At 61.3% G+C, this 55,373-nt stretch carries 56 protein-coding genes, 4 tRNA genes and 1 pseudogene (1 of these 61 running past the window's edge); 35 read left to right on the plus strand and 26 right to left on the minus strand.

Annotated features, from left to right (window positions below; all coding sequences use genetic code 11):
• Positions 1-9: 9 nt before the first annotated feature.
• The 11 genes and pseudogenes from EGJ86_RS10155 to EGJ86_RS10205 all read right to left on the minus strand — a co-directional run.
• A complete protein-coding gene (locus tag EGJ86_RS10155; RefSeq protein WP_256672405.1) occupies positions 10-723 on the minus strand; it encodes a hypothetical protein in 714 nt (237 codons plus the stop codon).
• A gap of 152 nt (positions 724-875) precedes the next feature.
• Positions 876-2,471, minus strand: a complete 1,596-nt coding sequence (locus EGJ86_RS10160; protein WP_125835016.1) for an isocitrate lyase — start codon at positions 2,469-2,471, stop codon at positions 876-878.
• Positions 2,472-3,031: 560 nt separating this feature from the next.
• Entirely contained in the window at positions 3,032-3,841 is an 810-nt protein-coding gene (locus EGJ86_RS10165) for a secretin N-terminal domain-containing protein (RefSeq protein WP_125835017.1), read from the minus strand.
• The gene (locus EGJ86_RS10170; RefSeq protein ID WP_125835018.1) at positions 3,838-4,479 is read right to left on the minus strand and encodes a histone acetyltransferase HPA2; all 642 of its coding nucleotides are present in this window, start codon (positions 4,477-4,479) and stop codon (positions 3,838-3,840) included. Before EGJ86_RS10170 ends, EGJ86_RS10165 begins: the two co-directional genes overlap by 4 nt.
• A gap of 8 nt (positions 4,480-4,487) precedes the next feature.
• Positions 4,488-4,913 (minus strand): GNAT family N-acetyltransferase, encoded by a 426-nt coding sequence (locus EGJ86_RS10175; protein ID WP_125835019.1) that lies wholly within the window; start codon positions 4,911-4,913, stop codon positions 4,488-4,490.
• Positions 4,906-6,072 (minus strand): cupin domain-containing protein, encoded by a 1,167-nt coding sequence (locus EGJ86_RS10180; protein ID WP_125835020.1) that lies wholly within the window; start codon positions 6,070-6,072, stop codon positions 4,906-4,908. Before EGJ86_RS10180 ends, EGJ86_RS10175 begins: the two co-directional genes overlap by 8 nt.
• 78 nt (positions 6,073-6,150) lie before the next feature.
• Positions 6,151-7,521 carry an adenylosuccinate lyase gene (gene purB / locus EGJ86_RS10185; RefSeq protein WP_125835021.1) on the minus strand — a complete coding sequence of 457 codons (1,371 nt, stop codon included), beginning with the start codon at positions 7,519-7,521 and terminating at the stop codon, positions 6,151-6,153.
• A 148-nt stretch (positions 7,522-7,669) separates the two neighbouring features.
• Positions 7,670-8,533: a DMT family transporter gene (locus EGJ86_RS10190; protein WP_125835022.1), complete on the minus strand. Its 864-nt coding sequence runs from the start codon at positions 8,531-8,533 to the stop codon at positions 7,670-7,672.
• Between the two features lie 2 nt (positions 8,534-8,535).
• Complete coding sequence (gene hflD, locus EGJ86_RS10195) at positions 8,536-9,156, minus strand: high frequency lysogenization protein HflD (protein WP_125835023.1); 621 nt, start codon at positions 9,154-9,156, stop codon at positions 8,536-8,538.
• Entirely contained in the window at positions 9,153-10,265 is a 1,113-nt protein-coding gene (mnmA, locus tag EGJ86_RS10200) for a tRNA 2-thiouridine(34) synthase MnmA (RefSeq protein ID WP_125835024.1), read from the minus strand. Before mnmA ends, hflD begins: the two co-directional genes overlap by 4 nt.
• A gap of 87 nt (positions 10,266-10,352) precedes the next feature.
• A pseudogene (locus tag EGJ86_RS10205) lies at positions 10,353-10,964 on the minus strand (aminotransferase class I/II-fold pyridoxal phosphate-dependent enzyme); the annotation flags it as partial.
• Between EGJ86_RS10205 and EGJ86_RS10210 the strand changes: the two are divergent.
• The gene (locus EGJ86_RS10210; protein ID WP_125835025.1) at positions 10,926-12,293 is read left to right on the plus strand and encodes a tripartite tricarboxylate transporter permease; all 1,368 of its coding nucleotides are present in this window, start codon (positions 10,926-10,928) and stop codon (positions 12,291-12,293) included. The pseudogene EGJ86_RS10205 and the gene EGJ86_RS10210 sit on opposite strands and share 39 nt — an antisense overlap.
• 33 nt (positions 12,294-12,326) lie before the next feature.
• On the opposite strand, the gene EGJ86_RS10215 is transcribed toward EGJ86_RS10210, so the two are convergent.
• Both EGJ86_RS10215 and EGJ86_RS10220 read right to left on the minus strand, forming a co-directional pair.
• Positions 12,327-12,764 carry an NUDIX hydrolase gene (locus tag EGJ86_RS10215; protein ID WP_125835026.1) on the minus strand — a complete coding sequence of 146 codons (438 nt, stop codon included), beginning with the start codon at positions 12,762-12,764 and terminating at the stop codon, positions 12,327-12,329.
• Positions 12,765-12,849: 85 nt separating this feature from the next.
• Positions 12,850-15,078, minus strand: a complete 2,229-nt coding sequence (locus tag EGJ86_RS10220) for an NADP-dependent isocitrate dehydrogenase (RefSeq protein ID WP_125835027.1) — start codon at positions 15,076-15,078, stop codon at positions 12,850-12,852.
• A 521-nt stretch (positions 15,079-15,599) separates the two neighbouring features.
• Here EGJ86_RS10220 and icd point away from each other — a divergent pair.
• Positions 15,600-16,856, plus strand: a complete 1,257-nt coding sequence (gene icd / locus EGJ86_RS10225) for an NADP-dependent isocitrate dehydrogenase (RefSeq protein WP_125835028.1) — start codon at positions 15,600-15,602, stop codon at positions 16,854-16,856.
• A gap of 100 nt (positions 16,857-16,956) precedes the next feature.
• Here the strand turns inward: icd and cspD are convergent, their stop codons facing one another.
• Positions 16,957-17,226 carry a cold shock domain-containing protein CspD gene (cspD, locus tag EGJ86_RS10230; protein WP_017360860.1) on the minus strand — a complete coding sequence of 90 codons (270 nt, stop codon included), beginning with the start codon at positions 17,224-17,226 and terminating at the stop codon, positions 16,957-16,959.
• 230 nt (positions 17,227-17,456) lie between these two features.
• Here cspD and clpS point away from each other — a divergent pair, with 230 nt between their 5' ends.
• The gene (clpS, locus tag EGJ86_RS10235) at positions 17,457-17,819 is read left to right on the plus strand and encodes an ATP-dependent Clp protease adapter ClpS (RefSeq protein ID WP_003460431.1); all 363 of its coding nucleotides are present in this window, start codon (positions 17,457-17,459) and stop codon (positions 17,817-17,819) included.
• A 29-nt stretch (positions 17,820-17,848) separates the two neighbouring features.
• Entirely contained in the window at positions 17,849-20,119 is a 2,271-nt protein-coding gene (gene clpA / locus EGJ86_RS10240; protein ID WP_099523948.1) for an ATP-dependent Clp protease ATP-binding subunit ClpA, read from the plus strand.
• Positions 20,120-20,214: 95 nt separating this feature from the next.
• On the opposite strand, the gene infA is transcribed toward clpA, so the two are convergent.
• From infA to trxB, 4 genes are all read right to left on the minus strand, one after another.
• Positions 20,215-20,433, minus strand: a complete 219-nt coding sequence (gene infA, locus EGJ86_RS10245) for a translation initiation factor IF-1 (protein ID WP_002553999.1) — start codon at positions 20,431-20,433, stop codon at positions 20,215-20,217.
• Between the two features lie 136 nt (positions 20,434-20,569).
• Positions 20,570-21,277, minus strand: coding sequence for an arginyltransferase (locus EGJ86_RS10250; protein ID WP_125835029.1), 708 nt, complete (start codon positions 21,275-21,277; stop codon positions 20,570-20,572).
• Positions 21,278-21,331: 54 nt separating this feature from the next.
• On the minus strand, positions 21,332-22,012 hold the full coding sequence (aat, locus tag EGJ86_RS10255; protein ID WP_125835030.1) for a leucyl/phenylalanyl-tRNA--protein transferase: 681 nt from the start codon (positions 22,010-22,012) through the stop codon (positions 21,332-21,334).
• A gap of 56 nt (positions 22,013-22,068) precedes the next feature.
• Positions 22,069-23,019, minus strand: coding sequence for a thioredoxin-disulfide reductase (gene trxB / locus EGJ86_RS10260; RefSeq protein ID WP_106732217.1), 951 nt, complete (start codon positions 23,017-23,019; stop codon positions 22,069-22,071).
• Positions 23,020-23,213: 194 nt separating this feature from the next.
• On the opposite strand from trxB, the gene EGJ86_RS10265 reads away from it, so the two are divergent.
• From EGJ86_RS10265 to cysG, 6 genes are all read left to right on the plus strand, one after another.
• Positions 23,214-25,622, plus strand: coding sequence for a DNA translocase FtsK (locus EGJ86_RS10265; RefSeq protein ID WP_372237965.1), 2,409 nt, complete (start codon positions 23,214-23,216; stop codon positions 25,620-25,622).
• A 125-nt stretch (positions 25,623-25,747) separates the two neighbouring features.
• Positions 25,748-26,374, plus strand: coding sequence for an outer membrane lipoprotein chaperone LolA (lolA, locus tag EGJ86_RS10270; protein WP_125835032.1), 627 nt, complete (start codon positions 25,748-25,750; stop codon positions 26,372-26,374).
• A gap of 3 nt (positions 26,375-26,377) precedes the next feature.
• Entirely contained in the window at positions 26,378-27,700 is a 1,323-nt protein-coding gene (locus tag EGJ86_RS10275) for a replication-associated recombination protein A (RefSeq protein WP_099523960.1), read from the plus strand.
• A complete protein-coding gene (gene crcB / locus EGJ86_RS10280) occupies positions 27,700-28,080 on the plus strand; it encodes a fluoride efflux transporter CrcB (protein WP_099523962.1) in 381 nt (126 codons plus the stop codon). Before EGJ86_RS10275 ends, crcB begins: the two co-directional genes overlap by 1 nt.
• 80 nt (positions 28,081-28,160) lie before the next feature.
• Positions 28,161-29,441: a serine--tRNA ligase gene (serS, locus tag EGJ86_RS10285; protein ID WP_125835033.1), complete on the plus strand. Its 1,281-nt coding sequence runs from the start codon at positions 28,161-28,163 to the stop codon at positions 29,439-29,441.
• Positions 29,442-29,585: 144 nt separating this feature from the next.
• A complete protein-coding gene (cysG, locus tag EGJ86_RS10290) occupies positions 29,586-30,974 on the plus strand; it encodes a siroheme synthase CysG (protein WP_125835034.1) in 1,389 nt (462 codons plus the stop codon).
• Between the two features lie 54 nt (positions 30,975-31,028).
• Here cysG and EGJ86_RS10295 read toward each other — a convergent pair whose 3' ends face one another.
• The 7 genes from EGJ86_RS10295 to EGJ86_RS10325 form a co-directional block, all read right to left on the minus strand.
• Positions 31,029-32,027 (minus strand): glutathione S-transferase family protein, encoded by a 999-nt coding sequence (locus EGJ86_RS10295; protein ID WP_125835035.1) that lies wholly within the window; start codon positions 32,025-32,027, stop codon positions 31,029-31,031.
• A 73-nt stretch (positions 32,028-32,100) separates the two neighbouring features.
• Positions 32,101-33,096: a glycosyl transferase family protein gene (locus tag EGJ86_RS10300; RefSeq protein WP_125835036.1), complete on the minus strand. Its 996-nt coding sequence runs from the start codon at positions 33,094-33,096 to the stop codon at positions 32,101-32,103.
• Complete coding sequence (locus tag EGJ86_RS10305) at positions 33,093-33,428, minus strand: TusE/DsrC/DsvC family sulfur relay protein (protein ID WP_125835037.1); 336 nt, start codon at positions 33,426-33,428, stop codon at positions 33,093-33,095. Before EGJ86_RS10305 ends, EGJ86_RS10300 begins: the two co-directional genes overlap by 4 nt.
• Positions 33,425-33,724: a sulfurtransferase complex subunit TusB gene (gene tusB, locus EGJ86_RS10310; protein WP_125835038.1), complete on the minus strand. Its 300-nt coding sequence runs from the start codon at positions 33,722-33,724 to the stop codon at positions 33,425-33,427. Before tusB ends, EGJ86_RS10305 begins: the two co-directional genes overlap by 4 nt.
• Positions 33,724-34,083, minus strand: a complete 360-nt coding sequence (gene tusC, locus EGJ86_RS10315) for a sulfurtransferase complex subunit TusC (protein WP_125835039.1) — start codon at positions 34,081-34,083, stop codon at positions 33,724-33,726. Before tusC ends, tusB begins: the two co-directional genes overlap by 1 nt.
• On the minus strand, positions 34,084-34,476 hold the full coding sequence (gene tusD, locus EGJ86_RS10320; protein WP_125835040.1) for a sulfurtransferase complex subunit TusD: 393 nt from the start codon (positions 34,474-34,476) through the stop codon (positions 34,084-34,086).
• 125 nt (positions 34,477-34,601) lie between these two features.
• A complete protein-coding gene (locus EGJ86_RS10325) occupies positions 34,602-35,270 on the minus strand; it encodes a Bax inhibitor-1/YccA family protein (RefSeq protein WP_099523982.1) in 669 nt (222 codons plus the stop codon).
• 164 nt (positions 35,271-35,434) lie between these two features.
• Here EGJ86_RS10325 and EGJ86_RS10330 point away from each other — a divergent pair.
• The 23 genes from EGJ86_RS10330 to EGJ86_RS10445 all read left to right on the plus strand — a co-directional run bounded on the left by EGJ86_RS10330 (position 35,435) and on the right by EGJ86_RS10445 (position 53,448).
• Positions 35,435-35,522, plus strand: a tRNA-Ser gene (locus EGJ86_RS10330).
• A 163-nt stretch (positions 35,523-35,685) separates the two neighbouring features.
• Positions 35,686-36,330, plus strand: a complete 645-nt coding sequence (uvrY, locus tag EGJ86_RS10335; RefSeq protein WP_099523985.1) for a UvrY/SirA/GacA family response regulator transcription factor — start codon at positions 35,686-35,688, stop codon at positions 36,328-36,330.
• Between the two features lie 2 nt (positions 36,331-36,332).
• Entirely contained in the window at positions 36,333-38,156 is a 1,824-nt protein-coding gene (uvrC, locus tag EGJ86_RS10340; protein WP_125835041.1) for an excinuclease ABC subunit UvrC, read from the plus strand.
• 33 nt (positions 38,157-38,189) lie between these two features.
• Positions 38,190-38,750 (plus strand): CDP-diacylglycerol--glycerol-3-phosphate 3-phosphatidyltransferase, encoded by a 561-nt coding sequence (pgsA, locus tag EGJ86_RS10345; protein ID WP_177429606.1) that lies wholly within the window; start codon positions 38,190-38,192, stop codon positions 38,748-38,750.
• Positions 38,751-38,817: 67 nt separating this feature from the next.
• A tRNA-Gly gene (locus EGJ86_RS10350) sits at positions 38,818-38,893 on the plus strand.
• A 38-nt stretch (positions 38,894-38,931) separates the two neighbouring features.
• A tRNA-Cys gene (locus EGJ86_RS10355) sits at positions 38,932-39,005 on the plus strand.
• A gap of 122 nt (positions 39,006-39,127) precedes the next feature.
• Positions 39,128-39,214: transfer RNA gene (locus EGJ86_RS10360), tRNA-Leu, on the plus strand.
• A 162-nt stretch (positions 39,215-39,376) separates the two neighbouring features.
• Entirely contained in the window at positions 39,377-40,699 is a 1,323-nt protein-coding gene (locus EGJ86_RS10365) for an integrase arm-type DNA-binding domain-containing protein (RefSeq protein ID WP_125835042.1), read from the plus strand.
• Positions 40,700-41,030: 331 nt separating this feature from the next.
• A complete protein-coding gene (locus EGJ86_RS10370; protein WP_125835043.1) occupies positions 41,031-41,735 on the plus strand; it encodes a hypothetical protein in 705 nt (234 codons plus the stop codon).
• 121 nt (positions 41,736-41,856) lie between these two features.
• Entirely contained in the window at positions 41,857-42,111 is a 255-nt protein-coding gene (locus EGJ86_RS10375; protein ID WP_125835044.1) for a helix-turn-helix domain-containing protein, read from the plus strand.
• Positions 42,112-42,120: 9 nt separating this feature from the next.
• Positions 42,121-42,375 (plus strand): AlpA family transcriptional regulator, encoded by a 255-nt coding sequence (locus EGJ86_RS10380; protein ID WP_256672409.1) that lies wholly within the window; start codon positions 42,121-42,123, stop codon positions 42,373-42,375.
• 111 nt (positions 42,376-42,486) lie between these two features.
• Positions 42,487-42,807 (plus strand): hypothetical protein, encoded by a 321-nt coding sequence (locus EGJ86_RS10385; RefSeq protein WP_125835045.1) that lies wholly within the window; start codon positions 42,487-42,489, stop codon positions 42,805-42,807.
• 108 nt (positions 42,808-42,915) lie between these two features.
• Positions 42,916-46,470: a tape measure protein gene (locus EGJ86_RS10390; RefSeq protein WP_158620899.1), complete on the plus strand. Its 3,555-nt coding sequence runs from the start codon at positions 42,916-42,918 to the stop codon at positions 46,468-46,470.
• Between the two features lie 197 nt (positions 46,471-46,667).
• On the plus strand, positions 46,668-47,051 hold the full coding sequence (locus EGJ86_RS10395; RefSeq protein WP_125835047.1) for a hypothetical protein: 384 nt from the start codon (positions 46,668-46,670) through the stop codon (positions 47,049-47,051).
• Entirely contained in the window at positions 47,048-47,731 is a 684-nt protein-coding gene (locus EGJ86_RS10400; protein ID WP_125835048.1) for a hypothetical protein, read from the plus strand. The genes EGJ86_RS10395 and EGJ86_RS10400 overlap by 4 nt, the downstream gene beginning before the upstream one ends.
• A gap of 143 nt (positions 47,732-47,874) precedes the next feature.
• Positions 47,875-48,057: a hypothetical protein gene (locus tag EGJ86_RS25325; RefSeq protein ID WP_256672410.1), complete on the plus strand. Its 183-nt coding sequence runs from the start codon at positions 47,875-47,877 to the stop codon at positions 48,055-48,057.
• A gap of 382 nt (positions 48,058-48,439) precedes the next feature.
• Positions 48,440-48,751: a hypothetical protein gene (locus tag EGJ86_RS10415; protein WP_125835050.1), complete on the plus strand. Its 312-nt coding sequence runs from the start codon at positions 48,440-48,442 to the stop codon at positions 48,749-48,751.
• Positions 48,744-49,061: a hypothetical protein gene (locus EGJ86_RS10420; RefSeq protein ID WP_125835051.1), complete on the plus strand. Its 318-nt coding sequence runs from the start codon at positions 48,744-48,746 to the stop codon at positions 49,059-49,061. The genes EGJ86_RS10415 and EGJ86_RS10420 overlap by 8 nt, the downstream gene beginning before the upstream one ends.
• Entirely contained in the window at positions 49,058-49,342 is a 285-nt protein-coding gene (locus EGJ86_RS10425; protein WP_125835052.1) for a hypothetical protein, read from the plus strand. The genes EGJ86_RS10420 and EGJ86_RS10425 overlap by 4 nt, the downstream gene beginning before the upstream one ends.
• Positions 49,339-49,575, plus strand: a complete 237-nt coding sequence (locus EGJ86_RS10430; RefSeq protein ID WP_125835053.1) for a hypothetical protein — start codon at positions 49,339-49,341, stop codon at positions 49,573-49,575. The genes EGJ86_RS10425 and EGJ86_RS10430 overlap by 4 nt, the downstream gene beginning before the upstream one ends.
• The gene (locus tag EGJ86_RS10435; protein ID WP_125835054.1) at positions 49,572-52,478 is read left to right on the plus strand and encodes a DUF927 domain-containing protein; all 2,907 of its coding nucleotides are present in this window, start codon (positions 49,572-49,574) and stop codon (positions 52,476-52,478) included. The genes EGJ86_RS10430 and EGJ86_RS10435 overlap by 4 nt, the downstream gene beginning before the upstream one ends.
• A gap of 48 nt (positions 52,479-52,526) precedes the next feature.
• On the plus strand, positions 52,527-52,745 hold the full coding sequence (locus tag EGJ86_RS10440; RefSeq protein ID WP_125835055.1) for a DUF4224 domain-containing protein: 219 nt from the start codon (positions 52,527-52,529) through the stop codon (positions 52,743-52,745).
• 145 nt (positions 52,746-52,890) lie between these two features.
• The gene (locus EGJ86_RS10445; protein WP_125835056.1) at positions 52,891-53,448 is read left to right on the plus strand and encodes a recombinase family protein; all 558 of its coding nucleotides are present in this window, start codon (positions 52,891-52,893) and stop codon (positions 53,446-53,448) included.
• A gap of 944 nt (positions 53,449-54,392) precedes the next feature.
• On the opposite strand, the gene EGJ86_RS25330 is transcribed toward EGJ86_RS10445, so the two are convergent.
• Entirely contained in the window at positions 54,393-54,521 is a 129-nt protein-coding gene (locus tag EGJ86_RS25330; RefSeq protein ID WP_256672411.1) for a hypothetical protein, read from the minus strand.
• 88 nt (positions 54,522-54,609) lie between these two features.
• Here EGJ86_RS25330 and EGJ86_RS10450 point away from each other — a divergent pair, with 88 nt between their 5' ends.
• Positions 54,610-54,816: a hypothetical protein gene (locus tag EGJ86_RS10450; protein ID WP_125835057.1), complete on the plus strand. Its 207-nt coding sequence runs from the start codon at positions 54,610-54,612 to the stop codon at positions 54,814-54,816.
• Between the two features lie 108 nt (positions 54,817-54,924).
• On the plus strand, positions 54,925-55,373 hold the 5' end (the start) of the coding sequence (gene earP / locus EGJ86_RS10455) for an elongation factor P maturation arginine rhamnosyltransferase EarP (protein WP_125835058.1). Its footprint extends 694 nt past the window's final position; the window shows 449 of its 1,143 coding nt (coding positions 1-449); the start codon lies at positions 54,925-54,927; its stop codon lies off the right edge, out of view.

Consider the following 55,373-nt stretch of genomic DNA (forward strand, 5'->3'; position numbering starts at 1 on the left):
GCTTTACGATCAGTTACGAAGACAGGCTGCCGCAGCAGTAACCCAAGCCCCGGTTACACAAAATTCTGCACACCCTCGTCGGTAATTGCGCTCGCGGGCCTCTTGCAGGCGTTGTCGTAGATATTGGTCGCGTGTGAGTCCATCGGGGATGTTCTGCAGTTCGAGCACCTCCTCGACGATGCGTTTTTCCTCGGCCTTGTAGCGCTCGAAGTTGGGGTCAGGCTGCTGCTCCAATCTGGCTTCGCGCTCTGCACTGATGACCTGATAGCGCTTGATCAGCGCTTCGGCGCGCCTTTTCTGCTCGGCCTCGTCCTCGCTGACGGCCTTGATCAGGGCAATCTGCAGCAACAGGGCCTCGCTCAATGCAAGCTCGCCTCGCTGCTCCATCGCATCGAGCCCTTTGCTCAGGTCCTCCGCCTGTGCTTCGCGCTTTTCGGCGTCGAGCTGTTTTGCGTGCTCGATGAAGTCTCTATAGCGCTGATGAAATCCCAGGCGTTGTTCCTGTTGCTGGATTTCCGGGCGGGCCAGTAGTTGCAGCTGCTCCGTGCTGAGGGGCGACGATGCAGGCGTCGGGCTGGCTTGCGCGGCTTGAGGTGTCGGCAGATGCTCGGGCTCGAGGCTGAGGCGTTCTTCAATCGCGGGGCGTTGCCAGTACCAGGTCAGGGTTGCGCTGCCGATCAGAAGGCAACTGCCCAATAGCAGGGCGTAACGAGGCGAGGGCATAGGCAGGTTCCAGGAGGCGTCATTTGAGCTTAGGAGCTGAAAGACCGGTTTGCCTGGACAATAAACGCAGACGAAAAAAAGCCCCGGCAAGCCGGGGCGGATTAGGCAAACAGGCTGCTGCGGATGCGTGGTCCGCAGCAGGTGAACCGTTCTTAGTGGAACTGGTTCATGGTGTTGTCTTTACCGCTCGCCTTCAGAGCGGCTTCGCCAGCGAAGTACTCCTTGTGGTTGTCGCCGATGTCGGAGCCAGCCATGTTCTGGTGCTTGACGCAGGCGATACCCTGACGCAGTTCCTGACGCTGCACGCCTTTCACGTAGGCCAGCATGCCCTGATCGGCGAAGTAGCCCTTGGCCAGGTTGTCGGTGGACAGTGCGGCAGTGTGGTAGGTCGGCAGGGTGATCAGGTGGTGGAAGATGCCGGCGTGGGCCGAACCATCGCGCTGGAAGGTGCGGATCTTCTCGTCGGCAACCTGGGCCAATTCGGTCTCGTCGTACTCGACGCTCATCAGCTTGGCGCGGTCGTAGGCGGAAACGTCCTTGCCTTCGGCAACCATGGCGTCGAACACCTGCTGACGGAAGTTCAGCGTCCAGTTGAAGGACGGGCTGTTGTTGTACACCAGCTTGGCATTCGGGATGACTTCACGGATGCGGTCAACCATGGCTTTGATCTGGCCAACGTGCGGCTTCTCGGTCTCGATCCACAGCAGGGCGGCGCCGTTCTGCAGGCTGGTGATGCAGTCCAGTACGCAGCGGGCTTCGCCGGTGCCAGCGCGGAACTGGAACAGGTTGGACGGCAGACGCTTCGGACGCAGCAGCTTGCCGCCGCGGTTGATCACGACGTCGCCGTTGCCCAGATCGGCAGCGGACACTTCTTCGCAATCGAGGAAGCTGTTGTACAGGTCGCCCAGGTCGCCCGGCTCGTTGGTTACGGCGATCTGCTTGGTCAGGCCGGCACCCAGGGAGTCGGTACGTGCAACGATCACGCCGTTGTCGATGCCCAGCTCGAGGAAGGCGTAGCGAACAGCAGCGATCTTGGCGAGGAAGTCAGCGTGAGGAACGGTCACTTTACCGTCCTGGTGGCCGCACTGCTTCTCGTCGGAAACCTGGTTCTCGATCTGGATGCAGCAAGCACCGGCTTCGATCATGCGCTTGGCCAGCAGGTAGGTAGCTTCCGGGTTACCGAAACCAGCGTCGATGTCGGCAATGATCGGCACGATGTGAGTTTCGTGGTTGTCGATCTGGTTCTGGATCTCGGCAGCCTTGGCCTGGTCGCCAGCTGCACGAGCAGCGTCCAGGGCGGTGAACAGCAGATCCAGTTCGCGGCTGTCGGCCTGACGCAGGAAGGTGTACAGCGCTTCGATCAGGTCGGAGACGGCAGTCTTCTCGTGCATCGACTGGTCCGGCAGCGGGCCGAAGTCCGAGCGCAGAGCAGCGACCATCCAGCCGGACAGGTAGAGGTAGCGCTTGTTGGTGGTCTTCAGGTGCTTCTTGATCGAGATCAGCTTCTGCTGACCGATGAAGCCGTGCCAGCAACCCAGCGACTGGGTGTAGACGGAGGAGTCGGCGTCGTACTCTTCCATGTCCTTGCGCATGATGTCAGCGGTGTACTGAGCGATTTCCAGACCGGTCTTGAAGCGGTTCTGAGCGCGCATACGGGCGACGGACTCGGGGTTGATAGCGCTCCAACTGCTGCCGAACTTCTCTTTCAGAGCGGCTACAGCCTTGATGTCGTTTTGATATGCGGACATGGTCAATCCTTCAAAAAATGTGTTGGTTGAGCACCGACTACCCACGCAATGCGTGCACGGATGCAGCGGCTGCGGGAGGCTTCCACTTTGACGGCGAGAATACGGCTGGGGCGAGGATTGACCGCGAGGAGGGGGGGATGTGGCGAACAGTTCGGGCGCTTGGCGTGGGCCGGTTGGCTCGTGGAAACCTTGGGCACCTGCTGGGCTTTCGATCTGTCTGACGCTAAACGCTTCCCCGTCCCTCAGGACAACTTCGTTCCAGTCGCAACCTCGTCGTACGGCCTTGTGGGCTGTTGGGACACGGACCGTTGCGAAGTACTTCGCGGGCGGTCTGGAGATCCTTTTCAGGACCCCTGGCTAGCGGGAGCGAGGCCATCATGCCTCTGGGAAAATGCTTCGTCAAACGTTTTGTAGTGGTTTTTTAAAACTACTACATATTCAGTAGACGACTGGCTGGTCACGCTCGGCAGCCCATGGGATGGGCGTTTCAGGCATTTCGCGGGCTGCCTGAGTTGTCCATCGTTCTTGCGAGGGAAAGGCATTCGACTTTGGTCGGGGTGTCAGTCGATCGCTTCGACCTTCAGGCGCAGCGACATGTCCTCGCGGCCCTGGGTAGTGTGTCGGCGCAACACGTCACGGCCGCTGGAGCTGGTTTCCTCGCTGACGCCACCCAGGGTAATCCACTCGCCGAGTCGGCCGCTGACGCGGGTATCGGTGCTTTGCACATCGATCACGCCGGGGTGGCTGTTGCTGACGCGATCGCGTTGGCTGCTGATGGCAACGTGGACCAGTTCGCCAGAGAGGCTGGCCGTTACGTAGAAGCCGCGGGTCACGTCGCGGTACTGGGTATCCTGGTAGACCTGGCCGTAAGGACCGGTACTGGTGGTGGTCAGCGGCACGCTCTGGCCCACCTGGATCAGCGCCGGGTAGCCCTCGGTAGTCTGTACCTGCTGGGTGCCGCCGCCACGGCTGTCGGTGCTGCGGCGGATGATGCGCACCTGGTCGCGACCGTTCACTTCGCCGCGGCCGACCTGTACTTCGGCATTGCCGGCACTGAGCGTGCCATCGACGCGATAGCCGCGGTCGTTCTGGTAATTGCTGTCGGCGCTCTCCACCGTGATCAGGAGGCGACGCGGGCGGGTGTCGAGTTGCTGCAACAACACGCGCACTTCACCGATCTTGGCCGGTGACGCATTGACGATCAGTTGGTTGCCATAGGCGCTGACCTTGCCCTCGTTGCCGAGCATCGACTGCACCACGCCGAGTACGTCATCGGCAGTGCGGTAATTAAGTGGGATTACCTCGGTGGCCGCTTGCAGCGGCAGGCACAGGCCGAGAAGCAGGGCGGCGAACAGCGTGCGCAGGGTCATAGCAGAAAGCTCCGCAGATCAGGGTCGGTGATGCTGGTATCCCAGGCCTGTTCGAACTGGGTTTGGCGTTGGCGCACGCGCGCCGGATCGTTGTACAGGGCGTAGCCGGATTGTTGATCGAGTTCAGGCCGCAGGAACAGGCCTCTGTCATCGGCAATCAGGTAGGCCAGCTCCTCGTTGGCGTAGTCCGGATGAAGCTTGCGGATATGCAGGTTGGACGACAGTCGGCGTGACAGAGCGAGCAGACGATGGCCTTCCTTCACGGCGCGAGTCGGGTCGCGCAGCAGGATACGCAGGCGCGCTCGTGGGCTGCTCAGCAGGAACCGGGTGCATGCCTGCTGCACACTGCTGTGGTGATAGAGCCAGGGCTCCAGGTCATCGCTGTACAGGCACAGGCTGCGCTGGGCCTGTTGGATCAACGCCAGGATGTGGGCGCGAGCCTGCTGTGGCTGGCTGAAGCGCTCCAGGCGCTCGTGCTGACCAAGTATGAACGGGGCCGGCTCCCACTGTGCCGCATCTGGCGTGATGGGGTCGGGGTTATGCACGGCAAAACGCCCCGGCGACTCGAATTCGATGGCCGCCAGTTCAATGGGATCTGGCTTATCGATCGGTTCGACCGGGGCGTCTTTGTCGTTCATCTTGCTCTCTACTGGCTGGTGCGCACCATATCCACGTGCGGTATGCCGGCGTCGAGGTACTCGTCGCTGACAATCCTGAAGCCTAGCCTTTCATAGAACGGCGTCGCGTGCACCTGAGCGGTGAGCATTTGCTGATGCAGGCCGCGTTTTTCCGCTTCGGCGATTACCGCCTGCATCAGTTTCTCGCCGACCTTGAGGCCGCGCCAGTCCTTGAGCACCGCCCCGCGACCGATATGGCCGTCGGGCAGCAGACGTGCGGTGCCAACCGGGTAATCGCCTTCCTCGGCAAGAAAATGCACGGCGTCGGTATCTTCGGCGTCCCACTCCAGTTCCGGCGGCACCGATTGCTCGGCGACGAAAACGCTGTCGCGGATACGACGAAGCTCGGCATTGTCCCTATGCCAGTCCGCGACACGGACAGTGATCTCACTCATCGGCAAATCCCAGGCTGCCTTGTTTGACCAGTTCCAACAGCAGAGTACGCCCCTCGTCGTCGGCCAGCCAGGCGCCGAGGTTTTCCACATGTAACGCATCGGCGCTGCAGATCAGCTTCAGCAGCTCACGCAGGCGGGCCGAAACCAGGCGACTCTGGCCGCTGGCGAACAGCACCAGGTCTTCACCGACTTCCGACCAGGCCATGCGCGCGCTGGGGTTGCGGATCAGGATCGCGCCATCTTCCAGGGCGCCGAGGAAGTCTTCCTCCTCGATCTCGATGCCGGCGACCAGCTCCGGGTACTTGGGCTCGGTCATGAACTGGCCGAACCAGGTCATCAGCAGACGTTCGTCACTCATGTGCTCGTTGAGCAGCGCCTTGAGGCGCTCCAGGGCGTCGCGCTGGATCTGGTTGGGATCCTCGCTCGGCTGGATGTCGGCATCGCTGTAACGCTCTTCGTCGGGCAGGAACTGGCCGAGGAAATCAGTGAAATGGGTCAGTACTTCGGCGGCGCTCGGCGCGCGGAAGCCCACGGAATAGGTCATGCAATCATCCTCAGCGGTGCCACAGTGGGCGAGGCAGGGCGGCAGGTAGAGCATGTCGCCGGGTGCCAGCACCCATTCATCGGTTGGTTCGAATTGAGCCAGGATCTTCAGATCGGCGTGGGGGAGCAGCGGGCTGTCGGCATCGCACATCTGGCCAATTTGCCAGCGGCGATGGCCATGCGCCTGCAGCAGGAATACGTCGTAGTTGTCGAAATGCGGGCCGACGCCGCCGCCGGGAGCAGCGAAGCTGATCATCAGATCGTCGATGCGCCACTTGGGCAGAAATTTGAAGTCTTCCAGCAGTTCGGCCACTTCCGGGACGAACTGGTCGACGGCTTGTACCAGCAGGGTCCAGTCGCGCTCGGGCAGGTCCTGGAAGGTGTCCTCGTTGAACGGGCCGCGCTGCAGCTCCCAGGGGCGCTCGCCGTGCTCGATCACCAGGCGCGATTCGACTTCCTCTTCCAGTGCCAGGCCGGCCAGTTCGTCCGGGCTGATCGGGCTTTCGAAGTCCGGGATCGCCTGGCGCACCAGCAGCGGCTTCTTCTGCCAGTAGTCGCGTAAGAATTCGCGGGCTGTGAGGCCACCCAGCAATTGCAGCGGAGTATCAGGATTCATCAGTAAGCCCTTGAAATAGATAAAAACCTTAAAACAAAAACGCCCGGCTCAGCCGGGCGTCCTCGAGGCTGATCGCGCTTAGATCCGCTTGGCCTGGGCCACGGCGTTACCGATGTAGCGCGCCGGGGTCAGTTGCTTGAGTTCTTCCTTGGCGGCGGCTGGCATGTCCAGGCCGTCGATGAAAGTTTGCAGGGCTTCGGCGCTGATGCCTTTGCCGCGGGTCAATTCCTTGAGCTTCTCGTACGGGTTCTCGATGGCGTAGCGGCGCATGACGGTCTGGATCGGCTCGGCGAGCACTTCCCAGCACGCGTCCAGATCTTCAGCAATTTTCTGAGCATTGAGCTCCAACTTGCTGATTCCCTTGAGGCTGGCTTCGTAAGCGATGACGCTGTGAGCGAAGCCGACACCCAGGTTACGCAGCACGGTGGAGTCGGTCAGGTCACGCTGCCAGCGGGAGATCGGCAGTTTGCTGGCCAGGTGCTGGAAGATTGCGTTGGCGATGCCCAAGTTGCCTTCGGAGTTTTCGAAGTCGATCGGGTTGACCTTGTGCGGCATGGTCGAGGAGCCGATCTCGCCAGCCACGGTCTTCTGCTTGAAGTAACCGAGGGAGATGTAGCCCCAGACGTCGCGGTCGAAGTCGATCAGGATGGTGTTGAAGCGAGCGATGGCGTCGAACAGCTCGGCGATGTAGTCGTGCGGCTCGATCTGGGTGGTGTAGGGGTTCCAGGTCAGGCCCAGGTCACCTTCGATGAACTGACGCGCGTTGGCTTCCCAGTCGATGCTCGGGTAGGCCGACAGGTGGGCGTTGTAGTTGCCCACGGCGCCATTGATCTTGCCCAGCAGCGGCACGGCCGCGACCTGAGCGATCTGACGCTCCAGACGGTGGACGACGTTGGCCAGTTCCTTGCCCAGGGTAGTCGGCGAAGCCGGCTGGCCGTGGGTGCGCGAGAGCATCGGCACGTCAGCGAACTTCACTGCCAGTTCACGAATGGCGCCTGCCAGTTGTTTCATCAGCGGCAGCAGCACGCTGTCACGGCCTTCACGTAGCATCAGGGCGTGGGACAGGTTGTTGATGTCCTCGCTGGTGCAGGCGAAGTGGATGAACTCGCTGACCTTGTCCAGCTCCGGAAGCTTGGCTGCCTGTTCCTTGAGCAGGTACTCCACGGCCTTGACGTCGTGGTTGGTGGTACGCTCGATTTCCTTGACGCGCTCGGCATGCTCGACGGCGAAGTTCTCGGCCAGCTCGTTGAGCAGGGCGTTGGCTTCGGCGGAGAAGGGCGCGACTTCCGGGATGCCCTCGTGAGCGGCCAGGCGCTGCAGCCAGCGCACTTCGACCAGTACGCGGCTACGGATCAGACCGTATTCGCTGAAGATAGGGCGCAGGGCGCTGGTTTTGCCGGCGTAGCGGCCGTCGACGGGGGAAACCGCGGTGAGCGAGGAAAGCTGCATGTAGGCGTTCTCGAGCTGTCGGGCTGAAAAGCCATCCGGGGTCGCTGCGCGTCGTGCCTGCTTCATTGAAGCGGGCGCTAGCTCAGGTGCCTGGACGACCTCTGGCGAAAAGGGCGCATATCATACATGAAAACCGGCACGTGACCGCCTATGTCCTGCGTCGTGCGACCGATAACAGACTGGCGGCAAAGATCAGCGCTGCGCCGAGCAGTGACAGGGTGTCTGGCGTCTCGCCCCAGAGCAGCCAGGCGATGATGCCGGCGAAGACGATGGCCAGGTAGGCGACCGGCCCAATCAGCCCGGGCGGCGCCAGGCCGTAGGCACGCGACATGATCACCTGGCTGGCGGTGGCCAGCAGGCCGATGCCCAGCAGCCAACTTAGTTGCGTGGTATCCAGTGGCTGCCAGCTCCAGGTCAGCGGGATGGCGGAGAACAGCGCGCTGAACAGCGAAAAATAGAAGACGATGCGCGTTGCTGGTTCGCTGTCGCTCATTTCACGGATGGAGACGAAGGCGAAGGCCGCCAGCAGGCTGGCGGCCAGGCCAAACAGGGCGGGCCCCTCGAACAGGGCGGTGCTGGGCTTGGCCACCAGCAGTACACCGCACAAGCCGATCAGGCTGCTGATCAGCATGCGTCGAGTCAGCGGCTCCTTCAGCCAGATGTGTGCGATCAGCGGGGTGAACACCGGCGCCGAGTAGGTGAACAGCATGGCATCGGCCAATGGCAGGTGGGCGATGGCGTAGAAGAAGCAGTACATCGCCGCCAGGCCGTAGGTGGTGCGCCATAGATGGGACTTCAGGCGTGTCGTGCGTAGTGGGCGAACGCCGCGCACCAGCAGCAGGGGCAGGAAGAACAACACGCCGACCAGGTTGCGAAAGAACACCACCGACTCGTTGTTGACGCTGCTGGATATCTCGCGGATGCCGACGCCGGTAAAAGCGAACAGCAGCGCCGAGAGCGCCAGCAGCAGGGCACCCTGTAGGGGTTTTACGCTGCGGCTGGCGGGTTCCATGGTCAGTTTCGCGTCAGTTCGTAGAGTTCTTTGAGCAGTTTGCTGCGGCTGAACACCAACTGCCAGCGGTGGCCGCCGAGCTGGCGCCACAGGCGCGCCGAGCGAATGCCAGCGAGCAGCAGGGCGCGGATCTTCGCGGCGTTGTTCGGTTGCTGCAGGAAGCGCATGTCGCCATGCACCTGGATACGCTGACGGAAGGTGCTGATGGTGTCCTGGTAAAGGCCGCCGCACGCAGCGATGACGTTGTCATGGACCAGGCCGAAATGCTCGACCTGTTGCTGGATCTGGTCGAGGCGACTGCCCATCACCTGCAGCATGTCGCTGCGCTTGTCCAGTTGGCGCTCCAGGCCGACCATCGCCAGTGCATAGCGCAGCGGTTCGCGCTGCAGGGCGGATGGATTGCGCTCCAGCGAGCTGATCAGTGCACGATAACCGTCGCGCAGGTTGAGATCGTCACCGCCGTAGACGTCCAGCGTGCTTTTCGGATCGCGTACCAGCAGGCTGCCGAGCATGCAGCCCATCGAGGCTTCGCTGACCTGGCCGGTACGGGCGATCTTGTCGGCCAGCACTGCTGCTTCGAATACGGCGCCGAGGGCGACCAGTTGCTCCTGCAGCGGACTCATTGGGCGTCCTCGTACCAGGCTTCTGCGGTTTCGATCACGCCACCACCCAGGCACACCTCGCCGTCATAGAACACCACGGACTGGCCCGGAGTGACGGCGCGCTGCGGCTCGTCGAACACGGCGCGATAGCCGGTCTCGGTCTTCTCCAGGGTGCAGTGCTGGTCACTCTGGCGATAGCGCACCTTGGCGGTCAGGCGGCGCGGGCTGCTCAGGTCCACTGGGTTGACCCAGTAAATGTCCGAAGCGAGCAGGGCGCGGGAGAACAACCAGGGATGTTCGTTGCCCTGGCCGACGACCAGTACGTTACGTGTCAGGTCCTTGCGCAACACGTACCAGGGATCATCGCTGGCGCCCTTGAGACCGCCGATGCCAAGGCCCTGGCGCTGGCCGATGGTGTGGTACATCAGGCCATGATGACGACCGATGATCTGGCCCTCGGTGGTCTCGATGTCGCCTGGCTGAGCCGGCAGGTATTGTTTGAGAAAGTCACTGAAGCGACGCTCACCGATGAAGCAGATGCCGGTGGAGTCCTTCTTCTTCGCCGTGGCCAGCTCGTATTTCTCGGCGATGGCGCGTACCTGCGGCTTTTCCAGCTCGCCAACCGGGAACAGGGTCTTGGCGATCTGCTCGCCGCCGACGGCGTGCAGGAAATAGCTCTGGTCCTTGTTCGGGTCCAGGCCCTTGAGCAGCTCCGTACGGCCATCGATGTCGCGGCGACGCACATAGTGACCGGTGGCAATCAGGTCGGCACCGAGCGACAGGGCATAGTCGAGGAAGGCTTTGAACTTGATTTCGCGGTTGCACAGGATGTCCGGGTTCGGCGTACGGCCGGCCTTGTATTCGGCGAGGAAGTGCTCGAACACATTGTCCCAGTACTCGGCGGCGAAGTTGGCAGTGTGCAGCTTGATGCCGATGCGGTCGCATACGGCCTGGGCGTCGGCCAGGTCGTCCATGGCGGTGCAGTATTCGGTGCCGTCGTCTTCGTCCCAGTTCTTCATGAACAGGCCTTCGACCTGGTAACCCTGTTCCATCAGCAGCAGGGCGGAAACGGACGAATCGACGCCGCCGGACATGCCGACGATCACGCGTTGGGTGCTAGGTGCTTGCATGGGAGTCTGCGAGTGAAGCCTGAAAAGCTGCCGAGTCTACCAGAAAGACCGCGCCCGTTCAGTGCGCAGGCGAGGAGGCGGGCGAGGTTATCGCGCCAGCCCCAGGTGTGTGAGGCTGCGGCGAAAGGCCGGGTCATCCAGGTAGGCGACATTGAGCCGCGTCCAGGCCACGGGCATCTGCCGGTCGACTGCGAAGATCGAGCCTGGAGCAAGCATCACGCCCTGACTCAGGCATTGGCGGGTGAGGGTGTTGGCATCATCGGCTCCGGGAAAACGAGCCCACAGATAGAGGCTCTGTTCGGGGCGACAGAACACCTCGGCACCCAGACCATCGAGTACTTCCAGGCCGCGTTGCGTGGCGGCGCGCAAGCGCTCCTGAAGGCGCGACAGATGACGCAGGAAGTGCCCGTCGGCGAGGATCACATCGATGGTGCGCTCACTGTACTCGGCGCCGCTGTTGTGCAGCAGCATCTTCAGGTCGGCCAGTTCCTCGATGCGTTTTTTGCTGCCGGCAATGAAGCCGACGCGCAAAGCGGCTGAAATCGATTTGGAAAAACTGCCCAGGTAGAGGGTGCGCTCGGACTGGTCCAGGGCCGTCAGCTTTATCGCCGAGCTGGGCTTGAAGTCAGCCATGGCGTCGTTTTCCACCAGCAACAGGTCATGCGCTTCCGCAAGCTGCAGCTGGCGTTGGCGCTTGGCTTGTTCGGTGCGGTGCTGTTCTCGGCCATTGGCTTGGTTTCAGGAACCGATGAAACCACGACCCTGGCACCCTTGACCATGTTGGTGGTGATGCTAGGTGCGCCGCCGGCCGGTATTCTCACCTTCTTTCTGGCAGGTGCGGTCGCCAAGCATATGACCCACGCCGTTCCCACCGCGTTGCTGGGGATTCCCGGTGACACCATGGCGACGGCGCTCATCGGCGACGCCAACTACTTGCGCCGACTCGGCGTGCCTCATGTGGCCTTGCGCAAGATGATCACCGGTGGCGCAATGGCCGCGCTGATCGCAGTGCCGTTATCGGTGCTGTTCGCGGTGTTGCTGGCGCCATTCGGCGATGTGATCAAGCAGTTCGCGCCCTGGGTTTTTCTCTGCGCTGCCTTTGCCATCGCTTACTTCTCGGCGGGTCGTTGGGCTTCGATACTGGCGCTGTTGCCGTTCGTGCTGGTCATCGTGGCCTTGCAGACGCTGACAGCTCAGTACGACGTCAAGCTCGCCGTCAGCTATTTCCTCGGCATTGCCGTCGCGCCGCTGATCGCCTCGCTGTTCTCGCTGCTGGCGCCGGTCGAGCGCGAGAAGATGCGTCGCGATGGCTTTCGCGTCTTTTCCCTGGCTCCGGACATGAAGGGCTGGAAGGGCTACTTTCCTAATCCGTTTCGGGTGATCAACAAGCGCCAGCGGCGGATGACCGCGATGGCTGCCAGTGTCACCTTCGTCTTCAGCCCCGTGGCCATGACGGTGATCATGGGTGAGGTGATCGGTGCCCGTATCAAGCAGGCATACGAGCGGCTGACCACGGTGATCACCGCGCGTAATGGCGTAACCGAGTCGACCTACATTGCAGAAGCGCTGATCCCCCTGATCGCCTTCGGCCTGCCGCTCAGCCCGGTCGCCGCCGGGCCGGCTGCGCCGCTGTTCAATGCGCCGCCGCGGTTTACCGTCGACAGCGCGACGGGCGAGGTCAATAACCTGCACAACCTGCTGAACTACTGGGAGTTCTTCGGTTACGGCATGTTGGCGGTGGTTGTCGCCATCCTGATCGCCTATCCCTTTTCCATGAGCTTCGCCCATCGGGCTGCGTCCTTCGTGTTTCGCAAGATCAGCCACGAAGCGGTCATTTCCACCTTCATCGGCCTGGCACTGGTCGTGGGGATCTGGGAGGGCGGCCTGCTCGGGGTGCTGGTGGTCGTCACCATCGGCTTGCTCGGTGGCTTCCTCGGGCGCTTCCTGGGGTTCAACATCGGCGTGCAGTTCATGGGGTACTACACGGCGGTGTTGAGCGTACCGGCCATGCTGGCGTTGTTGAGGTAGGGGGCAACCTCGGGTTCAGCGGTGCCTCTGGCGTTAGCGCAGCAACTCCAGCGGTCCGCTGATGCCAGCCAGGTAGTCATCCACGCATTGCAACACCAGCTCGCTGCGCCAGCGCTCGGGCTGGTCGGCCAACTCGTCACGCGTCAGCCAGGTGATGCCGCTGATGTCGGCGTCCAGCTCGCGCTCCGGGTCATGGCGCACGGGACGGGCAATGAAGCAGACGCGCTGATAGGTCACGCCATTGCTCGGCGCAGTATAGAGATAGATGCCGAGCAAGGCGGTGAGCTCCACCTCCCAGCCGGTTTCTTCGAGCGTCTCGCGCAGTGCGGCTTCGCATAGTGATTCGTCGGCCTCCAGGTGCCCGGCGGGTTGGTTGAGCACCATGCGGCCGGCCTTAAATTCTTCGACGAAGAGGAAGCGGCCATCATTTTCGATCACCGTTGCCACGGTGATATGGGGTTGCCAGTCCATTTTTGCTCTCTCAGGGGTTATTTACTGTATCCATAAATAAAGAACCCCGGCACCAGGCCGGGGTTCTTTTTACACTCAAACCTTATCAGGCATTCAGTGCAGCCAGAGCGGCGTTGAAGGTAGCGCTCGGGCGCATCACCTTGCTGGTCAGCTCGGGGTTGGAGCGGTAGTAACCACCGATTTCGGCCGGCTTGCCTTGTACGGCCGCCAGTTCGCCAACGATGGTCGCTTCCTGCTCGGTCAGTTGCTTGGCCAGCGGGGCGAAGCGGGCTTTCAGTTCTGCGTTGTCATTCTGCTCGGCCAGGGCTTGCGCCCAGTACAGCGCCAGGTAGAAGTGGCTGCCACGGTTGTCGATCTCGCCGACCTTGCGCGCCGGGGACTTGTTGTTATCCAGCAGCTTGCCGGTGGCCTGATCCAGGGTCTTGCCCAGTACCTTGGCCTTGGCGTTGTTGGTCTTGATGCCGGTTTCTTCCAGCGACACGGCCAGGGCCAGGAACTCGCCCAGGGAATCCCAGCGCAGGTAGTTCTCTTCGACCAGCTGTTGTACGTGTTTCGGAGCCGAGCCGCCGGCGCCGGTTTCGTACATGCCGCCACCGGCCATCAGCGGAACGATGGACAGCATCTTGGCCGAAGTGCCCAGTTCCATGATCGGGAACAGGTCGGTGAGGTAGTCACGCAGTACGTTGCCGGTTACCGAGATGGTGTCCTGGCCGCGGATCATGCGCTCCATGGACACGCGGATGGCTTCGTTGTAGCCCATCATGCGGATGTCCAGACCGGTCAGGTCGTGGTCCTTGAGGTACAGCTCGACCTTCTTCTGCAGTTCGCGGTCGTGGGCGCGCTCCGGGTCCAGCCAGAAGATGGCCGGGGTGTTGGACTGACGAGCGCGGGTAACGGCCAGCTTGACCCAGTCGCGGATCGGCGCGTCCTTGGTCTGGCAGGCACGCCAGATGTCGCCAGCTTCGACTTCGTGCTGCATCAGCACGGTGCCATCGGCAGCTACGACGCGCATGGTACCGTCGGCGGTCATTTCGAAGGTCTTGTCGTGGGAGCCGTATTCCTCGGCCTTCTGCGCCATCAGACCGACGTTCGGCACGCTGCCCATGGTGGTCGGGTCGAACGCGCCGTTGGTTTTGCAGAAGTTGATCATTTCCTGATAGATGCGAGCGTAGGTGCTCTCAGGCATGACGGCCTTGGTGTCTTTCTGCTTGCCATCCTTGCCCCACATCTGACCGGAGTTGCGGATCATGGCCGGCATCGAGGCGTCGACGATGACGTCGCTCGGGATGTGCAGGTTGGTAATGCCTTTGACCGAGTCGACCATGGCCATTTCCGGGCGATGGGCATAAACCTCGTGGATGTCATGCAGGATTTCTTCCTGCTGGGAGGCCGGCAGCGACTTGATCTTGTCGTAGACGCTGCTGATACCGTTGTTCGGGTTGACGCCCAGCTCCTTGAACAGGTCGCCGTACTTGTCGAACACGTCCTTGTAGTAAACGCTGACGGCGTGGCCGAAAACGATCGGGTGGGAGACCTTCATCATGGTCGCCTTGACGTGCAGGGACCACATCACACCGGTGTTCTTGCAGTCTTGCAGGGTCTTCTCGAAGAAATCACGCAGCTTGCGGCAGCTCATGAACATGCTGTCGAACACTTCGCCTTCTTGCAGGGCGAGTTGTTTCTTCACTTCGACCTTGCCGTCCTTGCCAACGAATTCGATGCGCACGTCACCGGCCTTGGCCATGGTGATCGACTGCTCGCTGGAGAAGAAGTCGCCGCCGCGCATGTAGTCGGCGTGGGACTGCGAAGCCATGCTCCACTTGCCCATGCTGTGCGGATGTTTGCGTGCGTAGGCTTTTACCGCAGCCGGAGCGCGACGGTCGGAGTTGCCTTCGCGCAGAACCGGGTTCACGGCGCTGCCCAGGATCTTGGCGTAGCGGGCGCGAACTTCCTTGTCTTCTTCGCTTTGCGGATCTTCCGGAAAATCGGGAATGCCGTAGCCCTGGGCCTGCAGCTCGGCGATGGCGGCCTTGAGCTGAGGCACGGAGGCGCTGATGTTCGGCAACTTGATGATGTTGGCATCGGCCTGCAGAGTCAGCTCGGCCAGTTTGGCCAGGTCGTCATCGATGCGCTTGTCGGCGTCCAGGCGGTCGGCAAAGCTTGCCAGGATCCGTCCAGCAAGAGAGATGTCGCGGGTTTCAACGGAGATGTCAGCCGATGCGGCAAAGGCTTCTACAATGGGCAGAAGCGAATAGGTAGCAAGGGCCGGAGCTTCGTCGGTGAAGGTGTAGATGATCTTCGAAGGGGTGGACATTTAGGGTTAACTCTCTTCTTTGCTGAGCGCGCATAGAAACTCGACCTGCGCCGGTAGGCGCTTGAGCCCCATGGTGGCGGGGCCGGGTCGAGGACTCGCCGCGGTGATGTTGGATGCACCCGTAGAGTGTCGAGCAGTTCGAGCCGGCAGACAGTGGTTGCCGTTTACCGGTTTCAAGAGGTTGCTGCCTGGTTCCAGACAGGTCACCCCTTATGACTCGTTAGTCACCTAAGCAGTATACCACTGCGGCACCTCGCCGCAGAATGCCCAGTTGAATAAGACCTTTGCACATATGTTTCACCGGACGCTTTGCGCTACTCTCGGGAATGCACACTGTCGGAGCCTTGCGGGCTTGGCCGTTCGTTGCTAGGGAAAGCCCGGGTTGAGGCAGTTTTTTCGAATTTTCGAGAAGAATAGCCAGCTATTTGACGAGAAAAAGCGGAGAAAATGACCAATCCGGCTTTTCCGCAGTAGAACAGTGTCAAGTTCGGCAGGCTCCTAACCACAAGATGGAGTCCAGCATGGGATACCAAAAGATCCAGGTGCCAGCCACCGGTGACAAAATCACCGTTAATGCCGATATGTCGCTGACTGTTCCGAACAACCCGATCATCCCTTTCATCGAGGGTGATGGTATCGGCGTCGATATTTCCCCGGTGATGATCAAGGTCGTCGACGCCGCCGTCGAAAAAGCCTACCGCGGCGCTCGCAAGATCTCCTGGATGGAAGTTTATGCCGGCGAAAAGGCCACTCAGGTGTACGATCAGGACACCTGGCTGCCGAAAGAAACCCTCGAAGCTGTGCGTGATTACGTGGTTTCGATCAAAGGCCCGCTGACCACGCCAGTTGGTGGCGGCATCCGCTCACTGAACGTGGCTTTGCGTCAGGAACTCGATCTTTATGTCTGTCTGCGCCCGGTGCGCTGGTTCGAAGGCGTGCCCAGCCCAGTGAAGAAGCCGGGCGACGTGGATATGGTGATCTTCCGCGAGAACTCTGAGGACATCTACGCCGGCGTCGAATGGAAAGCTGGCAGCCCCGAAGCCGAGAAGGTCATCAAGTTCCTCACCGAGGAAATGGGCGTCAAGAAGATCCGCTTCACCGACATGTGCGGCATCGGCATCAAGCCGGTTTCCGAAGCTGGCACCAAGCGCCTTGTGCGCAAGGCGCTGCAGTACGCCGTGGACAACGATCGCAGTTCGGTAACCCTGGTGCACAAAGGCAACATCATGAAATTCACCGAAGGTGCCTTCAAAGAGTGGGGTTACGAAATCGCACGTGACGAATTCGGTGCCGAGCTGCTCGATGGCGGCCCTTGGATGCAGTTCAAGAACCCGCGTACCGGCAAGAACATCGTGGTCAAGGACGTGATTGCCGACGCCATGCTGCAGCAGATCCTGCTGCGTCCGGCCGAATATGACGTGATCGCCACGCTCAACCTCAATGGCGACTATCTGTCCGACGCTCTGGCGGCCGAAGTCGGTGGCATCGGTATCGCGCCGGGTGCCAACCTGTCCGACTCCGTGGCGATGTTCGAGGCGACTCACGGCACGGCGCCGAAATACGCCGGCCAGGACAAGGTCAACCCTGGCTCGGTCATTCTCTCTGCAGAGATGATGTTGCGTCACATGGGTTGGGCCGAGGCGGCCGATCTGATCATCAAGGGCACCAACGGCGCCATCGCTGCGAAGACCGTGACCTATGACTTCGAACGTCTGATGGAGGGTGCGAAGCTGATGTCGTGCTCCGAGTTCGGCGATGCGATGATCAGCCATATGTAGGCTGATTAAGGTGTGAAAAAAAGGCCGGTCAAATGACCGGCCTTTTCGTGTTCAGCACATCCATGTGCTTCGTATTCGATGAAGCTGTGGGTCAGGATGCTCAGACTTCGGCAGTGCTCGCGATACTTTGCGTCTGGGTGGCTGCCACGGGGGCATCCTGAGTGGCGCTGGCTGCGCTGATATTGACCGCATGCAGTCCTTTGGGGCCTTGCACGATCTCGAAGCGGACCGGCTGACCGGCCTTGAGCGTTTTATAACCGTCCATCTGGATGGCCGAGTAGTGGGCGAACAGGTCCTCATCTCGGCCGTCGGCCAGGATGAATCCATAGCCTTTGGCGTTGTTGAACCACTTGACCTTACCGCTGAGCATGCTGATATCCCTCTGCAAAGGACTCCATCTCTGGAGTATCATCCACTTCATTCCGCGCTATAACCGACCAGGCTGGGCGAAGGCGTGGAATCCCTGATACCCACCAGTGGGTATTCATTTGTTGTAACACCCTTTTGCCGTTAGTCAAGGCTATACGGCGGATGGCTGAGAACTCAGTCAAACTCCCTCTAGCATCCCCGTTCGCCCAGCCCTGAACCTCTGATTTCAGCATGCATGCAAGTAGCCAGATTCGACTAACATTCAATCAGGATCACCCGGCAGAGCATGAGGATGACTCCTCTGGTATTGCTGTTCAGGAATCCAAGCCTGCATTGCAGGCACCACCGATGTACAAGGTGGTCTTATTCAATGACGACTACACCCCGATGGATTTTGTCGTCGAAGTGCTCGAAACGTTTTTCGGCATGAACCGGGAGCTGGCAACCAAGATCATGCTCGCCGTCCATACAGAAGGGCGTGCGGTATGTGGTGTGTACACCCGCGATATTGCGGAGACCAAAGCAATGCAGGTCAACCAGTACGCGCGAGAGAGCCAGCATCCGCTACTCTGTGAAATAGAGAAGGACGGTTAACGCCGGCCACTTGGGTATGAGGTGAAGCTATGTTGAATCGAGAGCTCGAAGTCACCCTCAATCTGGCTTTCAAGGAGGCCCGTGCCAAGCGTCATGAGTTCATGACGGTCGAGCATCTGCTGCTCGCCTTGCTGGACAACGAGGCAGCCGCCAGTGTGCTGCGGGCCTGTGGGGCCAACCTCGACAAGCTACGCCACGATTTGCAGGAGTTCATCGACTCCACCACGCCATTGATTCCTCAACACGATGAAGACCGCGAAACCCAGCCAACCCTGGGTTTTCAGCGTGTTCTGCAGCGCGCGGTCTTCCACGTGCAGAGTTCCGGCAAGCGTGAAGTGACCGGCGCCAACGTGCTGGTCGCGATCTTCAGCGAGCAGGAAAGCCAGGCCGTGTTCCTGCTCAAGCAGCAGAGTGTGGCCCGCATCGATGTGGTCAACTACATCGCCCATGGCATCTCCAAGGTGCCGGGGCACGGTGATCACCACGAGAACGATCAGGAGATGCAGGATGAGGAGGGCGGCGAGTCCTCTACCTCCAGCAATCCACTGGATGCCTACGCCAGCAATCTCAATGAGCTGGCCCGCCAGGGGCGTATCGACCCGTTGGTCGGGCGTGAGCATGAAGTCGAGCGCGTTGCGCAGATCCTTGCGCGTCGTCGCAAGAACAACCCACTTCTGGTGGGCGAGGCCGGTGTCGGCAAGACCGCCATCGCCGAAGGTCTGGCCAAGCGTATCGTCGACGAGCAGGTGCCAGATCTGCTGGCCGACAGCGTGGTGTATTCGCTGGATCTCGGTGCGCTGCTGGCCGGAACCAAGTATCGCGGCGACTTCGAGAAGCGCTTCAAGGCGCTGCTCAATGAGCTGCGCAAGCGTCCACATGCCATCCTTTTCATCGACGAGATCCACACCATCATTGGTGCGGGCGCGGCGTCGGGCGGGGTCATGGATGCGTCCAACCTGCTCAAGCCAGTGCTGTCGTCGGGTGAGATTCGCTGCATCGGTTCCACCACCTTCCAGGAGTTCCGCGGCATCTTCGAGAAGGATCGTGCGCTGGCGCGACGCTTCCAGAAGGTCGACGTGGTCGAGCCTTCGGTAGAGGACACCGTCGGTATTCTCAAGGGCCTCAAGGCGCGCTTCGAGCAGCATCACCACATCGAGTACAGCGACGAGGCCCTGCGTGCAGCGGCAGAGCTGGCCGCGCGCTACATCAATGACCGGCACATGCCGGACAAGGCCATCGACGTGATCGACGAGGCGGGTGCCTACCAGCGTCTGCAGCCGGAAGACAAGCGGGTTTCGCGTATCGAGGTCGCCCAGGTCGAAGACATCGTCGCCAAGATCGCGCGAATTCCGCCAAAACACGTATCGAGCTCCGACAAGGAGCTGCTGCGTAATCTGGAGCGTGACCTGAAGCTCACCGTTTTCGGTCAGGATGCCGCCATCGATTCGCTCTCGACCGCCATCAAGCTGTCGCGGGCCGGCCTCAAGGCACCGGACAAGCCGGTTGGCTCCTTCCTGTTCGCCGGCCCCACGGGCGTGGGCAAGACCGAAGCAGCACGGCAACTGGCCAAGGCCATGGGCATCGAGCTGGTGCGTTTCGACATGTCCGAGTATATGGAGCGCCATACCGTGTCGCGTTTGATCGGTGCGCCGCCCGGTTATGTCGGTTTCGACCAGGGTGGTCTGCTGACCGAGGCGATCACCAAGCAGCCGCACTGCGTGCTGTTGCTCGATGAGATCGAGAAGGCGCATCCGGAAGTCTTCAACCTGCTGCTGCAGGTGATGGACCACGGCACGCTGACCGACAACAACGGGCGCAAGGCGGATTTCCGCAACGTGATCCTGATCATGACCACCAACGCCGGTGCGGAAACCGCCTCGCGTGCCTCGATCGGTTTCACCCAGCAGGATCACTCCACCGATGCCATGGAAGTCATCAAGAAGAGCTTCACGCCGGAGTTCCGCAACCGCCTGGATACCATCATCCAGTTCGGTCGCCTGAGCCACGAGACCATCAAGAGCATCGTCGACAAGTTCCTCACCGAACTGCAGGCGCAGCTGGAAGACAAGCGTGTCACGCTGGAAGTCAGCGATGCGGCGCGCAGCTGGCTGGCCGAGCGCGGCTACGATGTGATGATGGGTGCGCGACCGATGGCGCGTTTGATCCAGGACAAGATCAAGCGTCCGCTGGCAGAGGAAATCCTCTTCGGCGAGCTGGCCGAGCATGGCGGCGTGGTACACGTCGACATCAAGGATGGCGAGCCCAGCTTCGAGTTCGAGACGGCGGCAGAGGTCGCCTGATCGAATGGTCTCACGCTCAGCGAAAGCCCTGGCGGCTTTCGCTGAGCCAACGAAAACGCCCGGCATAAGCCGGGCGTTTTCGTTTGGTGCTTGGCTTAACGGGCGCGGTAGGTAATGCGGCCTTTGCTCAAGTCATAAGGTGTCAGCTCAACACGCACCTTGTCACCAGTGAGAATGCGGATGTAGTTCTTGCGCATCTTGCCGGAGATGTGCGCGGTAACGACGTGCCCGTTTTCCAACTCCACGCGGAACATGGTGTTGGGCAGGGTGTCGACGACAGTGCCTTCCATTTCGAAGCTGTCTTCTTTCGACATGCAGTAAAGCCCTCGGTATCCAGGAAATGGCCCGGTGCAACTGGCGCCAGGCAAAAGCGGCGTGCATTGTGCCCGAAAACAGGGGGCTGCGCCAAGTGGCTTGGATCGTCGAGCGTCTGGGGGGCTGGCAGAGCGGCTAGGTAAGCAGCGTCCAGCGCTGATTGACGAAAAGTTCGATGGGGCGGTACTGGGTCTTGTAGTTCATCTTGCGGCAGTTCTTGATCCAGTAGCCGAGATAGACAGCCTCCAGCCCCAGGCGCGAGGTTTCGCCGATTTGCCAGAGGATGGCGAATCGGCCAAGGCTGCGGCGCTCTTCAGCCGGATCGTAGAAGGTGTAGACGGCCGACAGGCCATTCGGCAGAACGTCGGTGACAGCGATGGCGATCAGCTTGTCTTGCAGGCGAAACTCATAGAAGCGTGAAAATGGCAGATCGCGAATCAGAAAGGTCGAGAATTGCTCTCGGCTCGGGGGATACATATCACCGTCGGCGTGGCGCTGCTCGATGTAGCGTACATAGAGCGCGTAATACTCTTCGGTGAATACCGGGCGCACGCAGCGAACGGCGATGTCTTGATTACGCTTGATGATGCGCCGCTGCTGGCGATTTGCCGTAAAGCGCGCGGCCGGGATGCGTGCCGGGATGCAGGCTGTGCACTGCTGGCAGTGGGGCCGATAGAGGTGGTCACCGCTGCGACGAAAACCCAGTTCCGACAGCTCGGCATAGACCTGCACGTCCATGGGCTGGCTGGGGTCGAGAAACAGGGTGGTGGCCTGTTCTTCCGGCAGATAGCTGCATGGATGAGGTTGAGTGGCATAGAACTTCAGGCGGGCCAGCTCGGTCATGGCGTCGTCTCGCAAAAGCCTGATTAAGAGTGTATGCCAGGCTTGGCCGCTCGACTAGGCGAGCCAGTCCGCTGCAGTTGGCAGATCGAGGTGGCGCTGCAAGTACTCGGCGAATGTCGCGCGCGGTATGGCTCTTGCGCCGAAGCTGTGCAGGTGCTGCGTGGGCATCTGGCAGTCGATGAGTACGAAGCCCCATGCGCGCAGCTTGCCGACGAGGGTGGCGAAACCGATCTTGGAGGCGTTGTCGGCGCGGCTGAACATGGATTCGCCGAAGAATAGCTGGCCCATGGCCAGGCCATAGAGTCCGCCAACCAGCTCGCCTTTATTCCAGACTTCCACGGAGTGGGCTATGCCGCGCTGATGCAGTTGCAGGTAAGCGTCCTGCATGCCGCGAGTGATCCAGGTGCCATCGGCGTAGGCGCGTGGCTCGGCGCAAGCTTTTATCACGGCCGCAAAATCCTGGTCGAAGGTGACGCTGTAGCGATTTTGTCTCAGCAGCTTGGCCAGGCTGCGAGAAACGTGCAGATCTTCGGGGAACAGCACCGTGCGCGGATCAGGTGACCACCAGAGGATCGGCTGGCCATCGTCGAACCAGGGGAAGCAGCCGTGGCGGTAGGCGCTGATCAGTCGGTCGGCACTCAGGTCGCCGCCAGCGGCGAGTAGGCCATTGGGTTCGCGCATGGCTTTTGCCAGTGGCGGGAACTGCAGTGAGTCACGTTGCAGCCAGGTCAGCATGTGCGCTTGTCCAGCGGAGGAGGGGAGGGCGAGCGATGGTGCTCGCCCTTGTGCCATCAGTTGCCGTCGAGGAATTTCTCGACATCCAGCGCTGCCATGCAGCCTGCGCCGGCCGAGGTGATGGCCTGGCGGTAGACGTGATCGGCCACGTCGCCAGCGGCGAATACACCCTCGATGCTGGTGGCGGTGGCATTGCCTTCGCTGCCGCCTTTGATCTTCAGGTAGCCGTCATGCATGTCCAGCTGGCCGACAAACAGCTCGGTATTGGGCTTGTGGCCGATGGCGATGAAAACGCCGGCCAGTGCCAGCTCTTTGCTGCTGCCATCGGCGGTGCTTTTCAGGCGTACGCCGGTCACGCCGGTCTGGTCGCCCAGTACTTCGTCCAGGGTGTGGTTCCAGTGCAGGCGCATATTGCCGTTCTCGACCTTGTCGAACAGCTTGTCCTGCAGGATCTTCTCCGAGCGCAGCTTGTCGCGGCGGTGCACCAGGTGCACTTCCTTGGCGATGTTGGACAGGTACAGCGCTTCTTCCACGGCGGTGTTGCCGCCGCCGATCACAGCGACCACCTGGTTGCGGTAGAAGAAACCGTCGCAGGTCGCGCAGGCGGAAACGCCCTTGCCGGCGAATGCTTCTTCCGACGGCAGGCCCAGGTACTGGGCGCTGGCGCCAGTGGCGATGATCAGTGCATCACAACTGTAGGTGCCGCTGTCGCCCTTGAGCACGAAGGGGCGGCTCTGCAACTCGGCGGTGTGGATGTGGTCGTAAACGATCTCGGTGTCGAAACGCTCGGCGTGCTTTTGCATGCGCTCCATCAGCGCCGGGCCGGTGAGGCCTTCGACGTCACCCGGCCAGTTGTCCACTTCGGTGGTGGTGGTGAGCTGACCGCCAGGCTGGATGCCGGTGATGACCACGGGCTTGAGGTTGGCGCGCGCGGCATAAACGGCGGCGCTGTAACCGGCAGGGCCGGAACCCAGGATGATCAGGCGGGAATGCTTGACTTCGCTCATAAAAAACCCCCATAAGCCTTTGTCACAAAAGAGAATGCGTGCTCCAATTGAGCCGCATGGAAGCTGCTGGCGGCTATGCTACACCGAAGCGGGGTGGGTGCGGGAGCTTGGCAATTGGCCTCGGCGTCAGGCTGGCCCTACAATAGGCCGCTTCTGCGGTTAACCATCAGATGGACGCGCCAAGGGCGCAGGAAATGGCTGTTTTGAAGAATTCCACCACCCAGATTATCGACTGGCGTCAGAAACTTCAGTATCGACTGAAGGAAGGCGCATTGATCGCCCTGGGCGCGATGTGCCTGTACCTGCTGATGGCACTGTTGACCTATAACGCCGCCGATCCGGCGTGGGACAATAGTGTGCAGGTCGAGCGCGTCATCAACGCCGGCGGCAGCATTGGCGCCTGGCTCTCCAGTGCACTGTTCGGCGCACTGGGCTACTTCGCCTATATCTTCCCACTCCTGCTGGCAGCCAAGACCTGGCAGGTGTTCCGCACGCGCAATCAACCCTGGCACTGGAACGGCTGGCTGTTTTCCTGGCACAGCATCGGCCTGGTATTCCTGATTCTTTCCGGCGCTGCGCTAGGCGACATTCATTTCGCAGCGGCCGCTGGCATGCAGGGCTCTGGTGGCGGCATGCTCGGTGCCAGCCTGGGTGATCTGGCCGTGCATGCGCTGAACGTGCAGGGCAGTACGCTGGTATTTCTGGCGTTGTTCCTGTTTGGTCTGACCGTGTTCACCGATCTGTCCTGGTTCCGCGTGATGGACCTGACCGGCAAGATCACTCTCGACCTGATCGAGCTGATTCATGGCGCCATCACTGGCTGGTGGAATGCCCGTAGCGAACGCAAGCAGATGAAGATTCAACTGCGCGAGCTGGACGAGCGGGTCACCGAGGTAGCTGCACCAGTGGTGTCGGACCGTCGTGAGCAAGCCAAGGTCAAGGAGCGCCTGCTCGAGCGCGAGGAGTCGCTGAGCAAGCACATGAGCGAGCGCGAGAAGCGCCCTGCGCCGGTTATCGCGCCGCCGCCCGTGGCCAAGGCGCCAGAACCGAGCAAGCGCGTGCAGAAGGAAAAGCAGGCTCCGCTGTTCGTCGACAGCGCGGTGGAAGGCACCTTGCCGCCGATTTCCCTGCTCGACCCGGCGGAAGCCAAGAAGGTCGAGTACTCGCCGGAATCGCTCAAGGGCGTCGGCCATCTGCTGGAAATCAAACTCAAGGAGTTCGGTGTCGAGGTCGCGGTGGATTCGATCCACCCGGGCCCGGTGATCACCCGTTACGAAATCCAGCCGGCCGCCGGGGTCAAGGTCAGTCGCATCGCCAACCTGGCCAAGGATCTGGCGCGTTCGCTGGCCGTGACCAGCGTGCGGGTGGTGGAAGTCATTCCCGGCAAGACCACCGTTGGTATCGAGATTCCTAACGAGAACCGTCAGATCGTGCGGTTCTCCGAGGTACTGTCGACGCCCGAATACGATGATGCCAAGTCGCCGGTCACTCTGGCGCTGGGGCATGACATCGGCGGCAAGCCGGTGATCACCGATCTGGCCAAGATGCCGCACCTGCTGGTGGCGGGTACCACCGGCTCCGGTAAGTCGGTGGGCGTGAACGCGATGATCCTGTCGATTCTGTTCAAGTCGAGCCCGGAAGACGCCAAGCTGATCATGATCGACCCGAAAATGCTCGAGTTGTCGATCTACGAGGGTATTCCGCACCTGCTTTGCCCGGTGGTCACCGACATGAAGGAGGCGGCCAACGCCCTGCGTTGGAGCGTTGCCGAGATGGAACGCCGCTACAAGCTGATGTCGAAGATGGGCGTGCGCAACCTGGCGGGCTTCAACCGCAAGGTCAAGGATGCCATCGAGGCTGGCGAGCCATTGGCTGATCCGCTGTTCCGTCGCGAAAGCATGGAAGACGAGGCGCCGCTGCTCAAACCCCTGCCGACCATCGTGGTGGTGGTCGACGAATTCGCCGACATGATGATGATCGTCGGCAAGAAGGTTGAAGAGCTGATCGCGCGTATCGCGCAGAAGGCACGTGCGGCCGGTATTCACCTGATCCTCGCCACCCAGCGCCCCTCGGTGGACGTGATCACCGGCCTGATCAAAGCCAACATTCCGACCCGCATGGCGTTCCAGGTCTCCAGCAAGATCGATTCGCGCACCATCATCGACCAGGGCGGCGCCGAGCAGTTGCTGGGGCACGGTGACATGCTCTACATGCCGCCCGGCACCAGCTTGCCCATTCGTGTTCACGGTGCCTTCGTCTCTGACGATGAAGTGCATCGCGTGGTCGAGGCCTGGAAGCTGCGTGGCGCGCCGGATTACAACGAAGACATCCTCGCCGGCGCCGAAGAAGGTGGCAGCGGCTTCGAGGGCAGCAGCGGCGGTGAAGGTGGCGAAGGCAGCGAGGAAGATCCGCTGTACGACGAAGCCGTCAACTTCGTTCTGGAAAGCCGCCGCGCGTCGATTTCCGCGGTGCAGCGCAAGCTGAAGATCGGCTACAACCGCGCCGCGCGAATGATCGAGGCGATGGAGATGGCCGGCGTGGTCAGCTCGATGAATACCAACGGATCACGCGAGGTGCTCGCGCCCGGTTCATCTCATGACTGAGTGTTGCGTCTCGCGGACAAACCACTGAATTAGCGGTCTACAAGACTTCACGGTAGCCAAGCGCTGCCGAGCAATGCGAGGTGCGGAGTCGCCTCGCCATTCTCATACGGACTCAAGGGGTTTATATGCGTGTTATTCGCCTGCTGATGCTGGCTGCTCTGAGCTTTACCCTGCTGACTGCCCAGGCTGATGAAGAGGCAGCCACCAAGCGCCTGAGCGACCTGCTCAGCCAGGCGCAAACCATCAGTGCGCGTTTTTCTCAACTGACCCTCGATGCCAGCGGCACCCAGCTGCAGGAAACCGCCGGGGAAATGCTGCTCAAACGTCCGGGTATGTTCCGCTGGCACACCGACCAGCCGATGGAGCAACTGCTGGTGTCCAACGGTGAAAAAGTCTGGCTGTATGACCCGGATCTGGAGCAGGTCACCATTCAGACCCTCGATCAGCGCCTGACTCACACCCCGGCATTGCTGCTGTCCGGTGATGTGTCGCAGATTCGCGAAAACTTCGAGATCGACTACAAGGAAGGCGGCAGTGTGGTCGACTTCATTCTCAAGCCCAAGGCCAAGGACAGCCTGTTCGACAGCCTGCGCCTGTCGTTCCGTAATCGTGTGCTCAACGACATGCAGTTGATCGACAGCATCGGCCAGCGTACCAACATCCTGTTCCTCAATGTGAAGATGAACGATCCGGTCGATAACGCCCAGTTCACCTTCGACATTCCGCAAGGCGTGGACGTCATCCAGGAGTAAGGCGTGGATTTGTTCGGCCGCCAACCTGTCGCGCAGCCACTGGCTGCGCGTTTACGTGCAACCAGCCTGGACGAATATGTCGGGCAGGAGCATGTGCTGGCGCCGGGCAAGCCGCTGCGTGAGGCGCTGGAGCAAGGCGCTTTGCACTCGATGATCTTCTGGGGGCCGCCAGGGGTGGGCAAAACCACTCTGGCGCGACTGCTGGCCAAGGTCACCGACGCCCATTTCGAGACCATCTCCGCGGTGCTGTCCGGGGTCAAGGAGATCCGCCAGGCCGTCGAGGTGGCTCAGCAGCATGCGGCGCAGTACGGTCGTCGCACTATCCTCTTCGTCGACGAAGTGCACCGCTTCAACAAGAGCCAGCAGGATGCGTTCCTGCCCTATGTGGAAGATGGCACGCTGATCTTCATCGGTGCCACCACCGAGAACCCCTCGTTCGAGCTGAACAATGCGCTGCTTTCGCGTGCACGCGTCTATGTGCTCAAGAGCCTCGACGAGGCGGCGATGCGCAAGCTGGTTAATCGTGCGCTGAGCGACCCCAAAGGCTTGGGTGATCGCCATCTCAGCCTGCCGGACGAGGCCTTTCAGATTCTTCTGGCCGCTGCCGATGGCGATGGCCGCCGCCTGCTCAACTTTCTCGAGAATGCTGCCGATCTGGCGGAAGACGACGGCGAGATCGGCGTCGAACTGCTGCAGAACCTGCTGGGCGATAGTCGACGCCGCTTCGACAAGGGCGGCGAGGCCTTCTACGACCAGATTTCCGCGCTGCACAAGTCGGTACGTGGCTCCAGTCCGGACGGCGCGCTGTACTGGTACGCGCGGATGCTCGACGGCGGCTGCGACCCGCTGTACATCGCCCGTCGCGTGGTGCGTATGGCCAGTGAGGATATCGGCAACGCCGACCCGCGAGCGCTGACCCTGTGCCTCAATGCCTGGGATGTGCAGGAGCGCCTGGGCAGCCCGGAAGGCGAGCTGGCCGTGGCCCAGGCCATCGTTTATCTGGCCTGTGCGCCCAAGAGTAATGCGGTCTATACGGCTTTCAAAGCGGCCATGCGTGATGCCGCCGAGCAGGGTTCGCAGGAGGTGCCGCTGCACCTGCGCAATGCGCCTACCAAGCTGATGAAGCAACTCGGCTACGGCGATGAGTACCGCTATGCCCATGACGAGCCCGATGCCTATGCGGCGGGCGAGGATTACTTCCCCGAAAATCTGCAGCCGCGCCAGTATTACGACCCGGTGCCACGCGGCCTGGAGTTGAAGATTCGCGACAAGCTGCAACATCTGCGCAGTCAGGACGCCAATAGTCCAAGGCAGAGGAGAAAATGATGATTCGTGTAGCACTTGCCGTCGCTGTTGGGGGCGCGGCTGGGTCGGTCATGCGCTTTCTGGTTGCCAGTTGGGTAGCGGGCAACTGGCCCCGGCATTTCTACCTGGGCACCTTTGCGGTAAACGTCGTCGGCTGTCTGCTGATTGGTTTGCTGTCAGGCTTGTTCCTGACCCGTACCGATCTGCCGCTGGAGCTGCGTACCGGACTGATTACTGGCGTTCTGGGTGGCTTCACCACTTTTTCGTCTTTCAGCCTGGAAATCATGAAACTGATGGAGGGCGGTCGCGCGCCCGAGGCCTTCGGTTACCTGGCATTCAGTATCATTGGCGGTCTGCTGGCCGCCTGGGCCGGTCTGAGCCTGGCTCGATTGGCATCCTGACCCGCTAAAGCTTTACACTCGGCAACCCGCGTCACGCTGGTGGCCGCAACCTTTTTTCGTCGATGTTTTGAGACCTGAACATGCTCGATTCCAAACTTGTCCGCACGCAACTCACCGAAATCGCCGAGCGCCTCGCCACTCGTGGCTTCGCCCTCGACGTCGCCCGTTTCGAGGCCCTGGAGAGTCAGCGCAAGTCGGTGCAGGTGCGCACCGAGCAACTGCAGGCCGAGCGCAACAGCCGTTCCAAGTCCATCGGCCAGGCCAAGGCCCGTGGCGAAGATATTGCGCCGCTGCTGGCGGAAGTCGATCAGATGGGCAGCGATCTGGAAGCCGGCAAGCGTGAGCTGGACGCTATCCAGAACGAGCTGGACAACCTGCTGCTGAACATCCCCAATCTGCCGCACGAGTCCGTGCCGGTGGGCGCCGATGAAGACGGCAATGTCGAGGTGGCACGCTGGGGTACGCCGCGTAGCTTCGATTTCGAGATCAAGGATCACGTCGCCCTCGGCGAGCAGCACGGCTGGCTGGACTTCGAGACCGCTGCCAAGCTCTCCGGCGCGCGTTTCGCCTTGCTGCGCGGTCCCATCGCGCGCCTGCATCGCGCCCTGGCGCAGTTCATGATCAACCTGCACACCGGCGAGCACGGTTACGAAGAGGCGTACACCCCGTACCTGGTGCAAGCTCCGGCGCTGCAGGGCACCGGTCAGTTGCCGAAGTTCGAGGAAGACCTGTTCAAGATCGCCCGTGAAGACCAGGCTGATCTGTACCTGATCCCGACTGCTGAGGTTTCGCTGACCAATATCGTCGCGGGCGAAATTCTCGATGCCAAACAGCTGCCGCTGAAGTTCGTCGCCCACACACCGTGCTTCCGCAGCGAAGCGGGCGCCTCGGGCCGCGATACGCGTGGGATGATCCGCCAGCACCAGTTCGACAAAGTCGAGATGGTGCAGATCGTCGAGCCGTCCAAGTCCTTCGAGGCCCTGGAGGGCATGACCGCCAACGCCGAGCGTGTGCTGCAACTGCTGGAGCTGCCGTATCGCAAGCTGGCCCTGTGTACCGGCGACATGGGCTTCTCTGCGGTGAAGACCTATGACCTGGAAGTCTGGGTGCCGAGCCAGGACAAGTACCGCGAGATTTCTTCCTGCTCCAACTGCGGCGACTTCCAGGCGCGCCGCATGCAGGCGCGCTACCGTAACCCGGAAACCAACAAGCCGGAGCTGCTGCACACGCTCAATGGCTCTGGCCTGGCGGTCGGCCGCACCCTGGTGGCAGTGCTGGAGAATTATCAGCAGGCCGACGGCAGCATTCGTGTTCCCGAGGTGTTGAAGCCCTATATGGGCGGCATCGAAGTGATCGGCTGATAGGCCATCACGATGCAAAAAAACGGGGCGTTAGTAGCTGCCCCGTTTCAACGGAGGTAGGGTGCGCCATGCGCACCAGGGCCTTACACCGTAGATTGGTGCGCGCAGCGCACCCTACGACCGACCTCTGATGGGGCTGATCTGATGCAATTCCTTCCGCTGTTCCACAAGCTGCAGGATCGCCCCGTACTGGTGATCGGCGGTGGTGAGGTTGCGCTGCGCAAGGCGCGCCTGTTGAGCGACGCCGGTGCTCGGCTGCGCGTGGTCGCCCCGGAGATCCGCAGTGAGTTGCAGACGCTGGCCGGCGCTGATGGCATCTTCCTGCGCGGCTATGCGAGCAGTGATCTGCAGGGCGTTGCCCTGGTCATCGCCGCCACCGATGACGTGCCGCTGAATGCGCAGATTTCAGCCGACGCCCAGGCGTTGGGTATTCCCGTCAACGTGGTGGATGCGCCGGCGCTGTGCAGCGTGATCTTTCCCGCCATCGTCGATCGCTCGCCGCTGATCGTTGCGGTCAGCAGTGGCGGTGATGCACCGGTGCTGGCGCGGCTGATCCGCGCCAAGATCGAGACCTGGATTCCGGCCACCTACGGCCAGTTGGCCAACCTGGGCAAGCGTTTCCGTGAGCGGGTCAAACAGCTGTTCCCCGACGTGCAGCAGCGTCGCGTGTTCTGGGAGGACGTGTTTCAAGGGCAGGTCGCCGAGAGCGTGTTTGCCGGCAAGCCGGAGGAGGCCGAGCGTCTGCTCGAGGCACGCGTGGCCGGTGCTGCGCCGCGCGCCCTGGGCGAGGTGTATCTGGTCGGCGCCGGGCCGGGCGATCCCGATCTCCTGACTTTCCGCGCCCTGCGCCTGATGCAGCAAGCCGACGTCGTGCTGTACGACCGCCTGGTGGCGCCCGCCATCATCGAGCTGTGCCGGCGTGATGCCGAGCGCATCTATGTCGGCAAGCGCCGCGCCGATCACGCGGTGCCGCAGGAGCAGATCAACCAGTTGCTGATCGACCTGGCTCGTCAGGGTAAGCGCGTGCTGCGCCTGAAAGGCGGCGATCCGTTCATCTTCGGTCGTGGTGGTGAGGAGATCGAGCAACTGGCTGCCGAGGACATTCCCTTCCAGGTCGTCCCGGGCATCACCGCGGCTTCGGGCTGCGCGGCCTATGCCGGCATCCCGCTGACCCATCGCGACCATGCGCAGTCGGTGCGTTTCGTCACCGGGCATCTCAAGGATGGCAGCAGCAATTTGCCGTGGCAGGACCTGGTCGCGCCGGGGCAAACCCTGGTGTTCTACATGGGCTTGGTCGGTCTGCCGGGTATCTGCGAGCAACTGATCGCACACGGTCGTTCAGGCGCCACGCCTGCGGCATTGGTGCAGCAGGGCACCACGCAGAATCAGCGAGTCTTCACTGGCACATTGGAAACCCTGCCGGAGCTTGTCGCCGAACACGAAGTGCACGCCCCCACGCTGGTGATAGTCGGGGAAGTGGTCACTCTGCGTGACAAGCTGGCCTGGTTCGAAGGCGCTCAGAACAGCATCTGACGCCCAGCGACAGAAGCCTCGTTGTCGAGGCTTCAGTCGCCAGTCATCGCGTTTCTAACGCTGGAACACACCTTTGCCCGGCAGGCGCTGGCGATCATGTTTGCGAGTGAAATCTTGCTGCGGCCCTTTGGGTATCACGCCGGTCGGATTGATGGTGGCGTGGCTGGCGTAGTAGTGCGACTTGATGTGGGTGAAGTCCACCGTCTCGGCGATGCCTGGCCACTGGTACAGCTCGCGTAGCCAGTTGGACAGGTTCGGGTAGTCCTCGATGCGTCGCAGGTTGCACTTGAAATGCCCGTGATAGACAGCATCGAAGCGAATCAGCGTGGTGAACAGGCGAATGTCCGCCTCGGTCAGGTATTCGCCGGCCAGGTAACGCTTCTCGTCCAGCAGTGCTTCCAGCTCGTCGAGCATGGCGAACAGTTCGTCGAAGGCCTCTTCGTAGGCTTCCTGCGTGGTGGCGAAGCCTGCCCGGTAAACGCCGTTGTTCACGGCCGGGTAGATGCGCTCGTTGAGCTGGTCGATGCGCTCACGTAGCGGTTCGGGGTAGAAGTCCAGGCCGTTGCCGGTCAGGCCGTCGAACGCGCTGTTGAACATGCGGATGATTTCAGCCGACTCGTTACTGACGATGCCGCCGGTCTGCTTGTCCCACAGCACGGGTACGGTGACGCGGCCGGTGTAATGACTGTCATCGGCGGTGTAGCGCTGATGCATGTAGCTCAGGTTGTCGAGGTGGTCACCGCTGGAGCCGAACTCGCGGTCGAAGGTCCAGCCCTGTTCGCGCATCAGCCAGCTCACCACGGAGACATCGATCAGCGATTCGAGGCCTTTGAGTTTGCGCAGGATCAGGGTGCGATGAGCCCAGGGGCAGGCCAGCGATACATAGAGGTGATAACGCCTGGCCTCGGCCTTGAAACCGTCGCTGCCGCTCGGCCCTGCGCTACCGTCGGCGGTTACCCAGTTACGGCGTTGTGCGCTTTCGCGCTGGAAGCGGCCACTGTCGCCGGTGTCGTACCATTGGTCATGCCAGCGGCCGTCGATCAACAAGCCCATAACGTGTGCCTCCGTTTTGAATGAATCTGGAGTCTAACGTGATGAACTCGATTGAAAGGTGGAAAAAGCTGGCTTAAGCAATCGACTGATTAGATTGAAACCGTGTATCCCAGCGCTGCTGGGCCTGCAGGAATGCCGCTTCACGATCCAGGCCCAACCCGCGCAGTGCGACGGCCATGGTGGCGATGACCGCCAGGCGACCGTAAGCATCATCGTGCTCGCCGCGCCAGAAGGCGCCCAGCACGGCCGGGTCGAGTCGCTCGGGTTTGACATGGCGCTGCGCTGACAGCGCCGGCCATTCTTCGTCCCAGTCTTCACCATCGAGCGTGCCATGCAGGTGGCAGGCACCGTCTGGATTGACCTCAATCTCACCGCCTTCGCCCTTGATGACGATGGCGTGATCACCTAGCAGTCGACTGGCTTCGCGATGCACGGCCTGGTAACCGGGATGGAAGATGCTCTGCAGCCCGCAGCGGGCAGCGAGCGGGTTGATCACTCGCGCCAGGGAATGGATAGGCGAGCGCAGGCCCAGGGTGTTGCGCAGATCGATCATGCGCTGCAGCGCCGGCATCCAGTCGCCCAGGTAGCTGTAGGCCAGGTTGTGTTGGTCGAGCGCCGCCTCCACTGCTTGCCAGTCCTTGCAGCAGGGGATGCCCAGTTGTTTCAGCAGTTGTTCGGTATACATGCGCCCTGCGGTATGCGCACCACCGCCATGCATGAAGATGCGTACACCACTGGCGGCCAGAGCTTTGGCTGCCAGCAGATACCACGGCAGATGACGTTTCTTGCCGGCATAGCTGGGCCAGTCCAGGTCGACCTGCATATTTGGGGCGGCGAGCCGTGGGCGAATGGCTTCGACGAAGCCGGCGAGCTCTTCGGCGCTTTCTTCCTTATGCCGCAGCAGCATCAGGAAGGCGCCGAGCTGGGTGTCCTCGACCTTGCCATCGAGCAGCAGGGCCATGGCTTCGCGGGCCTCCTCGCGCGTCAGGCCGCGGGCGCCGCGTTTGCCCTTGCCGAGAATACGCACGAACTGGGCGAAGGGATGTTCGGCGGGGGGGATCAGGTTCATAGGCAATTGGTCGGTTTCGGCAGGCCAGCGAGCTTGGCGGCGAGTTTGGCGGGGGTGCCCTTGAACAGGCGATTGAGGTGCAGGCTGTTGCCTTTGTCCGTACCGAGCTTCAGAACGGCATATTTGATCAGCGGACGGTTGGCCGGCGACAGCTGAAACTCCGCGTAGAAGGCGCGCAGCAGGTCGAGAATTTCCCAGTGATCGTCACTCAGTTGCAACTCTTCCGCTGCGGCTAGCGCCTCGGCTACGGGGCGTGACCAATCCTGCAGGTCGATCAGGTAGCCGTCCTTGTCCAGGGCAATGTCACGTCCGCCGACGTTAAGCGTGCTCATAGCCAGCTGTTGACCTTGGCGTAGCGGGTGCACAGCTCGACGAATTCTGGATAGTCGACGGCCTGAGCGCGTGCGGGCGCCTGTAGCGCGCGGGCGGCCAGGTCTTCGTCCAGAGCGTAGAGCGAGACACTGGCAGGCATCAGCTGCAACGCTTGCAGATTGGTCGTGCCGGGCTGCAATGCATAGACCGCGTCGCCAGTGAGTAGCAGGGCGTCGCCTGCGCCCAGCAAGCGCAGGCAACTGGCGAGGCGGCTATCGGTGAACGGCGAATGGGAGAGAATGTGCAGGGTGGCCATCAGAGGGTGATCACCTGATCGTAGCGGTCGAGAAGGGCAGTCAGCGCACTGTCGTCGAGTCGCTGTACTGCCAGATTCAGTTCGCGGTCGCCAAGGCCGCGCTCGCTCAGGCTGCGCTGGCTGGCGTACAGCGCCTCGACACCGAACATGGGCAGCGCCTGCAGGTTGGCACCGAGGTCTTTCTGTTGCAGCTGGCCAGGTTGCTGTCCAGCGCCGAGCTGAAAAACGCCGTCATCGAGAAACAGCATGCCGATAGGCAGATCGAAGGCACCGCCGGCCAGGGCGATATCCAGCGCCTCACGCGCACCAGGGCCGCTCCAGGGTGCCTGGCGGCTTATGATCAACAGCGACTTGCTCATTCACTGACCTCCGAAGCAGACCAGGCGGTCGGCCTGTTGCGAGGCCTCATGCAGCTGGCCCAGGCCGGACAGCTCCCATGGTGCCTCCAGGTTGGCAGCCGGCCTGGCGTAGCGCTGCGCTTCTTCGGCGTTGAGTACACCGCGGCGCAGGGCAGCGGCGATGCAGACCACCGCGTCGAGCCCGTTGGCGGTGACGAATTCGCGCCATTCCCTGGGCAGATCCAGCTCGTCCTGTGGGCTGACCACGTTGCTGGCGGCGCTGTGCACGCCGTCCTGATAGAAGAACAGGCGAACGATTTCGTGGCCGCCGGCCAATGTCGCCTGGGCAAAGCGCAATGCGCGACGCGACGCGGGCTGGTGGGGGGCGGCGAACAGGGCGATGGCAAACTTCATGGGGCGTCCGACGAGGCAAAACTGGGCCAATGATAAGGCCAGGGTGCCTGGCAAACAAAGAATCACGAAACAGACGCGCAAGAAAAAGCCCGCCGAAGCGGGCTTCCGGGGTAGAAGCAACACTATCAGTCGTCGCCGCCCATGATGCCGAAGATCTGCAGCAGGCTGATGAACAGGTTGTAGATCGAGACGTACAGGCTGATGGTGGCCATGATGTAGTTGCGCTCACCGCCATGGATGATGGCGCTGGTCTGGAACAAGATGCACGCCGAGGAGAACAGCACGAAGCCAGCGCTGATCGCCAGTTGCAGGCCGCTGATCTGGAAGAAGAAGCTGGCAACAATAGCGCCTAGCAGAACGAAGAAACCGGCGGTGATGAAGCCGCTGAGGAAGCTCATGTCCTTGCGAGTGGTCAGCACGTAGGCAGACAGACCGAAGAACACCAGCGCAGTCATGGTAAAGGCAGAGCTGATGATTTCAGCGCCGTTCGCCGTACCGAGGTAGCGGTTCAGGATAGGGCCCAGGGTGTAACCCATGAAGCCGGTCAGCGCGAGGGTGGAAAGCAGGCCCCACGAAGAGTTGCGCAGTTTGGCGGTGAGGAAGAACAGGCCGTAGAAGCCAATCAGCACGACGAAAATGTTCGGATAAGGAACGTTGGCGCGCTGCGAGATGAAGGCAACCAGGCCGCTGAAGGCCAGAGTGATAGCCAATAGACCATAGGTGTTGCGCAGAACGCTGCTGACTTCCTGTTGCTCAACCTGAGAATGGTTGAGTGCGTAATCTCGCTCTTGCATGGCGACGCTCCTGTTGTACGAGGCTTTCAAATACGAATGCTCTGGATCATAACAGAGCATGGTTGCCTGCCAAGACTTAGAGTTTGACAGTGTGTTGCGTTCCGGTAAGATTGCCGCCCGCACTACTGCGGAGGTGAAAGTCTTGACCTCTGCACTCAGTATCCGGAAGCGTGGCCGAGCGGTTTAAGGCAACGGTCTTGAAAACCGTCGATGGGTAACTATCCGTGAGTTCGAATCTCACCGCTTCCGCCAAATCTCCAGACTGCTACGACGCAATTGCTGATCCTAATTTGGCGCTTGCTTTTTGACTCCCGTGCGCCAAGCTAGGTCAGGCCCTGGCTTTTTGTTAAGGTGACCGGCAAGTTCAATTTCACCGTCGTTGCACGGTGGCTGACAAGGTGCAACGAGGTGGCGATTGATTAGGGTCCTGGTTGTCGACGATCACGATCTGGTTCGCACGGGCATCACCCGCATGCTGGCCGATATCGACGGACTGCAAGTGGTAGGGCAAGCCTGCACTGGCGAAGAAGCCCTGCTCAAGGTTCGCGAACTCAAGCCCGATGTTGTCCTGATGGACGTCAAGATGCCTGGCATCGGCGGCCTGGAAGCCACTCGCAAGCTGATGCGCAGTCACCCTGATATCAAGGTGGTCGCCGTTACCGTGTGCGAGGAAGATCCATTCCCGACGCGTTTGCTGCAGGCCGGCGCTGCCGGATACCTGACCAAGGGTGCCGCGCTGGATGAGATGGTGCAGGCCATTCGCCTGGTATTCGCCGGCCAGCGCTATATCGATCCGCAAATCGCTCAGCAACTGGCGCTGAAGTCCTTCCAGCCGCAAAACAGTGGCTCGCCATTCGATCTGCTGTCCGAGCGCGAGATCCAGATCGCCCTGATGATCGCCAACTGCCACAAGGTGCAGAACATCTCGGACAAGCTGTGCCTGTCGCCGAAGACGGTCAACACCTACCGCTACCGCATCTTCGAAAAGCTCTCCATCACCAGCGATGTCGAGCTGGCTCTGCTCGCGGTTCGCCACGGCATGGTCGACGCCGTCAGCTGATAATGTCCGTCCCGTTCGATTCGAGTGCCTTCCTGGCGACCTGCAGTGGGCGCCCCGGCGTCTATCGCATGTTCGATAGCGAGGCTCGCCTGCTTTACGTCGGCAAGGCGAAGAACCTCAAGAAGCGTCTCTCCAGTTATTTCCGCAAGACTGGCCAGGCGCCCAAGACCGCAGCTCTGGTGGCGCGTATCGCGCAGATCGAAACCACCATCACCGCCAACGAGACCGAGGCGCTGCTGCTGGAGCAGACCCTGATCAAGGAATGGCGGCCGCCGTACAACATTCTGCTGCGCGACGATAAATCCTATCCCTACGTATTTCTCTCCGACGGCGACTTTCCGCGCCTTGGCATCCACCGCGGCGCGAAGAAGGCCAAGGGGCGCTATTTCGGCCCTTATCCCAGTGCATTGGCCATTCGCGAAAGCCTGAGCCTGCTGCAGAAGACCTTCCTGGTTCGCCAGTGCGAGGACAGTTACTACAGAAACCGCACGCGCCCCTGTCTGCAGTACCAGATCAAGCGTTGCAAAGGCCCCTGTGTCGGCTTGGTCAGCCCGGAGGAGTACGCCGAGGATGTGCGCCACTCGGTGATGTTTCTCGATGGCCGTAGCAATGCGCTGAGCGAAGAACTCTCTGCCAGCATGGAAAAGGCTTCGATGGCCCTGGAGTTCGAGCGCGCCGCCGAGCTGCGTGACCAGATTTCCATGCTGCGCCGCGTGCAGGACCAGCAAAGCATGGAGGGCGGTACTGGCGACGTTGACGTGGTCGCAGTGATGCTCACCCCAGGCGGCGCCTGTGTGCACCTGATCAGCGTGCGTGGCGGTCGCGTACTGGGCAGCAAGAATTTCTTCCCACAGGTCGCGATTGAAGAGGAGGGCGGCGACGTGCTGATGGCCTTCCTCGCCCAGTACTACCTGGGCAATGCCGAGCGCGACCTGCCCAGCGAGCTGATCGTCAACGTGCAGCACGAGGATTTCGCCACGCTGATCGAAGCCGTCGAGTCGCTGCGCGGTCGCAGCCTCAGCATCAGTTTGCGCGTGCGCGGCACGCGAGCCCGTTGGCAGCAACTGGCTGTGACCAACGCCGAACAGGCGCTGGCCGCCCGCCTGGCCAACCGGCAGCATTTGGCCGAGCGTTTCGAGGCGCTGGCTACCGTGCTGGAAATGGACGAACCGCCGCAGCGCATGGAATGCTTCGATATCAGCCATTCCAGTGGTGAGGCGACGGTCGCCTCCTGCGTGGTATTCGGCCCCGAAGGCCCGCTGAAATCTGACTATCGCCGTTTCAATATCGAGGGCGTCACTGCAGGCGACGACTACGCCGCGATGCACCAGGCACTGACCCGGCGCTTCAGCAAGATCAAGGATGGCGAAGGCAAATTGCCCGATGTGCTGCTGGTGGACGGTGGCAAGGGGCAGTTGGCCATGGCGCGCGAGGTGCTACAGGAACTGGCCGTACCGGATCTGATCCTGCTTGGCGTGGCCAAGGGCACGACGCGCAAACCTGGTCTGGAAGTGCTTTACCTGAACGACGCCGAGCATGAGTTCACCTTGCCTGGCAATTCGCCGGCGCTGCACCTGATCCAGCAGATTCGTGACGAGTCGCACCGCTTCGCAATCACCGGACACCGTGCGCGCCGTGGCAAAACACGGCGTACCTCGACGCTGGAAGAAGTGGCAGGGATCGGTCCGAAGCGGCGACGTGAACTGCTCAATCACTTTGGCGGGCTGCAGGAATTGTCCCGCGCCAGCGCCGAAGAAATTGCCAAAGCGCCCGGAATCAGCAAAAAGCTCGCCGAGTTGATTTATGACACTCTGCACAGCGAGTAGAATGCCCGCTCACCTCGCAGCCTAGTTGTGCCGATGAACATCCCCAACTTGCTTACCGTGCTCCGGGTCGCGCTGATCCCGGTCTTCATCCTGTTGTTCTATCTACCGTTCTCCTGGAGCTATTGGGCTGCCAGCGGCGTCTTTGCGATTGCTGCCGTGACCGACTGGCTCGATGGTTATCTGGCCCGTCGCTGGGAGCAGGGCACGCCCTTCGGTGCTTTCCTCGATCCGGTAGCGGACAAATTGATGGTGGCGGTGGCATTGGTGCTGCTGGTTGCCGAGCACGCCAATCTCTGGCTGACACTGGCCGCGGCAACCATCATCGGCCGCGAGATCGTCGTGTCTGCACTGCGTGAGTGGATGGCCGAACTCGGTGCTCGTGCACACGTCGCTGTATCCAATCTCGCTAAATGGAAAACCGCAGCGCAGATGCTGGCGTTGGTCATTCTGCTGGGCAATCCGCCGGTCTTCACCTTCTGGGTTGTGCTCGGATACATCCTTCTGGTGGTCGCAGCCGTGCTGACATTGTGGTCGATGCTGCAGTACCTGTTGGCCGCCTGGCCGCACCTCAGCACCACCTCTGATAAGAAATAAGTATTTTTGAATCAAAGGGTTGACGGCGTGATTCGATTCTATAGAATGGCGCCCGTCGACAAGACAAGCGGGAATAGCTCAGTTGGTAGAGCACGACCTTGCCAAGGTCGGGGTCGCGAGTTCGAGTCTCGTTTCCCGCTCCAGTTTTACACGAGTCGCCAAGGCGGCTCGTTTGCTTCATGGCTGAGTTGCAGAGTGGTTATGCACCGGATTGCAAATCCGTGAACGCCGGTTCGATTCCGACCTCAGCCTCCAATTTAAAAGGCCTCGTAGATCCATGATTTACGAGGCCTTTTTCATTATCCCTGATGTGCTTTGGCATACCTTGCGAGGACAGGGAGGGCTGTATATAGTCCGGTCCTTCGCACAGCGCTACCGCCCGAATGGCGAAATCGGTAGACGCAGGAGACTTAAAATCTCTCGCCAGTAATGGCGTGCCGGTTCGAGTCCGGCTTCGGGCACCATTCATCTGTTTATATCTGTCTCTATAAGTCTACGAAACCCATCTAAACCGGCCCTCTTGGCCGGTTTTTTTGTTTATGGCTGTCTATCCTTATCTCTGTACATATCCCGATTTTAGGAATAAAAATGGGGATACGCCGGTTCGGTAAGGAAAACGTATTCCTATGGCACGCCCAGTCATCCCGCTGACAGACCCTAAATGCGACGCAGCCAAGCCGCGCGAGAAGGAATACAAGCTCTTCGACGGCCAGGGGCTCTACCTGGCGATCAAGCCCAGCGGCGCCAAGACATGGCGCTTCAAATTCACTCGGCCTGATGGCCGGGCTGGGCTGGCCACCTTCGGTAACTATCCAGCTCTCACGCTCAAGTCTGCGCGCGGCCGGCGTGCTGCTGCCCTCGAACTGCTGGCCGAAGGTGTGGATCCCATCGAGCATGAGCAGCAGGCGAGGGCGACCGCGCAGGCCGAGCTGGCCAACACCTTCAAGGCCGTAGCATTGGACTGGCATGCGGCCGGTGCTCGCAAGTGGTCGCCGGATCATGCCGCCAAGGTACTACGCCGCATGGAACAGCACCTGTTCCCGGCGCTCGGTAGCCGGGCGGTGGCAAGCCTCAAGGTGCGTGACCTGCTGGCACCGCTCAAGGTGGCAGAGCAGCGCGACACTCTGGAGCTGGCCGGTCGATTGCGCCAGTACACCACTGGGGTAATGCGTTACGCCGTCCAGCATGGGCTTATCGAAACCAACCCAGCGAGTGACCTGGTGGGCGCCACAGCGACCCGCAAGGCACAGCACCGGCCGGCGCTGGCATTGGAGAGGCTGCCCGAGCTGCTGCAGCGGATCGACAGCTATAACGGCCGCGCACTGACCAAGCTGGCTGTGGCACTCACCCTGCAGGTGTTCATCCGCTCCAGCGAACTGCGCTTTGCTCGGTGGCAGGAGATCGACATGCAAGCCAGCCTCTGGACGATCCCGGGTGAGCGTGAGGCAATCGAGGGCGTCAAGCACTCCAACCGAGGCGCCAAGATGCGCACGCCGCACCTGGTGCCGCTGAGCCGGCAGGCGCTGGGGTTGCTCGGCCAGGTTCATATGCTGTCCAGCCGGTATGAGCTGGTGTTTCCCGGCGACCACTACCACCACAAGCCCATGAGTGAGAACACCGTGAACGCTGCGCTACGCCGTATGGGCTACGACACCAAGGCCGAGGTATGCGGACATGGATTCCGTGCCATGGCGTGTTCTGCCCTGGTGGAGTCGGGCTTGTGGACGCGCGAGGCGGTAGAGCGGCAGATGAGCCACCAAGAGCGCAACACGGTGCGGGCTGCCTACATCCATAAGGCCGAACACCTCGAAGAACGCAGGCTTATGGTGCAGTGGTGGGCTGACTACCTCGATGCCAACCGGCAGCAGCACGTCACCCCCTATGATTTTGCTCACCGAGGGGAGGGAGCCGCTAATGTGGTGCCGGTCAACTTCGGTAAGGCGGGTTGAGCATGGAAACCCGTACCCCTCGAAAAACTGGTGTTCCCGGTGTTCTTGGTGTTCCGCGATGGCTGAAAGCCAGAAGCGGCGGGGCTTTCAGCGATGGAACACAATTGCGCAGAAGGTGGAACACAAGGTGTTCTGAACACCAATGGTGTTCCGTGATCGGGGGCGCCAGGTGGAACACCTCGGCGCGGTTCGGGGCAGCACCAGCAACCGGCCAGGCGGAACACGACACCAGCCCAGCTCTGCCCTGTTGGCCTGCTCTGGCCGACGATGGCAGCAGACAAAGAGCGTATGCGCGCGCGGGTTTTGTGTGCCGAAAAGGGGGCATGGGGTATTGAATAATTATGAGATAAGGGTCAAGACGAGCCGGGGCGTTGTCACAATCAACTGTGAAGGGCCGCTCGTTTATTTATCTGAATACCTACCCGTCGGGGTTGCGGGCTATGACGGTTTCAATTTGTCTCTGTGTGAGGATGGCGCGCGCTTTACTATTGATTCAAATAAGGGGCCGCTCGAAGGCGGTATTGACCTGGAAAACTGGCAGGACTTTTTGATGGTGCTGGCTGCTTCAGGGGCGTCGATTAATCGTGTTCTTGCTCTGAAAGATGAAGATGCAGCCAGTGTTTTTATGCTGTACGGCCGTTTTTACACCAGCCTCCAAGTAACACTTACCGCGCAAAAACTAAGACGTGGTGAGGTCTCTATTGCCGATCTGAAATCAGATTGTCCAGCGGTACTCGACAGGCCAGAAATCAAGCAAGTGATCGGTGAACTTGCTATATCAGGGGCGCTTCCTACTGCTAAGAAACGACCAAAGCTGAGAAAGGAAGAGTTTGAGTTGCAGGCGCTTGTCGCGTTTAAGCGACGGCGTGATGCAGCTCTCAGCCTGGAGGATGCATGCGCTGCAGCTTGTGAGGAGCGCCCGGAGTGGGTGCCAGCTACATGGAAAACCAGTCCAGACTCGAACCTGGCGCGGCAGATATCGCGAGTCTGGAGCAAGACACGTTGGGGCTTTCTCCATCAGAGGGATGATGTGTGAGCTGAGGCCAATAGCCGGTGCCACGACTTAGGACAGATCACGGCGGCTATCTGTCTTAGACAGTTTTTCGATCAAATAACAGCATGGCCACGGGTACACCATCGAACCCCGGAGGCATTTCATGCAAACCCACTACCCCCAGCCGGCTGCGTCCTTGCATGCCAGCGCAACCGCGGGGCTTGATCCCGCCGACCTCCTAACACCCGAGCAGGCGGCGCAAACGCTCGGGCTCTCCGTAAAGACTCTGGCCACCTGGCGCAGCACCGGGCGCCATGCGCTCGCCTTCGTTCGTTGTGGTGCTCGTATCCGCTACCGCCGTGCCGACCTGTTGGCCTGGCTGGAGCGGCGTACCTGCACCAGCAACGCGGTTGGGTAGGGGGTGGCCATGAGCAAGCCGACCGCCATATCGCCAGCGTCACGCGACCCTGATGCCACGCTGATCCGGATGCCTGAGCTGTTGGCATTGACGGGCCTGCAGCGCTCCACTGTGTACAAGCGCCTCAAGAGCGACCCCACCTTTCCCAAGCCCGTGCCGCTGAGCGACAGCAACGCTCGTGGTGCCCCGGTCGGCTTCGTACTGGCCGAGGTTCAAGCCTGGGTTAAGGCTCGTATCGCGGCGCGTGAGCACAACGCGGCATAGAACTGTCCTGGGCCTTTGCCCCCCCGACTTACACGATTCAATCAATTGCATGCCGTCGGCAGGAGAGGCCATTGCTACCCCTGCACGCGGCCCATTCAAAGGTACATGCCCATGTCTCAACACCTTACCAACAGCAAAGAAATCCAACTCGGCAGCATCGCCGTAACCGTCCGTGAAATGAGCGTGCTGCAGGTTCGCACCTGGTTGGCCGAGCTGCTCAATCCGCAGCCGCAGCGTGACCTGGTGGATGAAGCCCTGTTCACCGATTGTGCTATCCCCGACCTGCTGCGCATGACCAGCCTGACACGTGAGCAGGTGGACGAACTGCGCCCCTCCCAACTGCAGGAGGTGATCGCACTCTGCAAGGAGTTGAACCCCGATTTTTTCGCGTTCATGGGGCGTCTGGTGAAGCCGGCGGCGCCCACGGCTTGAGAGAGCTGGATCGGTGTATCACGGGCATGGTGCAACTGGGGCACGCCAGCGCCCCTTGCTATCCGTGGTCGTTCTTTCTCGCGTCACTGAATGCCACGGGAGGTTCCAATGGCAGACGTTGAACTGAAGCTGACAGCCGATACCGATGGGGCTACCAAAGCCATCGGTGGCTTTCGCAAGGAATATCAGGAGCTGGTGAAGTCGGTAGAGAAGCCGCTACGCCAGATTGATGCTCTGCAGAAAACACAGGAGAGTGCCAAGGCTACTGCGGCAACTTTCTTCGCTACCCGCCAGCGGGTGGCAAGCCTGCAGGATGCCTTGAGCAAGGTCAGGGGGCCATCGGATGCCCTGGCCAAGTCGCTGGCCGCTGCACGTGCTCAGGCGGACGGCGTGGCCGTTGCGGTGGATCGGCAGAAAAAGGCGCTCGATGACCAGCGTCTGGCGGTGCAGAAATCCAAAGTCGCCTATGACGCCCTGAAGGCCTCCATGGCCAGTGGTGGTGCCAGTCAGCAGGAAGTGACCGGCGCCCGCCAAGGCTGGAGCCAGCAGGCCGATACGCTGAAGCGCCAGCAGGTTGCCTTGCGTGAGCAGCGGCAGGAGCTGGCCAAGAGCAGGGCGGCAGTCAAAGAGCTAGAGGCGGCATACAAGCAGGCCTCGCAACCTGTCCGGGTGATCGAGCGTGACTTGCAAACGACGCAGCGCAGCCTGGCGTCCACCACCCGTGAGTTTGATCGGCAGCGGGCGAAGCTGCGCGAGCAGCGCGCCGAGTTGCAAGCGGCAGGGGTCGATACCCGCAACCTGGCCGCCGAGCAGCAGCGGCTCCAAGATGCGTTGGCCAAGGGGCTTGCATCCGGCCGCAACGATCAGGCCGTCAGGGCGGCAGCTCAGGATCTGGGCGTTGGTCGTTATCGTGCAGCACAAGTCGAGGTGGAGCGTCTACGGGGTCAGTACCAGTTGCTGCGCACCAGCGGCAACCTTACGACCCGCGAACTGACAGTTGCCCAGCAGACCCTGACTCAACGAGTGCGCGAGACCCAGCAGGCGATAAGGGGTGTCAACGCAGAACAACAGCGGTCGCGCCTTGGTGGTGGGGCTGCCACCCTGGCGGCGCAGTTCGGTGGTGCCTATGCCGCAATTCGAGGCTTGCAAGGCGTCATCCGCACTGCCGACAACTGGGTTGAGCTGACCGACCGTATCAAGCTCGCCAGTGGCAGCCAGGAAGAGTACGCACAGGGCATGGAGCGGCTGCGCGATATCAGCGACCGCACCTTCACGGACATGCGGGGGAATGCCGAAAACTTCGTGAACTCCCTGGCGCCCCTGCGTGATCGCGGTTTCAGTAATGATGAGGTGCTGAGCTTTGTCGAGGCAGTTGGCCTCGGCCTGGTGGCCAGTGCCGCCCGGGGTGAGCGAGCAGCCGCTGCGTTGCAACAGTTCAGCAACGCTCTGCAGGACGGCAAGCTGCAGGGTGATGCGTTCAAGGCGATGATCCGAACTACTCCGGCCATCGCTGATGCATTGACGACTTCTCTGGGGCGAAACCGAGAAGAGCTGGCGAAGATGGCCAGCGAAGGGCAGCTCACCACGGACGTGTGGGTGCCGGCGTTGATTGGCCAGCTCGATTCGCTGGGCAGTGCTGTCGATGGCATGAACATCCTGGTTAGCGATGCGTTGACCCGCCTCAACAACGCTTGGGAAGACGCCATCGGCAAGGCCGACACTAAGCCCCTGGTTGCGGCAATCGAGGAATTGACTGAGACCATCGGTGATCCGCTGATCGTCGAGAACCTGGTCAAGATTGCTTCTGCCATGGTGTATATGGCGAGCGTTGCGGTATCGGCTGCAAGCGGCTTCGCTGAGCTGGGCGACAACATCGGCTATGCGGCAGCCAAGGCCAGCGGCAACGTCGACAAGCTGACCAGGCTGGAAAAGACCTTGAAAGAGGTCAATAACGCGATCACTGGTGACAGCTTCATCGGCTCCAATACGGTGGCCTTGTTGATGAAGCAGTTCGACCCGGAAGGGTTGGTGCGGTGGCGCCAGGAGCTGGAAGAGGAAATCGCCAAGGTCGGTGCCGAGCTGTCCGGCATGAGCCTGGAGGCCTACAAGGCGCAGCGGGAGGCGGCACGCCAGCAGCGCGAGGCAGAGCGCCTGGCGCTCGAGGAGCAGAAGAAGTTAGACCAGCAGGAGGTGGCTGCCAAACGCGAGAAGTTCAGCGAGCTGGCGAAGCTGCGTGACGCCGAAGTGAAGGCCTCCGCCGATGCGCTAAAGGCTCGGGCGAAGGCCGAACGGGAAGCGCTCAAGGAGCTGGACAAGGCCAAGCAGGCACAGCTCGACACCGAAACTCGCTACAAGGATGCGTTGGAGCGCCTGCGCTCTGGCGGTACCGGCCAGGCCAGCTTCGGCAACGCCATGAGCCTGCGCGTAGCTGCACGCCAGGCGCTGGAGGCCAATGACTTCGAGCGTGCCAAGAAGAACGCTCAAGCTGCTCTGAAGATGCTGCTGGATCTGGCGGATGCCGGCGAAAACACCTACGGCTTCGAGGGCTTCATCAAGAGCTTGAAAGATATCGAGGATCAGGCCGACAAGGTCAGCCTCGACAAGGCCAAGAGCAGTTTCGAGCAAGCGCAGAAGCAAACGGCCGACCTGAAAAAGCTGCTTGATGAGCTGAAGGAAACCACCATCACCGTCAAGATGGATCAGACGGCGCTGGACAAGCTGTACGCCCAACTTGCTCAGTTGGCGCAGGCCACCGGGCGTGCCTTGGAGCTGCCCAATCTGCCTGCCGCAAATACCTCACCAGCACCGGCCGGCAACGCCAAGCCTCCAGCTAGTACGCCGAACGGTCCCGCTGCTACACCAGCACAAACACAGATCAGGCAAACCGGCCCGAACAGCTTCACCAACGTCCCCGCTGTGGATGCCGAGGTGAGGGTTGCTGGCATTCGCCAGGACGGCCCCAACAGCTGGACGAACTTGCCCCCGGTTGATGTCGTAGTGACGCCGCAAGGCATCCGCCAGGATGGTGCGAATAGCTGGACGAACCTGCCGCCAATTGAGGTCGGTGTGCTGCCCAAGGGCATCCGCCAGGATGGTGAAAACAGCTTCACAAACTTGCCGCCTGTGGATGTGGAATTGCAGATCGATCAGGAGGCCGCCACCCAGGCACAGCAGCAGGTTGCCGAGCTGGCACAGCGCTTCAAGCGGGAGTTGGTCATTCCGGTTACGCCAGTGGCTGGGCAAGCCGGCGTCGCCCCTGCTGGCCAAGTTGATGGCTACGCCGAAGGCGGACTGATCCGCGGGCCAGGCAGCGGCACCAGTGACAGCATTTTGGCCAGGCTCTCCAACGGGGAGTTCGTCATGCGCGCGGATGCCGTAAGGCACTACGGCTCCGCGCTGCTTCAGCAGCTCAACAGCCGCCAATTGCCCCGGTTCGCCGATGGTGGATTGGTGAGTAGCGCTCTGGTGCCGAGCGTGCCAGCAGTGGCGAGTCGAATCGAGCAGAAAGCGGATGGCCGTCAGGGGTATGACCTGACTGATCACGGGATTATTGGGCTCGACTTGGGTGGCGCGCAGCCAGTGCAGGTGATCGTCCACAACTCGGTAGGCAGTGAGCTCAAGCGTCTACGCATGAAGTTCGGATCTACGGGGAGATCACGTTGATGGCCAGATTAAATCAGTCTCGCTACTGGGGCGTATGGGTCAAGCACCCAATCTTGAAGGTTATGTCCATAGGTCCACTTCCCTCGGCTGCTGAGGCCGGCGCGGCAATAGACCGGCTGTCGGCGCTTTACCCATCCGCAATAGTCGAGCTAGGGCGCGCACATGAGGGCTCAGTCAGTTCGGTACCGGGCGACACGATGGAGGAGAAGGTTGAGACAGCGCGGAACTTGCTGGCTCTCGCCTGCGGTGAGCTTGAGCCCTACAGCGCCGTAGAGGTCATTGAGGCATCGCCCCGGCCCGTAACTGCTCAGCACGCCGCCGTTGTGGCGGCCCGGCTCGGTTGCCCTGTTGCTGAAATCGTCATCTTTGAGTCCGGCGCCACAGCGCTTGGCTCAGGTGAATGTGCCGATCGCCGCTGGTTGGTATTTCGCCTGCACCTCCAAACCTTCGACTTCAGCAAGGCCGAAACCAAAGCTATGTGGGTGCGCCGTCAGTTGGCTCAGGCGGGTGGTGATCCGGCCAGCGTATCGGTCGTGGTGCTTCCTTTTTCTTCATCCATCCAAGCGGAGAATCCAGCATGAAAAACAACCGCCGTCCCTTTGCCGGGCCGTACTTTGACCCTACGGGCCTCGGCTTCGGCCTGGTACTGCGACACCATGATGGTGCCCCATGCCGCCAGCAGCTGACCATCACCACTATCTGCTGGAACTGCGCGGAGGATCGCGCCCTGTTCGTCAACGCTGCGGGCCTGGTGGTGCCATCCGAACATGACCGTTATGAGCTAGCCGAACTATTGCGCACGCGCACGGCTGAGCTTCAGTACGGCGCCGTAGTTGGCGACGGACAGTTCGCGATGAAGCCAGCTGAGCGAAACGCATTGGCGAGCTCGGGGCGGATCAGGCAATGGGTTCTGTACCGTCTGGAGCAACCCGCCCCCTATCTCGATGATGAAGCCGCATGGGCGGCTTGGTTGGAAACTGAGCTCGATGCTGAGCGCAAGGCGGCAGCCAAGAGCCAGCTCGCAGAGCAGGGGCTGCAGCGCTCGTTTTCCCAACGTGGGGTGGAGCTGCCCTGGAGCGGCGTGGCCGGAACAGGTGAGGCCGACCAAGAGACCTGTGAGCATCAGTCAGTCGAGACGCGCCGTGCTGCACTGACTGCCGTTCGCGCCAAGTCGCTGGCCGAGGATGTGCGGATTGCTGCCTGGCTGCGCGGTGATGTGGGCGACCCGCCCCTGCTGGCGTTGATGAAAGGGGCCGCCTAATGCAATCCGTCCCAAGGCAATCCAACCCCGCAGGGTGCGGCACGCCACAGCCCTTCGAGATCATCCACCAGATTGGCTTTTCGGCTGCTTGCATACGGCGCTTGGAACGCTACCGGCGACGCCAGGTAGAGCGGGGCGCCCAAGTGCTGGTGCTGAGCTGGCCAGATGGAACCTGGTGTGTGCTGGCGTTGCATTTGCCGCCGCTTATCGCAGCAGCACTGACGACCGAGCAGATGGCCGATGCCTACACCGAAGCCCGGCAAATGATCGCAGGCGGCTATCTGCCGCTGCTGACTTTGCGCCTTGAACGTTACATGACCCACTAACGAGAACGCCCCCGGTTGCAGCCGAGGGCGTTGGAGGTGACGCGCTGTGTTTACTCAATCTATGCCTTGCCTGGGCATCGTGCAAGCGATGCTCGCTCTGTTGAACCTTGCGCAGCCCCAATGGCCGCGCTACTCTGCGCCCGTCGCTGTTAATCCAGCGACCGGGTTTGGCGACCCGATCTACGAAAGGCGCACAGGCGCCACAAAGACCAATGCAGGCGCTTTTTTTGTGCCCGCAATGTCGCTTTATGGTGGTCGTGCGCGGGAGACCTTCGGGTCTGCCGGGTTCCTTTCGTCCCGGTTCGCCAACCTGCGCACGGCTGCCACCCATAATCGTTTGGCGACGGTTCGTGGCAGCTCCTCAACGAAAGGAGCACTACCCATGAAGCACCCGAACGCCCTCAATCCGTCCGCAATTCAGCAACACGCCGCCGCCCTGAAGGCCCGCGCCTTCGCCGCGCTTCACGCCGACTCGTCCCTGTCCGTTCGCCTGGCTCGCTACAACGTCGCCATGGCCAAGGCTCGCGAACTGGAAGCGCAGGCCGAGCAGTGCCAGGCCACCAGCGATGCCAGCCAGGCACTGGCCTGGTTGCCGGGTGGCTACCGCGTTCGCATCCGTGCAGCCAACCTGCGTGAGCACCTCGAGCACGTCCGCTCCCTGACGCTGGAAGCTCAGGAGGTGAGCCATGCGTAATCAACAGAACCACGCCACCAGGCAGCCGATGGAGTTCGTGGCGCTGGAGAGTGCTTTTACTGGAAATTCAGTGTTGGGCTATCGAGCTGATACCAGTCATATGGACTTGATGAACGAAGCTGATATGCGGCAGGACGCTGCTCAGTGTTTGCTTGGCCTCCTGAGCTGCCTGGCTGACTTTGAGTCCAGCGACAACAAGGAGATTGCCGGCTGCTTCAATGCTGTACGGATGCTGGTGAATGATGCCGCTGCGCTGCAGGTTGCTGCTTACCAGATTCAACGCGCGGCACGGCAAGGAGTTGAGCAATGAAGCCTGTTGATTGCAGCCTGCCAGAAACCATCATGACTGTTGATCGCACTGCCGAGCCTGGCATTCCCATTGACGCAATCACCGCGGCCTGTTCCCGCGCCGACGCTGTTTTGCATTTTCTAATGGCTGAGTTCAACGGCGAGTCTGATCGTCGGTCTGCGGACTATCTGATCTGCAATGCACTGTGGGGTGTCCAGGGCCTGCTTGAGCAGATTAGAGCGCTTGCTCTCTATGGTGACGCGACCAGCATTCCGGTTGACCGGAAAGGTGGTGTCGAGTGAGCAAAAAAACCTTTGAGGAAGACCTGTTCCTGCAAGACGTTCTACGTAGTGGGGATGAACTCCAAGGTGCAGGTATCGGGCTGGAGGGCATCGGTTTGATGCTGACGGAACGCGAGCTGAGCAGCGAGGAGATGAACGCTCTGCACTATGCCGTGAAAGCCTTGGGGGCGATGGTTAAAACTGCCGGTAGCAGCCTCTACAGCGCTGCCAGGAAGCGGGAGGGCGACGAATGACCGACGACCAAGACCGCAAGAAATACCCCACCTTTGCCGAGGTGAAACGCGCCGCCCTGCAGGCCATCGACCGGGTGCTGTCGCACTGGTTGCCCGGTGGCAAACGGGTGGACGGCGGCAAGGAATACACCGCACCAAACCCAACGCGGGCCGACAAGCGCGCGGGCTCGCTCAAGGTGAACTTGGCCAAGGGCACCTGGAGCGACTTCGCCACTGGCGACAAGGGCGGCGACCTGATCGACCTGGTGCACTACCTGGACGGTGGCAGCGAGGTGGACGCTTGCAACAAGCTGGCGGCCTTCCTGGGTGTTACGCCCGGCACTGTCAGCGCCAGCGCGCCGGCCAGCAACAAGCCCAAGGCGCCCGAGTGGGTACCGGTGTTACCGATCCCTGATGAGGCGATGCGCAAGCTTCCCACGCAGCACGGGAAGAACGGCACACCGTCGAAGGTGTGGATCTACCGCGCCGCCGATGGCCAACCGTTGATGGTGCTGTATCGCTTCGACCTGGGGCCGGATGAGAGCGGCACGCCGCGCAAGGTGTTCGCTCCACTGACTTGGTGCAAGCACTCGGGCAATGGCCCGCAGTCCTGGCGTTGGCAGGGGTTGCCCGCGCCGCGCCCGCTGCTGCGCCTCGAGGAGCTGGCCCCCCGCGCAGATGACCCGGTGGTGCTGGGCGAAGGCGAGAAAGCGGCAGACGCTGCCGCCGAGCTGTTGCCCGGCTACGTCGCTACCTGCTGGCCCAACGGCACCAACTCTTGGCAGAAAGCCGACTTCGCTCCACTTGCCGGCCGCGATGTGCTGCTGTGGCCGGACAACGACGCACCCGGCCTCAAGTGCATGGATGCCCTGGCCGAGCACCTGCGCCAGCTTGGCGCGGCCTCGGTGCGCTCGGTAGCACTTGCGGTGTTCAGCCAGCGGCCGGGCCTCAATGGCGACCGGCCCACCTTTGCCCCTGGTGGCGAATGGGCCGAGGGCGACGACGCCGCCGATGCAGTGGCCAAGGGCTGGACGGCGGCGCACCTGGCAGAGCTGGATCGCACCGGGGAACTGTTCGCGCTGGCGCCGGCTGCTGCGCCAGCGGGCAAAGGAAAGGGGACCAAGGCCAGCGCCAGCAGCAAGCTGGCAACTACCGAGAAGCCAGCGCCGATGCCGGCCGGCTTTCGCGTCACCGCCGATGGCGTGTTCTATGCCGGCGAGGATGGCGAGGCGCGGCCTGTGTGTTCGCGCCTGGAGATCCTGGCGCGCACCCGCGACGAAAAGGGCCATGGTTGGGGACTGCTGGTGGAGTTCGACGACCCGGACGGCGCCAGCAAACGGCTGAACATTCCCCAGCGCAGCATGGCCGGGGACTTCGGCAAGGATGTGCTGGGGCCGCTGGTAGATATGGGCCTACGCTTGGCGCCGCTGCGCACCGCCCGCAACTCCCGCAACGACCTGCAGAGCTACCTACAGGGTTACGACAGCAGCGAGCGCGCTCGCCTGGTCACGCGCCTAGGCTGGCATGGCGACGCCTACCTGCTGCCGGATCGCCAGATAGGCCAGAGCGTTGAGCACCTGCACTTCTACGAAGCGGGCGCCCAGCTCCCGCCAATTAGCCAGTTCGGCACCTTGGAGCAATGGCAGCAGCAGGTTGGTGCGCTGTGCGTGGGCAACAACCGCTTGGCGTTCGTGGTGTGCGTGGCCTTCGCCGGCCCACTGCTGAACCTGCTGGGCGCTGAGTCGGGCGGCTTCCACCTCTACGGCGATAGCTCAGGCGGCAAGACCACGCACTTGCAGGTGGCCGCCTCGGTATGGGGTGGCCCGCGCCTGGTGCGCTCGTGGCGCTCGACCGATAACGCCCTGGAGAGCATCGCCGCTGCGCACTCTGACGGGCTGCTGGTGCTCGATGAAATTGGCATGTGTGACCCGAGGATCATCGGTGAAACGGTGTACATGCTGGGCAACGGCACCGGCAAGGCCCGCGCCAATGATCGCGGCCAGGCCGGGCGCCAGGTGCAGGAGTGGCGCTTGCTGTTCCTCTCGACTGGGGAGAAGACCTTGGCGCAGCACATGGCCGAGGCACACAAGGAACTGAAAGCCGGGATGGAAGTGCGCTTGCTGGCCGTGCCGGCTGATGCCAGCAAGGGGCTTGGGCTGTTCGAGGCGTTGCATGGCTTCGACGATGCGGCCGCGCTGTCAGATGCACTCAAGGCACGGGTGGGCAGGTTCTACGGCACGCCGGCCCTCGCCTTCCTGTCGGCCCTCTGCGAGCCGGGCAAGCTGCTAGGTTATACGGCCATGGTGCGCAGCACGGTTGAGCGCTTCATCGCCGAGGCGTTGCCAGCCAGCGCCAGCGGCCAGGCTCAGCGAGCGGCCGCGCGGTTCGGGCTTGCTGCTGCAGCCGGGGAGCTGGCTACGGCGCTGGGCGTCACGGGCTGGCCAGATGGTACGGCCACGCATGCCGCCAGGGTGTGCCTGGGCGCCTGGCTGGCAGAGCGGGGCGGGGCTGGCAATCTGGAAGGTGACGCCATAGTGCAGCGCCTGCGCCTGACTATCGAGCGCTATGGCGAGGGGCGCTTTACCCGCTGGGACAACGTGGCGGCCAAGGTGGACGAACACGCACCGCGAACGGTTGACCGGCTTGGCTTCCGGCGCACCATCGAACACGGCTGCGGTGACGTGCTTTACACCAGCGCTACCTACTACCTGTTGCCCACCGCCTGGCGTGATGAGGTGTTCAAGGGCATGAACCTGCGAAACGTCAACCGCGTGCTGGTGGAGCGGGAGATATTGCAGCCCGGCAAGGATGGCAAGGCCGCCCAGTCCATCGCGCTGCCAGGCATGCCCAAGGGGCGGGCATATGTGGTGGACGGTGCCAGGCTGTTTGCTGATGAAGATGAAGCCTTAGCGGCGGCGGCTTGAGTAGCGGCCGCTCTGGCACTCTATGCCCCTTCTGCAATAGGAGGGGTCATGTTTTTATCGGATGCTGAATTGCGTGAACTGACTGGCTACCAGAAGCCCTCGGCACAGAAACGCTGGCTCGAAGCTCAGGCCATAGCATTTCTGGTTGGCGGCGATGGTCTGCCGAAGGTGTTGCGCGCTGTGGTGGTTGCGAGGCTCGGGGGATCATCTGTGGCATCGGCAGAACCTCGGGAGCCCAGGTTGCGGCTTCCGGGCTCGGCTCGCTGAATCTCCCTCTTCTGGTGTCATAAAACGACCGTTTATTGATACTAGCAAAACACCCTGCCTAATTGGTATCAACAAATGCGGGTTTACTATTTATTGATACCGATAGATAATGATCCCACCTTAAACGATACCAGCAGGGCACACCATGAATCGCGTCTTCGCCTACGGCCGCGTCTCGACTCTGGAGCAATCCACCGACAACCAGTTGTTGGCTTTGCAGCAGAAGGGCTTCGATGTGCAGCCGCATCGCTGGTTTGCTGAGCAGGTGTCTGGTGGTGTTCCTGCGCTGCAGCGTCCAGAGTTCTCCAAGATGGCAGATCGAATGGAAGCCGGCGATGTGCTGGTGGTGCTCAAGCTGGATCGCCTTGGCCGCGACGTGCAGGACGTGCTTTCCACCATCGAAGTCCTGGCCGCCCGCTCCATCCATGTGCGCAGCCTCGATCTGGACGGCGTAGACCTGACCAGCGCAGCCGGTAAGCTGCAGCTCACCGTCCTGGCTGCTGTAGCTGCCTTCGAGCGCGACCGCATCAAGGAACGCACCAAGGAAGGCTTGGCCCGTACCAGCAAGAAGGCCGGTCGCCCCGAGGCAGTCGAGACCACCAAGGCCGTGCAAACCTGCAAGGCCAAGGGCCTGAGCCAGAGCCAGGCGGCTGCCGAGCTGGGGCTTAGCCTGCCGACAGTCAAGCGCCACTGGAACAAGTGATTCATCCGCCCGAGCCGCTCGGCTTGGGCACCATGCCTCTGCCTTTCCTCCTGCGGGCCCGCCTGTGGTGTTCCGTTTGATCGCCCGCTACCGCTGTCAGAATCTCCGACCGGCTTCCGCATGATCGGAACACCATTGGTGTTCAGAACACCAAGTGTTCCACCTTTCTCGCAATTGTGTTCCATCGCCACAAGCCCCGCCGTTGCTGGGATGCAGCTGTTTAGGAACACCAAGAACACCGAGAACACCAGTTATTCGAGAGGTATGGATTGCGCCCCCGCACCCCGTAAGGGGTGAGTGCCGCCAGCGATGGAGGTCCATGCGCCGTGCTCATACTGGACGCGTCAGGGTGTTGCTGCATCTGGCCGGGGCCCCTGCGTGGGAAAGCCTGCCACGGGTAATTCGAGCCCCGCTCTCGGGCTAGTGCATGGCTCTGAAAGTTAGTGAATTATTGAAATTGGTTAACTGTTGAAATCCCAGGTTAAGCATGAGAATGACTCATGTAGACGGCGGGTCCTCCCGATAGGCCGCCACCCTATGCGGGTAATTCGAGCCCCGACCGCGCTCTAGCTGATCGGTCGTCAGGGATGTCCGTCTTTCATGTTGGGTCCTTCCTCAGTTGGTTCGGCTATGCGGTGACGTAGACCGCGGACTTTTTCCAGATAGACGAACGACAGGAGGGGTTCCGCTTCCGTTCGGAGGCGGCCTGCAGGGGTGGGTGCTGTGCGAATTGGAGGGGGGAGTTTGGTTTTAGGAATACGTTTGGGGATACGGAGTAAGACAAAAAATGGCTGTAGCCAGTAAATACGAGACCTTGAGCTGCTGTGTTCTAGTCCGGCTTCGGCACCAATGACATGTTTTCAGATGTTCCCACATGACTCTGAAACCCAATTAAACCGGCCTCTTTAGCCGGTTTTTTTGTGCCCGTATGTTCCCGCATGCATCTAGACGTGCTTCTGAGCCGTCAAGGTTTCGGCCTTGAGGGCTTCTTTCTTTGCGTAGCTACTCTTGCCTGTCAGGTGCACGGCACAGCCTGTGTCGGCACCTGTGCTGCTGCCATTGGCGATATCCATGGTCACTATCGAGAGCACTGATTTCTATCTAGCGCGGCATCGACCTAATGTTGAGCCCAACAGAGCTTGAGTTGGATTGGAGGTCATGATGTCCCGTATCGATGTGGTTTCCCTGGTTGGTAGTGCGGTGCCGGCTGAGCTCCGTTCCGACGGTCATATGACGTGCTGGCTGGTGATGGTGGACGGCCAGCCAAAAGCCGGCCCCTTCGCTTCCCGCGAGGCTGCGTTGGCTTGCCAGGCGGTCTGGATGCTCAGCAGCGCTATTCGTCGTGAGGGCGATTCGCTGCTGGCCTGATTCACTGTTTTACCCCGCGCTCGCTCCAGCGCTCCCCTTGGCCCGCCTCTGGCGGGCTTTTTCTTGTTCGCCGGTTAGAATAGCGATCATTTTCCGAAGGGGCGCAGTGTGGCCAGGTGGGACATCTTCTGCAGCGTGGTCGACAACTACGGTGATATCGGCGTGACTTGGCGGCTGGCCCGGCAACTGGTGGCCGAGCAGGGGCATGCGGTGCGTCTGTGGGTCGACGAGCTGGGGGCGTTCGTACGCTTGTGCCCCGAGGCCAGCCTTGATGCTCAATGTCAGCATTGGAGTGGTGTCGAGGTGCGCCAGTGGGTAGAGCCGTTCCCTGCGGTTGAGCCCGCGCAAGTGGTGGTCGAGGCCTTCGCCTGTCAGTTACCTGCGTCTTATATCGAGGCGATGACTATCAGCGGCACGCACTGTTTGTGGCTGAACCTTGAGTATCTCAGCGCCGAGGACTGGGTTGCGGGCTGTCATGGCCTGCCATCGCCGCAGCCTGGAGGCTTGCAGAAGTTCTTTTTCTTCCCTGGATTCGTGGAGGGCACGGGCGGTTTGCT

It is taken from the genome of Pseudomonas sp. o96-267 (assembly GCF_003935465.1).
Lineage (GTDB): Bacteria > Pseudomonadota > Gammaproteobacteria > Pseudomonadales > Pseudomonadaceae > Aquipseudomonas > Aquipseudomonas sediminis.

Bases quoted from the DNA above. Each gene is read 5' to 3' on its own strand.
- EGJ86_RS10155 (WP_256672405.1), bottom strand. From the start codon at position 723: ATGCCCTCGCCTCGTTACGCCCTGCTATTGGGCAGTTGCCTTCTGATC.
- EGJ86_RS10160 (WP_125835016.1), bottom strand. From the start codon at position 2,471: ATGTCCGCATATCAAAACGACATCAAGGCTGTAGCCGCTCTGAAAGAG.
- EGJ86_RS10165 (WP_125835017.1), bottom strand. From the start codon at position 3,841: ATGACCCTGCGCACGCTGTTCGCCGCCCTGCTTCTCGGCCTGTGCCTG.
- EGJ86_RS10170 (WP_125835018.1), bottom strand. From the start codon at position 4,479: ATGAACGACAAAGACGCCCCGGTCGAACCGATCGATAAGCCAGATCCC.
- EGJ86_RS10175 (WP_125835019.1), bottom strand. From the start codon at position 4,913: ATGAGTGAGATCACTGTCCGTGTCGCGGACTGGCATAGGGACAATGCC.
- EGJ86_RS10180 (WP_125835020.1), bottom strand. From the start codon at position 6,072: ATGAATCCTGATACTCCGCTGCAATTGCTGGGTGGCCTCACAGCCCGC.
- purB (WP_125835021.1), bottom strand. From the start codon at position 7,521: ATGCAGCTTTCCTCGCTCACCGCGGTTTCCCCCGTCGACGGCCGCTAC.
- EGJ86_RS10190 (WP_125835022.1), bottom strand. From the start codon at position 8,533: ATGGAACCCGCCAGCCGCAGCGTAAAACCCCTACAGGGTGCCCTGCTG.
- hflD (WP_125835023.1), bottom strand. From the start codon at position 9,156: ATGAGTCCGCTGCAGGAGCAACTGGTCGCCCTCGGCGCCGTATTCGAA.
- mnmA (WP_125835024.1), bottom strand. From the start codon at position 10,265: ATGCAAGCACCTAGCACCCAACGCGTGATCGTCGGCATGTCCGGCGGC.
- EGJ86_RS10210 (WP_125835025.1), top strand. From the start codon at position 10,926: ATGCGCTTCCGCAAGCTGCAGCTGGCGTTGGCGCTTGGCTTGTTCGGT.
- EGJ86_RS10215 (WP_125835026.1), bottom strand. From the start codon at position 12,764: ATGGACTGGCAACCCCATATCACCGTGGCAACGGTGATCGAAAATGAT.
- EGJ86_RS10220 (WP_125835027.1), bottom strand. From the start codon at position 15,078: ATGTCCACCCCTTCGAAGATCATCTACACCTTCACCGACGAAGCTCCG.
- icd (WP_125835028.1), top strand. From the start codon at position 15,600: ATGGGATACCAAAAGATCCAGGTGCCAGCCACCGGTGACAAAATCACC.
- cspD (WP_017360860.1), bottom strand. From the start codon at position 17,226: ATGCTCAGCGGTAAGGTCAAGTGGTTCAACAACGCCAAAGGCTATGGA.
- clpS (WP_003460431.1), top strand. From the start codon at position 17,457: ATGCATGCAAGTAGCCAGATTCGACTAACATTCAATCAGGATCACCCG.
- clpA (WP_099523948.1), top strand. From the start codon at position 17,849: ATGTTGAATCGAGAGCTCGAAGTCACCCTCAATCTGGCTTTCAAGGAG.
- infA (WP_002553999.1), bottom strand. From the start codon at position 20,433: ATGTCGAAAGAAGACAGCTTCGAAATGGAAGGCACTGTCGTCGACACC.
- EGJ86_RS10250 (WP_125835029.1), bottom strand. From the start codon at position 21,277: ATGACCGAGCTGGCCCGCCTGAAGTTCTATGCCACTCAACCTCATCCA.
- aat (WP_125835030.1), bottom strand. From the start codon at position 22,012: ATGCTGACCTGGCTGCAACGTGACTCACTGCAGTTCCCGCCACTGGCA.
- trxB (WP_106732217.1), bottom strand. From the start codon at position 23,019: ATGAGCGAAGTCAAGCATTCCCGCCTGATCATCCTGGGTTCCGGCCCT.
- EGJ86_RS10265 (WP_372237965.1), top strand. From the start codon at position 23,214: ATGGCTGTTTTGAAGAATTCCACCACCCAGATTATCGACTGGCGTCAG.
- lolA (WP_125835032.1), top strand. From the start codon at position 25,748: ATGCGTGTTATTCGCCTGCTGATGCTGGCTGCTCTGAGCTTTACCCTG.
- crcB (WP_099523962.1), top strand. From the start codon at position 27,700: ATGATTCGTGTAGCACTTGCCGTCGCTGTTGGGGGCGCGGCTGGGTCG.
- serS (WP_125835033.1), top strand. From the start codon at position 28,161: ATGCTCGATTCCAAACTTGTCCGCACGCAACTCACCGAAATCGCCGAG.
- cysG (WP_125835034.1), top strand. From the start codon at position 29,586: ATGCAATTCCTTCCGCTGTTCCACAAGCTGCAGGATCGCCCCGTACTG.
- EGJ86_RS10295 (WP_125835035.1), bottom strand. From the start codon at position 32,027: ATGGGCTTGTTGATCGACGGCCGCTGGCATGACCAATGGTACGACACC.
- EGJ86_RS10300 (WP_125835036.1), bottom strand. From the start codon at position 33,096: ATGAACCTGATCCCCCCCGCCGAACATCCCTTCGCCCAGTTCGTGCGT.
- EGJ86_RS10305 (WP_125835037.1), bottom strand. From the start codon at position 33,428: ATGAGCACGCTTAACGTCGGCGGACGTGACATTGCCCTGGACAAGGAC.
- tusB (WP_125835038.1), bottom strand. From the start codon at position 33,724: ATGGCCACCCTGCACATTCTCTCCCATTCGCCGTTCACCGATAGCCGC.
- tusC (WP_125835039.1), bottom strand. From the start codon at position 34,083: ATGAGCAAGTCGCTGTTGATCATAAGCCGCCAGGCACCCTGGAGCGGC.
- tusD (WP_125835040.1), bottom strand. From the start codon at position 34,476: ATGAAGTTTGCCATCGCCCTGTTCGCCGCCCCCCACCAGCCCGCGTCG.
- EGJ86_RS10325 (WP_099523982.1), bottom strand. From the start codon at position 35,270: ATGCAAGAGCGAGATTACGCACTCAACCATTCTCAGGTTGAGCAACAG.
- uvrC (WP_125835041.1), top strand. From the start codon at position 36,333: ATGTCCGTCCCGTTCGATTCGAGTGCCTTCCTGGCGACCTGCAGTGGG.
- pgsA (WP_177429606.1), top strand. From the start codon at position 38,190: ATGAACATCCCCAACTTGCTTACCGTGCTCCGGGTCGCGCTGATCCCG.
- EGJ86_RS10365 (WP_125835042.1), top strand. From the start codon at position 39,377: ATGGCACGCCCAGTCATCCCGCTGACAGACCCTAAATGCGACGCAGCC.
- EGJ86_RS10375 (WP_125835044.1), top strand. From the start codon at position 41,857: ATGCAAACCCACTACCCCCAGCCGGCTGCGTCCTTGCATGCCAGCGCA.
- EGJ86_RS10380 (WP_256672409.1), top strand. From the start codon at position 42,121: ATGAGCAAGCCGACCGCCATATCGCCAGCGTCACGCGACCCTGATGCC.
- EGJ86_RS10385 (WP_125835045.1), top strand. From the start codon at position 42,487: ATGTCTCAACACCTTACCAACAGCAAAGAAATCCAACTCGGCAGCATC.
- EGJ86_RS10390 (WP_158620899.1), top strand. From the start codon at position 42,916: ATGGCAGACGTTGAACTGAAGCTGACAGCCGATACCGATGGGGCTACC.
- EGJ86_RS10395 (WP_125835047.1), top strand. From the start codon at position 46,668: ATGGAGGAGAAGGTTGAGACAGCGCGGAACTTGCTGGCTCTCGCCTGC.
- EGJ86_RS10400 (WP_125835048.1), top strand. From the start codon at position 47,048: ATGAAAAACAACCGCCGTCCCTTTGCCGGGCCGTACTTTGACCCTACG.
- EGJ86_RS10415 (WP_125835050.1), top strand. From the start codon at position 48,440: ATGAAGCACCCGAACGCCCTCAATCCGTCCGCAATTCAGCAACACGCC.
- EGJ86_RS10420 (WP_125835051.1), top strand. From the start codon at position 48,744: ATGCGTAATCAACAGAACCACGCCACCAGGCAGCCGATGGAGTTCGTG.
- EGJ86_RS10425 (WP_125835052.1), top strand. From the start codon at position 49,058: ATGAAGCCTGTTGATTGCAGCCTGCCAGAAACCATCATGACTGTTGAT.
- EGJ86_RS10435 (WP_125835054.1), top strand. From the start codon at position 49,572: ATGACCGACGACCAAGACCGCAAGAAATACCCCACCTTTGCCGAGGTG.
- EGJ86_RS10440 (WP_125835055.1), top strand. From the start codon at position 52,527: ATGTTTTTATCGGATGCTGAATTGCGTGAACTGACTGGCTACCAGAAG.
- EGJ86_RS10445 (WP_125835056.1), top strand. From the start codon at position 52,891: ATGAATCGCGTCTTCGCCTACGGCCGCGTCTCGACTCTGGAGCAATCC.
- EGJ86_RS25330 (WP_256672411.1), bottom strand. From the start codon at position 54,521: ATGGATATCGCCAATGGCAGCAGCACAGGTGCCGACACAGGCTGTGCC.
- EGJ86_RS10450 (WP_125835057.1), top strand. From the start codon at position 54,610: ATGTCCCGTATCGATGTGGTTTCCCTGGTTGGTAGTGCGGTGCCGGCT.